Origin of the sequence: Micromonospora arborensis, assembly GCF_003205615.1 — a bacterium.
Taxonomy (GTDB): Bacteria; Actinomycetota; Actinomycetes; order Mycobacteriales; family Micromonosporaceae; genus Micromonospora; species Micromonospora arborensis.
Genome location: NZ_PYBV01000001.1, coordinates 136,355 through 194,025 on the forward strand (window position 1 = coordinate 136,355; position 57,671 = coordinate 194,025).

49 protein-coding genes and 1 tRNA gene (1 of these 50 cut by a window edge) are annotated in these 57,671 nt (G+C 71.7%); 21 read left to right on the forward strand and 29 right to left on the reverse strand.

The window, feature by feature from the left end; genetic code table 11:
* Positions 1–21 precede the first annotated feature (21 nt).
* From C7C45_RS00660 to prmC, 4 genes are all read right to left on the reverse strand, one after another.
* Positions 22–2,136, reverse strand: a complete 2,115-nt coding sequence (locus tag C7C45_RS00660) for a transglycosylase domain-containing protein (protein ID WP_110561626.1) — start codon at positions 2,134–2,136, stop codon at positions 22–24.
* A gap of 106 nt (positions 2,137–2,242) precedes the next feature.
* Positions 2,243–2,854: an arsenate reductase/protein-tyrosine-phosphatase family protein gene (locus C7C45_RS00665; RefSeq protein ID WP_110561627.1), complete on the reverse strand. Its 612-nt coding sequence runs from the start codon at positions 2,852–2,854 to the stop codon at positions 2,243–2,245.
* Entirely contained in the window at positions 2,855–3,502 is a 648-nt protein-coding gene (locus C7C45_RS00670; RefSeq protein ID WP_110561628.1) for an L-threonylcarbamoyladenylate synthase, read from the reverse strand.
* Complete coding sequence (prmC, locus tag C7C45_RS00675; protein ID WP_110561629.1) at positions 3,502–4,449, reverse strand: peptide chain release factor N(5)-glutamine methyltransferase; 948 nt, start codon at positions 4,447–4,449, stop codon at positions 3,502–3,504. The genes C7C45_RS00670 and prmC overlap by 1 nt, the downstream gene beginning before the upstream one ends.
* A 73-nt stretch (positions 4,450–4,522) precedes the next feature.
* On the opposite strand from prmC, the gene C7C45_RS00680 reads away from it, so the two are divergent.
* Positions 4,523–6,070 carry a GGDEF domain-containing protein gene (locus tag C7C45_RS00680; protein ID WP_110561630.1) on the forward strand — a complete coding sequence of 516 codons (1,548 nt, stop codon included), beginning with the start codon at positions 4,523–4,525 and terminating at the stop codon, positions 6,068–6,070.
* Between the two features lie 46 nt (positions 6,071–6,116).
* Here the strand turns inward: C7C45_RS00680 and prfA are convergent, their stop codons facing one another.
* Both prfA and rpmE read right to left on the reverse strand, forming a co-directional pair.
* Positions 6,117–7,205, reverse strand: coding sequence for a peptide chain release factor 1 (gene prfA, locus C7C45_RS00685; RefSeq protein ID WP_110561631.1), 1,089 nt, complete (start codon positions 7,203–7,205; stop codon positions 6,117–6,119).
* Between the two features lie 127 nt (positions 7,206–7,332).
* The gene (rpmE, locus tag C7C45_RS00690; protein WP_007464546.1) at positions 7,333–7,557 is read right to left on the reverse strand and encodes a 50S ribosomal protein L31; all 225 of its coding nucleotides are present in this window, start codon (positions 7,555–7,557) and stop codon (positions 7,333–7,335) included.
* Positions 7,558–7,832: 275 nt separating this feature from the next.
* On the opposite strand from rpmE, the gene C7C45_RS00695 reads away from it, so the two are divergent.
* Positions 7,833–8,729 (forward strand): phosphatase domain-containing protein, encoded by an 897-nt coding sequence (locus C7C45_RS00695; protein WP_110561632.1) that lies wholly within the window; start codon positions 7,833–7,835, stop codon positions 8,727–8,729.
* A gap of 46 nt (positions 8,730–8,775) precedes the next feature.
* On the opposite strand, the gene C7C45_RS00700 is transcribed toward C7C45_RS00695, so the two are convergent.
* The 10 genes from C7C45_RS00700 to argS form a co-directional block, all read right to left on the reverse strand.
* Positions 8,776–12,264: a phosphodiester glycosidase family protein gene (locus C7C45_RS00700; protein WP_110561633.1), complete on the reverse strand. Its 3,489-nt coding sequence runs from the start codon at positions 12,262–12,264 to the stop codon at positions 8,776–8,778.
* 299 nt (positions 12,265–12,563) lie between these two features.
* A complete protein-coding gene (rho, locus tag C7C45_RS00705; protein WP_110561634.1) occupies positions 12,564–14,705 on the reverse strand; it encodes a transcription termination factor Rho in 2,142 nt (713 codons plus the stop codon).
* 299 nt (positions 14,706–15,004) lie between these two features.
* Positions 15,005–15,949 (reverse strand): homoserine kinase, encoded by a 945-nt coding sequence (thrB, locus tag C7C45_RS00710; RefSeq protein WP_110561635.1) that lies wholly within the window; start codon positions 15,947–15,949, stop codon positions 15,005–15,007.
* 64 nt (positions 15,950–16,013) lie between these two features.
* The gene (locus C7C45_RS00715) at positions 16,014–17,258 is read right to left on the reverse strand and encodes an MFS transporter (protein ID WP_110561636.1); all 1,245 of its coding nucleotides are present in this window, start codon (positions 17,256–17,258) and stop codon (positions 16,014–16,016) included.
* Between the two features lie 11 nt (positions 17,259–17,269).
* Entirely contained in the window at positions 17,270–18,088 is an 819-nt protein-coding gene (locus tag C7C45_RS00720; protein WP_110561637.1) for a polysaccharide deacetylase family protein, read from the reverse strand.
* A gap of 160 nt (positions 18,089–18,248) precedes the next feature.
* Positions 18,249–21,527 carry an efflux RND transporter permease subunit gene (locus C7C45_RS00725; protein WP_110561638.1) on the reverse strand — a complete coding sequence of 1,093 codons (3,279 nt, stop codon included), beginning with the start codon at positions 21,525–21,527 and terminating at the stop codon, positions 18,249–18,251.
* Positions 21,528–21,713: 186 nt separating this feature from the next.
* On the reverse strand, positions 21,714–22,763 hold the full coding sequence (gene thrC, locus C7C45_RS00730; protein ID WP_110561639.1) for a threonine synthase: 1,050 nt from the start codon (positions 22,761–22,763) through the stop codon (positions 21,714–21,716).
* A gap of 138 nt (positions 22,764–22,901) precedes the next feature.
* Positions 22,902–24,212, reverse strand: a complete 1,311-nt coding sequence (locus C7C45_RS00735; RefSeq protein ID WP_208641024.1) for a homoserine dehydrogenase — start codon at positions 24,210–24,212, stop codon at positions 22,902–22,904.
* Between the two features lie 8 nt (positions 24,213–24,220).
* Positions 24,221–25,606, reverse strand: a complete 1,386-nt coding sequence (gene lysA / locus C7C45_RS00740; protein ID WP_110561641.1) for a diaminopimelate decarboxylase — start codon at positions 25,604–25,606, stop codon at positions 24,221–24,223.
* Positions 25,607–25,610: 4 nt separating this feature from the next.
* Positions 25,611–27,278 (reverse strand): arginine--tRNA ligase, encoded by a 1,668-nt coding sequence (gene argS, locus C7C45_RS00745; protein WP_110561642.1) that lies wholly within the window; start codon positions 27,276–27,278, stop codon positions 25,611–25,613.
* A gap of 97 nt (positions 27,279–27,375) precedes the next feature.
* Here argS and C7C45_RS00750 point away from each other — a divergent pair, with 97 nt between their 5' ends.
* The 7 genes from C7C45_RS00750 (at position 27,376) to C7C45_RS00780 (ending at position 32,692) form a co-directional block, all read left to right on the forward strand.
* The gene (locus C7C45_RS00750) at positions 27,376–28,176 is read left to right on the forward strand and encodes a DUF3105 domain-containing protein (RefSeq protein ID WP_110561643.1); all 801 of its coding nucleotides are present in this window, start codon (positions 27,376–27,378) and stop codon (positions 28,174–28,176) included.
* A gap of 8 nt (positions 28,177–28,184) precedes the next feature.
* Positions 28,185–28,865 (forward strand): DUF305 domain-containing protein, encoded by a 681-nt coding sequence (locus tag C7C45_RS00755; protein WP_110561644.1) that lies wholly within the window; start codon positions 28,185–28,187, stop codon positions 28,863–28,865.
* Positions 28,866–29,325: 460 nt separating this feature from the next.
* Positions 29,326–30,018 carry a winged helix-turn-helix domain-containing protein gene (locus C7C45_RS00760; protein ID WP_110561645.1) on the forward strand — a complete coding sequence of 231 codons (693 nt, stop codon included), beginning with the start codon at positions 29,326–29,328 and terminating at the stop codon, positions 30,016–30,018.
* 92 nt (positions 30,019–30,110) lie between these two features.
* Positions 30,111–30,182, forward strand: a tRNA-Arg gene (locus C7C45_RS00765).
* Positions 30,183–30,736: 554 nt separating this feature from the next.
* Positions 30,737–31,384 (forward strand): TetR/AcrR family transcriptional regulator, encoded by a 648-nt coding sequence (locus tag C7C45_RS00770; protein ID WP_146247219.1) that lies wholly within the window; start codon positions 30,737–30,739, stop codon positions 31,382–31,384.
* On the forward strand, positions 31,381–32,055 hold the full coding sequence (locus C7C45_RS00775; protein ID WP_110561647.1) for a DUF3159 domain-containing protein: 675 nt from the start codon (positions 31,381–31,383) through the stop codon (positions 32,053–32,055). Before C7C45_RS00770 ends, C7C45_RS00775 begins: the two co-directional genes overlap by 4 nt.
* Before the next feature lie 169 nt (positions 32,056–32,224).
* Complete coding sequence (locus C7C45_RS00780) at positions 32,225–32,692, forward strand: hypothetical protein (RefSeq protein WP_146247220.1); 468 nt, start codon at positions 32,225–32,227, stop codon at positions 32,690–32,692.
* A 28-nt stretch (positions 32,693–32,720) separates the two neighbouring features.
* Here C7C45_RS00780 and C7C45_RS00785 read toward each other — a convergent pair whose 3' ends face one another.
* The 5 genes from C7C45_RS00785 to C7C45_RS00805 are packed head-to-tail and all read right to left on the reverse strand — an operon-like array spanning position 32,721 to position 38,497.
* Positions 32,721–35,102 carry an ATP-binding cassette domain-containing protein gene (locus tag C7C45_RS00785; RefSeq protein WP_110561649.1) on the reverse strand — a complete coding sequence of 794 codons (2,382 nt, stop codon included), beginning with the start codon at positions 35,100–35,102 and terminating at the stop codon, positions 32,721–32,723.
* 27 nt (positions 35,103–35,129) lie between these two features.
* Positions 35,130–35,540, reverse strand: coding sequence for a VOC family protein (locus C7C45_RS00790; RefSeq protein WP_110561718.1), 411 nt, complete (start codon positions 35,538–35,540; stop codon positions 35,130–35,132).
* Positions 35,541–35,545: 5 nt separating this feature from the next.
* Positions 35,546–35,995: a helix-turn-helix transcriptional regulator gene (locus tag C7C45_RS00795; RefSeq protein ID WP_110561650.1), complete on the reverse strand. Its 450-nt coding sequence runs from the start codon at positions 35,993–35,995 to the stop codon at positions 35,546–35,548.
* Between the two features lie 26 nt (positions 35,996–36,021).
* On the reverse strand, positions 36,022–36,981 hold the full coding sequence (locus C7C45_RS00800) for a DNA polymerase domain-containing protein (RefSeq protein ID WP_110561651.1): 960 nt from the start codon (positions 36,979–36,981) through the stop codon (positions 36,022–36,024).
* Positions 36,982–37,012: 31 nt separating this feature from the next.
* On the reverse strand, positions 37,013–38,497 hold the full coding sequence (locus C7C45_RS00805) for an MFS transporter (RefSeq protein ID WP_208641021.1): 1,485 nt from the start codon (positions 38,495–38,497) through the stop codon (positions 37,013–37,015).
* 77 nt (positions 38,498–38,574) lie between these two features.
* On the opposite strand from C7C45_RS00805, the gene C7C45_RS00810 reads away from it, so the two are divergent.
* From C7C45_RS00810 to C7C45_RS00820, 3 genes are all read left to right on the forward strand, one after another.
* The gene (locus C7C45_RS00810) at positions 38,575–39,006 is read left to right on the forward strand and encodes a winged helix-turn-helix transcriptional regulator (RefSeq protein ID WP_208641022.1); all 432 of its coding nucleotides are present in this window, start codon (positions 38,575–38,577) and stop codon (positions 39,004–39,006) included.
* A 98-nt stretch (positions 39,007–39,104) separates the two neighbouring features.
* On the forward strand, positions 39,105–39,692 hold the full coding sequence (locus C7C45_RS00815; RefSeq protein WP_110561720.1) for a TetR/AcrR family transcriptional regulator: 588 nt from the start codon (positions 39,105–39,107) through the stop codon (positions 39,690–39,692).
* Positions 39,692–41,902, forward strand: a complete 2,211-nt coding sequence (locus tag C7C45_RS00820; protein WP_110561653.1) for an MMPL family transporter — start codon at positions 39,692–39,694, stop codon at positions 41,900–41,902. The genes C7C45_RS00815 and C7C45_RS00820 overlap by 1 nt, the downstream gene beginning before the upstream one ends.
* A gap of 52 nt (positions 41,903–41,954) precedes the next feature.
* On the opposite strand, the gene C7C45_RS00825 is transcribed toward C7C45_RS00820, so the two are convergent.
* Positions 41,955–43,211, reverse strand: a complete 1,257-nt coding sequence (locus C7C45_RS00825) for an erythromycin esterase family protein (protein WP_110561654.1) — start codon at positions 43,209–43,211, stop codon at positions 41,955–41,957.
* Between the two features lie 128 nt (positions 43,212–43,339).
* Here C7C45_RS00825 and C7C45_RS00830 point away from each other — a divergent pair, with 128 nt between their 5' ends.
* Both C7C45_RS00830 and C7C45_RS00835 read left to right on the forward strand, forming a co-directional pair.
* Positions 43,340–43,531: a DUF2795 domain-containing protein gene (locus C7C45_RS00830; protein WP_110561655.1), complete on the forward strand. Its 192-nt coding sequence runs from the start codon at positions 43,340–43,342 to the stop codon at positions 43,529–43,531.
* A gap of 151 nt (positions 43,532–43,682) precedes the next feature.
* Entirely contained in the window at positions 43,683–45,908 is a 2,226-nt protein-coding gene (locus C7C45_RS00835; protein ID WP_167454595.1) for an outer membrane protein assembly factor BamB family protein, read from the forward strand.
* A 50-nt stretch (positions 45,909–45,958) separates the two neighbouring features.
* Here C7C45_RS00835 and C7C45_RS00840 read toward each other — a convergent pair whose 3' ends face one another.
* Entirely contained in the window at positions 45,959–46,864 is a 906-nt protein-coding gene (locus C7C45_RS00840; protein ID WP_167454596.1) for a Gfo/Idh/MocA family protein, read from the reverse strand.
* 408 nt (positions 46,865–47,272) lie between these two features.
* Between C7C45_RS00840 and C7C45_RS00845 the strand changes: the two genes are divergently transcribed.
* Positions 47,273–47,668, forward strand: a complete 396-nt coding sequence (locus tag C7C45_RS00845) for a hypothetical protein (protein WP_110561657.1) — start codon at positions 47,273–47,275, stop codon at positions 47,666–47,668.
* Entirely contained in the window at positions 47,661–48,077 is a 417-nt protein-coding gene (locus tag C7C45_RS00850; RefSeq protein WP_110561658.1) for a hypothetical protein, read from the forward strand. The genes C7C45_RS00845 and C7C45_RS00850 overlap by 8 nt, the downstream gene beginning before the upstream one ends.
* 54 nt (positions 48,078–48,131) lie before the next feature.
* Here the strand turns inward: C7C45_RS00850 and fabG are convergent, their stop codons facing one another.
* Together fabG and C7C45_RS00860 are read right to left on the reverse strand one after the other, a co-directional pair.
* On the reverse strand, positions 48,132–48,890 hold the full coding sequence (gene fabG / locus C7C45_RS00855; protein ID WP_110561659.1) for a 3-oxoacyl-ACP reductase FabG: 759 nt from the start codon (positions 48,888–48,890) through the stop codon (positions 48,132–48,134).
* Positions 48,891–48,933: 43 nt separating this feature from the next.
* Positions 48,934–50,586: an alpha-amylase family protein gene (locus C7C45_RS00860; protein ID WP_110561660.1), complete on the reverse strand. Its 1,653-nt coding sequence runs from the start codon at positions 50,584–50,586 to the stop codon at positions 48,934–48,936.
* A gap of 48 nt (positions 50,587–50,634) precedes the next feature.
* Here C7C45_RS00860 and C7C45_RS35645 point away from each other — a divergent pair, with 48 nt between their 5' ends.
* Both C7C45_RS35645 and C7C45_RS00870 read left to right on the forward strand, forming a co-directional pair.
* A complete protein-coding gene (locus C7C45_RS35645; protein WP_341866464.1) occupies positions 50,635–50,829 on the forward strand; it encodes a DUF1349 domain-containing protein in 195 nt (64 codons plus the stop codon).
* Between the two features lie 71 nt (positions 50,830–50,900).
* The gene (locus C7C45_RS00870; RefSeq protein ID WP_110561661.1) at positions 50,901–51,572 is read left to right on the forward strand and encodes a DedA family protein; all 672 of its coding nucleotides are present in this window, start codon (positions 50,901–50,903) and stop codon (positions 51,570–51,572) included.
* Between the two features lie 6 nt (positions 51,573–51,578).
* Here C7C45_RS00870 and C7C45_RS00875 read toward each other — a convergent pair whose 3' ends face one another.
* Together C7C45_RS00875 and C7C45_RS00880 are read right to left on the reverse strand one after the other, a co-directional pair.
* Positions 51,579–52,334, reverse strand: coding sequence for a YidC/Oxa1 family membrane protein insertase (locus tag C7C45_RS00875; RefSeq protein WP_110561662.1), 756 nt, complete (start codon positions 52,332–52,334; stop codon positions 51,579–51,581).
* A gap of 102 nt (positions 52,335–52,436) precedes the next feature.
* Positions 52,437–52,730 (reverse strand): DUF6412 domain-containing protein, encoded by a 294-nt coding sequence (locus C7C45_RS00880; RefSeq protein WP_244200165.1) that lies wholly within the window; start codon positions 52,728–52,730, stop codon positions 52,437–52,439.
* A gap of 169 nt (positions 52,731–52,899) precedes the next feature.
* On the opposite strand from C7C45_RS00880, the gene C7C45_RS00885 reads away from it, so the two are divergent.
* From C7C45_RS00885 to C7C45_RS00895, 3 genes are read left to right on the forward strand one after another with little or no spacing between them, the layout of a single operon-like run.
* Positions 52,900–54,036, forward strand: coding sequence for a carboxylate-amine ligase (locus C7C45_RS00885; RefSeq protein ID WP_110561663.1), 1,137 nt, complete (start codon positions 52,900–52,902; stop codon positions 54,034–54,036).
* A gap of 23 nt (positions 54,037–54,059) precedes the next feature.
* On the forward strand, positions 54,060–55,439 hold the full coding sequence (locus C7C45_RS00890; RefSeq protein WP_110561664.1) for an FAD-dependent oxidoreductase: 1,380 nt from the start codon (positions 54,060–54,062) through the stop codon (positions 55,437–55,439).
* Between the two features lie 27 nt (positions 55,440–55,466).
* Positions 55,467–56,498, forward strand: coding sequence for a LacI family DNA-binding transcriptional regulator (locus C7C45_RS00895; RefSeq protein WP_425271100.1), 1,032 nt, complete (start codon positions 55,467–55,469; stop codon positions 56,496–56,498).
* Positions 56,499–56,708: 210 nt separating this feature from the next.
* Here the strand turns inward: C7C45_RS00895 and C7C45_RS00900 are convergent, their stop codons facing one another.
* Positions 56,709–57,662: a carbohydrate kinase family protein gene (locus C7C45_RS00900; protein ID WP_110561665.1), complete on the reverse strand. Its 954-nt coding sequence runs from the start codon at positions 57,660–57,662 to the stop codon at positions 56,709–56,711.
* A protein-coding gene (locus C7C45_RS00905; RefSeq protein WP_110561666.1) for an AGE family epimerase/isomerase crosses the window boundary here: on the reverse strand, positions 57,659–57,671 show its 3' portion. Its footprint extends 1,253 nt past the window's final position; only the last 13 of its 1,266 coding nucleotides appear in the window; its start codon lies beyond the right edge, outside the window; the stop codon is at positions 57,659–57,661. The genes C7C45_RS00900 and C7C45_RS00905 overlap by 4 nt, the downstream gene beginning before the upstream one ends.

The following is a 57,671-nucleotide window of genomic DNA, read 5'->3' on the forward strand; positions in this document are numbered from 1 at the left end:
GGGTGGGGGCGGGGTGGGGGGTTAGTTGCCGGTGCGGGCTCCGGTGACCTGGAAGGCGGTTCGTTCGCTCGGCGGGACGAAGTCCCGTACCGGTTGGTCGCGCAGGGCGACGGCGAGCACCTCGCCGACCGCGTCCACCATCCGGGCCTGCACCGCCTGACCGACCGCGTCCCGCGGATTGTCCGGGTTCGCCGCCATCGAGGCGACCGCGAGCTGCGGTGTGAACGCCACGACCGTCTCCGTCTCGTACCGTTCCGAACTGCCGGTCTTGCCCGCCACCGGACGGCCGAGCTTCGCTCGCAGACCGGGTGCGGTGGCACCGTCGCACCGCCCGTACATCGACTGGTCGCCGACCGGGCAGCGGGCCGCGTCGGTGGCTGCCCGCGCCACGTCGGCGTCGAGCACCTGTCGGCAGTCCGGCTTGGCGGCGTCGACCGGCCGCCCGCCCGCGTCGGTGATCGAGACCACCGGCAGCGGCGCGCACCAGGTCCCCTCGGCCGCCACCGTGGCGTACGCGGTGGCCAGGTCGAGCGGCGTGGTCGCGGCCACGCCCAGGGTGAACGGACCCCAGTTGTTCGCGCCGTAGCGGGCCAGCCGTGCGTCGGACTCGGCCCGCAGCACGATGCCGAGCCGCTCGGCCATCTCCACCACCCGGTCGGCGCCGACCTTCTCGGTGAGCCAGGCGAAGTACGTGTTCACCGACCGGCCGAACGCGCTCCACATGGTGCGGGGGCCGTCCATCGACGACGGGCTGGAGTTCGCCGGACACCAGCGACCATCGCAACTCGCCTCCCCGGTCACCGGGAAGCGGGTGAGCAGTTGGGTGGGGGCCACGAAATCGGTCGACAGCGGCAGACCGGCCTCCAGCGCGGCAAGCATGGTGAAGAGCTTGAACGTCGAGCCGCCCTGGTACCCCTCGATCGCACCGCCGCCGGCGACCAACTGGTTGACCGTGTTCGGGTGGTTCTTCGACCCGACCGGGTTGTCCTGCACGCTGTAGTTGCGATTGACCGACATCGCCAGCACCCGACCGGTGCCCGGTTGCACCACCGCGGTCGGCACCGCCTCGGCATTCGTCGGCCGGTAGATCTTCAGGACCTGCTCGGTGGTGGCCCGCTGCACCCCGGGGTCCAGCGACGACACGATGGAGAACCCGCCCCGGCGCAGTGTGCGCTGCCGCTCGTCGGCGCTCGCGCCGAAGGCGGCCTGGTCGCTCCACCAACGGGTGAACCAGTCGCAGAAGAAGCCCCAGTCGTTGTGCGTCTCGGGCACCGCCGTGCAGTCGTTCGGGGTCTCGCTGGGCCGTAGCTGCAACGGTTCGGCCCGCGCCGCCGCAGCCGCGTCCGCCGGCACCTGCCCCGACTCCACCAGCCGCTCCAACACGTACGACCGCCGCTGCAGCGCGCTGTCGGCGTCGCCGTTGATCGGGTCGTCGCTGTCCGGAGACCGGACCAGACCGGCCAGCAGTGCCGCCTGGGCCAGGGTCAGCTCGGCCGGGGCCCGGGAGAAGTAGCGCTTGCTGGCCGCCGCGATGCCGTACGCCCCGGCGCCGAAGTAGGCGATGTTGAGGTAGCGGGTGAGGATCTCCTCCTTGTCGAGTTCGCGCTCCAACGCGAGCGCGTACCGCATCTCCTGGAGTTTGCGGGCGGTGCTGATCTCGGTGGCCGCCACCCGCTGCGCCTCGGTCAGCCGGGGGTCGCTGCTCAGCACGTTGCGGACGTACTGCATGGTCAGCGTGGAGGCGCCCTGCCGGGTCTGGCCGTCGCGCTTGTTGACGGTGAACGCGCGCACGACGCCCCGCAGGTCGACCCCACTGTGCTGGTAGAACCGGACGTCCTCGGCGGCCACGATCGCCTGGCGCATCACCGGGGCCACCTCGTGCAGCGGCACGTCCACCCGGTCCTCCTGGTAGAAGGAGGTGATCAGGGTGGTGCCGTCGTTGGCGTAGAGGTTGGAGCGCTGGGCGGTCGGCGGCGTGCGGAGCGTGTTCGGCAGCTCCGAGTACGGCGTGGACAGGGCGCTGAAGCCGATCCCGAAGACCAGGGCCACCGGCAGGGCGGCCGCGGCCAGCACCAACCCGGCCAGCACTCCGGCGATCAGCACGGTGAGCAGTTTGTCGAGATAGGCCCGGATCATCAGCTCTCCCCGCAGGAGCCGGTCACGCTAGGACCCGTTCAGAATGACCCGGAACGCCCCTTTCGCCCCGGGTTTTCCCCAAACCCGGAGGAAACTCGCACCGCGCTCAGGGCAGCAGCGCGCCGGCCAGCGGGTGGACCGTCTCCTCGATCTCGTCGGCGACCCGGCTGAAGCACTGGTCACCGCGACCCCACGGGTCGTCCAGATCGTCCGTCGGCAGCGCCGAGGCGCCCAACCGGGCATCGTGAGCCGCCGCCACCAGGGCCACGCCCCGGGCGTACACGGCCTCCGGGGTGGCGTCGCCCGGCGGCAACGCGGCGGCGTCCACCGCGGCCAGCAGCCGGCCGAACTCACCCAGCACGAACGTGCGGGCCGCCGCGTCCGGCCGCAGCGCCACCACGTACTCCTGCTGATCGGCCGTCGCGGTCAGGACCAGGTCGGCGGCGTCGATGTGGTCCGAGCGCAGCTTGCGCGCGGCGAACCCCTCGACGTCCCCACCACGGCCGACGACCTGCCGGGCCGCCGGCGGGTTCATCTCCTCACCCGCGTGCCAACCACCCGTGCCGGCACTGTGGCTGTACACCAACTCGTCGGCCCCGGCCGGGTCCTGCGCACGCCGCGTCAACCGCTCCCGCACCGCGAGGGCCAGCAACCGCTCCGCCATCGGCGAGCGGCAGATGTTGCCCATGCAGACGTGCAGGACCGTGAACGGGGGCACTCAGACCGCCCGAATGTCGACGAGATCCGGCACGACGTCGCGCAGTTTCTCCAACGGGATCGCCCCGGCCCGCAGCAACTGCGGCACCTCACCGGTCAGATCCACGATCGTGCTGGGCACCGGGTCCGGGCAGGGCCCGGCCTCCAGGTACGCCCGCACCGAGTAGCTGAGCTGGTCGCGCGCCTCCTCGGCGGTCACCGCGGCGGGCTGGCCGGTCTTGTTGGCCGACGAGACCGCCATCGGGCCGGTCTCACGCAGCACCTCCAGCGCCACCGGGTGCAGCGGCATCCGCACCGCCACCGTCCCCGTCTTGTCGCCCAGGTCCCACTGCAGGCTCGGCGAGTGCTCGACCACGATCGTCAACGCACCCGGCCAGAACGCCTCCACCAGGTCCCGTGCGGCCGTGGGCAACGAGAAGACCAGGCCGTCCAGGGTGTGTCGGGAACCGATCAACACCGGCGGCGGCATCTGCCGACCCCGGCCCTTCGCGTCCAGCAGCGCCTTGACCGCGTACGGGGTGAACGCGTCCGCGCCGATCCCATACACGGTGTCCGTCGGGAGAACGACCAGCTCGCCGTTCTTGACCGCCTCGATCGCCGCAGCGATGCCGCGGTCCCGATCGGCGGGCGACCGGCAGTCGTAGAGCATCACGAGGAGTCAGTCTGCCACGCCACCCCGATCGGGGCGTGCTGGCCGTCCGCCCGTCGGGACGCGGTGGCATAGCGGGGGCGTCCGGTGAGGTCCAGATGCTCCGTGACGGTGCTGAACCCACCGTCCTCGGCGAGCAGCCCGGGCACCGCCGCACCATGGGTGTCGTCGTGCTCGACCCCGACGACGCCGCCCGGGCGCAGCAGCGCCGCCGCCCGGGTGACGACCGGCCGGATCACCGCCAGACCGTCCGCGCCACCGAAGACCGCCTCGGCCGGGTCGTGCCCCGCCACCTCCGGCGGGACCACCACATCGTCCGGCACGTACGGCGGGTTGCAGAGCAGCACGTCCACCGAGCCCACCAGCTCCGCCAGCAGGTCCGGCGCGGTCACGTCGGCCTCGACCACCTCGATCGGCCGGTCCCCCGCCCCGGCCCGCTCCGCGGCGTTGCGCCGCAACCAGGCCAGCGCCTCCGGGGACCGCTCCACCGCGATCACCCGCGCCCCCGGCAGCTCCTGAGCCACCGCGAGCGCGATCGCGCCCGAGCCGCTGCAGAGGTCGACCACCACCGGGTCGAGCCGGCCCCGGGCCTGCTCGACGCCCCAGCCGGCCAGCAGCTCGGTCTCCGGCCGGGGCACGAACACACCCGGGCCGACCGACAGCTCAAGGTGCCGGAACCCGGCCCGACCGGTCAGGTGCTGCAACGGCTCACGCGCGGCCCGACGGCGGATCAGGCCGTCGAGCCGCGCCACCTGCCCGGTGGTGAGGTCGTCGGCGAGCGCCAGCCGGCCCCGGGGCACCCCCAGCACGTACGCGGTCAACAACTCGGCCTCCACCCGGGCCGAGCCGACCCCGGCGGCGGCGAGCACACGGGCCGCTCGGGCCACCGCGGCGGACGGGCGGACGGGGCCTGTCCCTTCGGGGGGGTGTTGCGGCAGAGTGGTCACGCGATAATCATGATGCGTCGCGGGCCACGCGACTAACGGGTGCGCCGCGGCGCACACGACAGGAGGTTGGCGGGTGGGCTGGCTCGACCGGGTCGGTGACCAGGTTGATGCCCTGACGCGCGCCCGTGCGTTGCAGGAGGCCAGTCGGTCAGCGGAGTCGTACGTCCTGCTGGAGCGTGTGATCCGCACCACGACCGACCCGGCGGCCCGAGCCGACGCGTTGGTGCAGCGCCTCTCCGCGCTGATCAATCTCGGTCGGACCGCGGAGTTCACCAGGGCCATCGAGGAAGCCTCGGCGGCGGTACGCGACCTCGCCGAGCCGTACCTGCACGGGCACCTCAACGCACTCGCCGCGCTCGCCGCCCACCACCAGGGGGCACTGGACCGCTGCGTCACGCACCTCGTCCGAGCCGCCCGGGCGCTGGGCGCTGTCGAAGACCCGGACCGGGACACCGCCTGGGGCTGGCACGACCTGGCCATGGCCTACAGCTACCTCAGCTTCCACGGGTACGCCCTGGGCGCCATCGAGCGAGCCCGGCAACTCGGGCTCACCGCCGGGATCCCGGAGGAGACGTTCGCCGCGCCGGGCATCCGACTGCGCAACGCCGTGGCACTCGACCACAACGGCGACAGCGACGGCTGCCTGCGGGTGCTCCGGGACGTGGCCGCCGACCTGGCCCGCTTCGTACGCACCGGGCGCGCCGATCAGCTGCGCCCGAGCAGCCTCGCCGCGTACGGCTACGCGGCGGCCCGACAGGCCGCGCTCGGCGACCAGGTGGAGACCGACGGGGACGCCGAAACGGCCCGCCTGATCAGCCACGGTGGGGACAGCGCCCGAGCCCGCGACATGCGTCAGCTTGGCCAGGTGTGTCTCGCCGTCGCCGCCGGGCGGCCGATCGAGGCGGTCGCCCGGCTGGACACCATCCACGTGTCCACCGAGACGCTCGGGGCGGCCGAGCCGGCCCGGCTACGCAGCATCGCGCTCGCCCGCGCCGGGGACCACTCGGCCGCGCACCGGGCCGACCGGCTGGCGTTCCGGCTCGCGGCCCAGCGCAACGACCGGCTGCGGGACGTCTACATCGACGGCATCGCCGCCCGGATCGACCATGAGGAGATGCGCCGCGAGGCGGCACGGTTCGAGGGCGAGGCGTTGACCGACCCGCTCACCGGGCTGCCCAACCGACGTCGGCTGGAGCGCTACATCACCGCCGTGGTCACCCGAGGCGAGCGGGTGGTGATCGGCGTCTGCGACCTGGACGGCTTCAAGGCGGTCAACACCCGGCACGGGCACCACTCCGGCGACCTGGTGCTCCAGCGCATCGCCGGGGTGATCAACCGGGTGATGCGCCGGGGTGACTTCGTGGCCCGCTACGGCGGCGACGAGTTCGTGGTGGTGCTGCCGGACACCGGCATGTCCGAGGCCGCCGAGGTGGCCCGCCGGATCGAGGCCGCCGTCCGACTGGAGGACTGGGAGTCGCTGGTGCCGGGGACCCCGGTCGGGGTGAGCATCGGCTTCGCGGAGGTCTCCGGCGGCAATGGGCTGCGCGACGCGCTCAGCATCGCCTTCGAGCAGGCCGACCGGGAGATGCTGCGCGCCAAGTCCCGCCCCCGCGCGAGCTGATCGCCCCGCGGCGGCACGTCCGGCTGGACGACCGCGGGTCGTGCCCTCAGCGGCGGGTGAGCTCGGTGTCGCCGGCGAGCCGGGCGGCGCGGTCGGCCTCGGCGAGGGCGTCCAGCACCCCGTCCAGCTCGCCGGCGAGCGCCAGGTCCAGGTTGTACGCGGTGTAACCGATCCGGTGGTCGGTGATCCGGTTCTGCGGGAAGTTGTAGGTGCGGATCCGCTCCGAGCGGTCCACCGTGCGCACCTGCGCCTTCCGGGCGTCCGAGGCGGCGGCGTCGGCCTGCTCCTGGGCGGCGGCGAGCAGCCGGGCCCGCAGGATCCGCATCGCCTGCTCCCGGTTCTGCAACTGGGACTTCTCGTTCTGGCAGGAGACGACGATGCCGGTCGGCAGGTGGGTGATCCGCACCGCCGAGTCGGTGGTATTCACCGACTGGCCACCCGGGCCGGACGAGCGGAACACGTCGATGCGCAGGTCGTTCTGGTCGATGGTGACGTCGACGTCCTCGGCCTCGGGCAGCACCAGCACCCCGGCGGCGCTGGTGTGGATCCGGCCCTGCGACTCGGTGACCGGGACACGCTGCACCCGGTGCACGCCGCCCTCCCACTTGAGTCGCGACCAGACGCCGTTGCCGCCCTCCGGCACGCCCTTGGTCTTGATCGACAGCGAGACGTCCTTGACCCCGCCGAGGTCGGAATCCTGTGCGTCGATCACCTCGGTGACCCAGCCGTGCCGCTCGGCGTACCGGCTGTACATCCGCAGCAGGTCGCCGGCGAAGAGCGCCGACTCCTCGCCACCCTCACCGGCCTTGATCTCGACGATCACGTCCTTCGCGTCGTGCGGGTCGCGCGGAATGAGCAGCTCGGCGAGGCGCTCCTCCAACCCCGGCACGGACACGGCGATGGACTCCGCCTCGGCGGCGAACGACGGGTCCTCGGCAGCCAACTCGCGAGCCGCGGCCAGGTCGGCGCGGGCCTGCTCCAGCTCATCGGCGGCCTTGTGCAGCGGCACCAGTTCGGCGTAGCGACGACCGACCCTGCGCGCGGTGGCCTGGTCGGCGTGGATGGCCGGATCGGCCAGCCGCTTCTCCAGCTCCGCGTACTCGTCGAGGAGCCCGGCCAGACGCTCGCTGCTCATGCTGCGGATGCTCCTTCGACGGTGCGGCACCGGCCGACCTCAGAGCAGGCCGCCGGACGTAAACGGGGCGAAACGCGGACGGCGCCCGCGTCCGGCGGAAAACCGGACGCGGGCGCCGAACAAGGAGTTACTTGGCCTTCTTGGCCTGAACCTTGGCGTACTTCTGCTGGAACTTCGCGACCCGGCCGGCGGTGTCGAGAACGCGCTGCTTACCGGTGTAGAACGGGTGGCAGGCGCTGCAGGTCTCGACGTGGATCGCCCCGCCCTTGGCGGTGCTGCGGGTCGTGAACGTGTTGCCACAGGAGCAGCTGACCTCGGTGGTCACGTACTCCGGGTGGATGTTTGCCTTCATCTCGCCTCGGTCCTCTCGTTGGTGGTCGCCGGGTCGCCGTCATCGCTCGTCGCGCCGTACGCGACGGGCTCGGGCGTGAACCGGAACCGGTGGCCGATTGACCAGTGTGCCATGGGCCTGAGCCGACCCGGTAATCGGGCCGCACACCTCGTCCGGCATCGTCAACACGTGTCTCCCTGTCCGCATTCCCGCCGCCCAGCGGGGCATTCGCCCTTCCGCCGGCCCGCCGCCGGGTGGCCCGCCGGTGGTACGCCCGTCCAGCGAAAGGTGCGCCGATGACCCGTCTGATCGCTACCCGGGGACTGCCCGCCTCGGGTAAGACGACGTTCGCCCGCACCCTCCAGCCGTCCGTCGTCCGGGTCAACCGGGACGACCTGCGCCGAATGCTGCACGGCGAGCGGCTCTTCACCCAGTGGGCCGAGGCGCAGGTGACCGCGGTACAGCGGGCCCAGGTCGAGGCGTTGTTGCAGGTCCGGGCGGACGTCTGCGTGGACGACACCAACCTGCGCGCGCGGGCGCTGCGGGGCTGGGCCGAGCTGGCCGCCCGCCACGGCGCGGATTTCGAGGTGCACGACTTCACCGACGTACCGCTGGCCGAGTGCCTGCGTCGCGACGCCGCTCGCCCGACCGACGACCAGGTCGGCGCGGACGCGATCCGCCGGCTGCACGAGCGGTACCTCCAGGGGCGCGCGCTGCCGTTGCCCGTGCCGCAGGCCCGCACCGGACTCCCCGCCGTCGTGCACCCGCCGTCGAGCGAGCCACCGGAGATCGTCCTGGTGGACATCGACGGCACCGTCGCGCTGGCCGTCTCACGCAGTCCGTACGACATGACCCGGGTGGGCACGGACCAGCCGAACGCGCCGGTGATCGCGGCGGTCCGGGCGATGCACGCGGCCGGTTACGGGGTGGTCTTCTGCTCCGGGCGGGACGCCTCCGCCCGCACGGCGACCGAGGTGTGGTTGGCCCGGCACGTCGCGGTCCCCTACCTCGGCCTGCACCTGCGCGCCGTCGGCGACACCCGGAAGGACTCGATCGTCAAGCGGGAGATCTACGACCGGGAGATCCGGGACCGGTACCGGGTGGCCGGCGTCTTCGACGACCGCGTCCAGGTGGTCCAGATGTGGCGAGCCCTCGGCCTCACCGTGTTTCAGGTGGCCGACGGCGACTTCTGAGCCGTCCGGGAAGGGGCCCCGGTAACCGGCGGCCCCTTCCCGACACTCAGCGGGTGAGGGCGATGGTGGCGTCGGCGCGAATGTTGTTGACGGTGACGGTGAGGCGTACGGGGGCACCGGGGCGGAGCGCGGTCAACGTGCCGGTGGCCGGGTCGAAGCGGGCGGTGTGCCACGGGCGCACCCCGGCGGCGGAGCCGATGTGCACCCCCGGCGAGGCGGACCAGTCGGCGCTCACCGGCGCGGCCACCGGGACCGTACGCCCGCCGGGCTGGGTCAGCGTGGCGGTCACCGACGCCGGGGTGCCGACCTTGACGCTGGCCGGGGCGGTCAACGCGAGCCGGTCGGTGTGCGCGTGGAACTCCGCCTCCACCCAGCGTGGCCCCTCGGCGAGCGGGTCACGCCGGGTCCGGTCGGCCTCCGCCGGCGTGACCGGGTCCACGCCGAACTCCGTCCAGCCGGTGAAGCCGCCCTGGTCGGCCGGGGTGGACGGCGTCTTGCCGGCGTTGCCGTTGATCACGTACGGCACCCCGTCCACCCGGTCGGCGTGGAAGGTCCCGACGTGCCCGCCCACGAACAGCGCGCCCTTGCCGGTGCGGTGCTGGAAGTCGGCCAGCCACTGTTCCAGCAGCGCCGCCTCCTTGCGGTCGAGGAGCTGGCTGGCCTGCGCCGGGCTCGGGTCACGCGCCGGGTGGTGGTGCAGGACGACGACCGAGCCGACGCGCGGGTCGGCGGCCGCCGCGTCCAGCGTCTCGCGCAGCATCCGCACCTGGTCGAAGCCGCCGCCGCGGAGCGTCCCGGTGGACGAGTTCAGGGTGACGAACCGGGTGCCCTCGTGGTCGAAGACCCGGGAGGTGGCGCCGAAGGCGGCTGCGAAGTTGCTGATCGGAGCGCCCATGATCTCGTGGTTGCCGGGCACGTAGTACCAGGGCAGCGCGTCACCCAACTCCTCGTCGAGGATCCGCCGGGCCAGCGCGAAGTCGGCCGGGTAGGCGGTGTCCACGAAGTCGCCGTTGATCAGGAGGAAGTCCGGGCGGGCCGCCTTCACCTCGCGCAGCGTCCGCCGAGCCTGGGCGACCAGGTCGCTGTCCGGATCGGCGGCGACGAACTGGGCGTCGGAGAGCACCGCGAACCGCCAGGGCGCACCGTCGACCGTGCCGTCGCGGACCACCACCCGATCGGTACGCGGGGCCACCGCCGGCACGTCCACCGTAGGCGGCACCTTCGCCACCAGGTCATCGATGATCACCTCGCTGGTGTACTGCGCGGCGGCGTTCGTCTCGGCCACGTAGAACCGGCGCACCCGCACCGGGTACTGCACCCCGGCCGGCACCGCGAACTCCACGTACCGCCAACCGGTCCAGGTGATCAGCGGGCCGCGCAGCACGTGCTGGGTGTCCTGGGCGTCGTGCAGGTGCAGGCTGGGCCACTCGCCGGTGCCGTTGCCGTGGATCCACAGGCCGAACGCCTGCGGTTGGCCGGGCACCTCGATCCAGGCGGGCGGATCGGCGTACGCGGCCCGCGTGCCGGTGGACTGGCTGAAGTCGTACGACATTCGCAGGCCGGTGCCGGTGTGCCCGGGCGCCGGCGCGACCGACCCGCTGGCCCGAGCCTGGCTGAACCGCCAGGAGTCGGCGTCCTCGAAGCCGGCCACCGGCACGTCGGTCAGTCCGACGGTGACCGGGATGACCGTGCTGGCGCGTCCGACGCGGACCGTCACCAGGCCGGAGCCGGTCTCGCGCAGGGCGGTGACGGCGAGGTTGCCGTCCTCGGTCGGGGTGATCCGCAGCAGGTTCCGGTCGTAGTCGAGGGTCAGGTCGGCCGGCTCGATCGGCGCGGTGTTGCCTTCGGCGTCGTACCCGACCACGCCCACCAGGGCGTCGCCGTCCAGGCCGGTCAGCCCGACCCGTGGCACGGTGGGACCGATCCGGTCCAGCGGACCGAGCACGGTGAGACCCAGTGAGCCGGTGGCCCGCCCACGTGCCGCGGTGACCGTGCTGGCACCCGGTGCGCCGGCGTGGAACACCCCGTCCCGGTCGACGCGGCCATGTACCGCCGGGGTCGCCCGCCAGGTGGGCACCCCGGCGGCCGGGCCGTACGTCTCGTCGTAGCCGGCGGCGGTGAGGGCGCGGGTCAGCCCGGGGAAGACGCGGTCGGGCCGGCCGCCGCGGACCGGTGCGACACCGGGCGCGGCGGTGGGGTCGCTGGTCGTCTCGAGCCAGTACCCGGTGAGCCGACCGCTGCCCTTCGGCGCGTAGATGGCCAGGCCGTTGGGCACGGCCCGTTCGCTGCCGTCGGAGGGGCCGTTCTCCACCTGCACGGCCGGCCCGCCCGGTTCCCGGGCCAGCAGCGTGGACGAGCCGCCACCGTCCAGGTTGAGCGCGTGGTGGGCACCCAGTTCGGCCATCATCCGGCCCATCTCGGTCTGTGTCACGCCGCGGCTGTCGACCTGCCGGCCGTCCACGGTCAGCATGATCATTTTGCGACCGTCGGCGCTGAAGCCGACGGCGGTGCGCGGAGCCAGCGTCGGGTCCGCGATGCTCTGGACGACGCCGTCGCGGACCAGCACGTTGCCGCCCCCGACCGCCGCGTGCACGGTGCTGCCGTCGGAGGGCTTCGGTCGCCAGGCCACCGTCACCGGATCACCGGCGCGAAGCCCCGCCAGCGTGTCGGCGCCGGCGTCGCGGCCGAGCAGCACGGTGCTGCCGGCGACGATCGGACCGCTGCCGGCCACGTCCGTCACCGCGGCCACCCGACCGCCGGCCACGGTGACCTCGACCACCCGGGCCGCGCCCTCCACTGCCCGCTGCCGGGAGTACGTCCCCCAGAGCTCGGTGAACGCGCCGATGCCGTCGGCCTGCACCAGGTTGTTGAACTGGGTGAGCGCCACCGGGCCGGTGGGCAGGGTGGCGGTGCCGTCGAAGTTCACCTCGATCACCCGACCGAGGCCGTTCGCGGTGACCGCCACCGCGTTGCGGTGACCGGCGACAGCGGACTGGATCAGCTCGCCGTCGCGGATGCCGACGCCCTGGGCGGCACCGGAACTGTTGATGTCGAAGAAGTCGCCATTGACCGCGGCGACCGCACGCGAGGCGTCCACCGCGCTGCGCAGCGGCTCCGCCCGGCTCACCGCCCCCGAGTTGACGTAGTCGACGGTGGACCCACCGGCCAGGTCGGTGGTGAGTGCGTCGGCCCGCAACCAGCCCTCGGCGTCGTACCGGTCGAAGGAGGTGAGCTGCACGCCCGGCGCGACCGGCCGCGTGGCCTTCGTGGTCTCCAGGCCGCCGGCCGGCTCCAGACCGCCGGCGGCGGCCGCGGCAGTCGCGGTGGCCGGGTCGGCAGCCAGACTGACCGCGCCGGTCGGCCGCGACGACGCAGCCGGCGCGTCCTCGGCGATGGTGGGCGAGGCCACGGACGGTGCGGTGATGGTGGGCGGCGCCGGCGGTGCGGCAGTGGCCGGCGGCGACAGGGCCAGGGCGAGCAGCGGCATCAGCAGCAGGACGCCGGTGCGGCGGGCGGATCGTCTGCGGGTACGCATGGACGACAGTCAACCCGGCGATGAATAGAAGTTTCAATACCTGTCGACTGAACCGAAGGAAAATTCCAACAACTCGCGGCGCGGTTGGCGGCACCTTCCGCCCGCTGCGGTCCCGCCGACTGCGAGCGCCGGTCCGGCCGCCGCCCCCTCCCCGCCCCCTTTGCTCTGCTTCCACGGACGCAACACTCCGGGCCGCCTTCTGTTGCGCCGGGTGAAGCAGAGCAAAGGCGATGGAGGGCACGACGAAGGGGCACGGCCGCAGCGGCCGTGCCCCTTCGTCGTCGATCGCTACGGGATGGTTACTCCCCCGGCGTCGACTTCGCGATCTGCATCAGGAACTCGATGTTGGTGCGGGACTGCTTGAGCCGGTCCAGCAGGAGATCCATTGCCGCCTGCGAGTCCAACGAGTGCAGCACCTTCCGGAGCTTGTGGATGATGGCCAGCTCTTCCGGTGCGAGCAGGACCTCTTCCTTACGCGTACCGGACGGGTTGATGTCGATGGCCGGGAAGGTCCGCTTGTCGGCGATCTTCCGGTCCAGCTTCAGCTCCGCGTTACCGGTGCCCTTGAACTCCTCGAAGATGACCGTGTCCGCCATGGACCCGGTCTCCACCAGCGCGGTGGCGATGATGGTCAACGACCCGCCGTTCTCGATGTTGCGGGCCGCGCCGAGGAAGCGCTTCGGCGGGTAGAGCGCCGTGGAGTCGATACCACCCGACATGATCCGACCACTGGCCGGTGCCGCCAGGTTGTACGACCGACCGAGTCGGGTCACCGAGTCGAGCAGCACGACCACGTCGTGTCCAAGCTCGACCAGACGCTTGGCCCGCTCGATGGCCAACTCGGCCACCGTGGTGTGGTCCTGCGGCGGACGGTCGAACGTGGCCGCGATGACCTCGCCCTTGATCGACCGCTGCATGTCGGTGACCTCTTCGGGACGTTCGTCCACCAGCACCACCATGAGGTGGCACTCCGGGTTGTTGCGGGTGATCGCGTTCGCGATCGCCTGCAGCACCATCGTCTTACCCGCCTTGGGCGGCGACTGGATGAGTGCCCGCTGGCCCTTGCCGATCGGCATGACCAGGTCGATGACCCGGGTGGTCAGGATGTGCGGCTCGGTCTCCAGCCGCAGACGCTCCTGCGGGTAGAGCGGAGTGAGCTTGTAGAACTCGGGCCGGCGCCGCGCCTCCTCCGGCTCCATCCCGTTGATCGTGTCCAGCCGCATCAGCGGGTTGTACTTGTCGCGCCGCTGGTCACCGCTGTTGCCACCCTCGCGGGCCGCCCGCACCGCACCGGTGATCGCGTCACCGCGGCGCAGGCCGTACTTCTTGATCTGGGACATCGAGACGTACACGTCGTTCGGGCCAGCCAGGTAACCGGTCGTCCGCACGAAGGCGTAGTTGTCGAGCACGTCGATGATGCCGGCCACCGGGACGAGAACGTCGTCCTCGTTGACCTGCGGCTCCCGCCCACCGGTGTCGGTACCGGTCTCGGTGCGCTCGCCACGCCCGCGGCGACGGTCCCGGAAGCGGCTGCGCCGGCCACGCCGGCCGCCGCCCTCACCGTCATCGTCGTCGTTGTCCCGCTCCACACGCTCGGCACGCTGACCACGATCGTTGCGGTCGTTGCGGTCGCCCCGGTCGGCGCGCTCGGTGCGGTCGTTGCGGTCGCCCCGGTCGGCGCGCTCGGTGCGGTCGTTGCGCTCGCCACGGTCGGCACGCTCGCCCCGGTCGTTGCGCTCGGCACGCTCGCCCCGCTCGGCACGCTCGCCCCGCTCGGCACGCTCGCCCCGGTCGGCACGCTCGCCCCGGTCGTTGCGCTCGGCACGCTCGGGGCGCTCGCCCCGCTCGGCACGGTCGCCCCGCTCCGGACGCTCGCCCCGCTCCGGACGCTCGGCCCGCTCGCGGCGGTTCTCGCCACGGTCGGTCCGTTCGCCGGCTTCGACCTCGTCGGTACGCGTCTCAGCCGAACGCACCGGCTCAGCCGAACGCACCGGCTCAGCGGCAGGTGCCGTCTCAGTGGAACGCGTCTCCGCCGCTGCGGTCCGGCTCCGCCGGGTGCGACCACGGCTCTCAGTCCCGGCGGCCGGCTCGGCCGGCGCCTTCTCGGCGCTGCGCCCTTCGGCTGCCGGCCGGTCGGCGGTCTCCCGCACCTCGGCGCGCACCCCCTCACGGGTCGAGGCGGCCGCGGCCGCGACCTCGGCCCGCGGTCGAGGGGTCCCGGCGGCGTTGCCGCCCTGCCGCTCGGAGATCGCGGCGATCAGCTCGCCCTTACGCATGCGAGCCGTGCCGGAGATGCCGAGCGACGCGGCCAGGCTCTGCAGCTCTGGCAGCAGCATCGCCGACAGACCGGTGCCGCTACGCCGCCGACGGGCGGGAGCGGCGGCGGTGGCATCGCCAGCGACGTTGGAAACATCCGACGTCACGTCGGTGGTGTCGCTCAATGGAATCCTTCCCTCGATAAAGGCCGGGACTGCCCGGAGTCGGAGCTCAGGTGGCCGGGCGGCCTCGGTGCACCCGCCTCGCAAGGACGCGTCGCGGGAGTCTGTGACACAGCAGCCGGTCGGTATCCCGACTCACCAACGTCGGTGAGCAGGTCTCGCCGTCTGCGGCGACCTGTGGAATCTGCGGTGCGGCGTGGGCCTTTGGCAGGGGTGTGACGGGCTAACCGCCGAGAGCTTCGGGGGTGCGCCGCCCCGCAGGAGATCGCGTGCTTCGCGGCTGTGCTAGGTCTAGAGCGTAATCAACTCTTCCGACCTGCGGCAACAGGGTCCCGCTCGGCGTGTCCAAGTCTACCCCGAGCAACCCGCGCGCCGCTGACGTCTATCGGTAACTGCCAGATCTGCCAGTCTGTTCCCACTGGGAAGCTCGCCGGAGGCTCGCTCAACGCCAGCACGGTCGGGCCCGCCCCACTGACCACAGCTGCCACACCGGCCGCTCGCAACGCGCTGACCAGGGAAGATGTGCCCGGCATCCCGGCTGCGCGGTAATCCTGGTGGAGCCGGTCGGCGGTGGCCGGCAGCAGCAGAGTCGGGTCGGCGGTGAGCGCGTGCACCAGTAGTGCCGCCCTCCCCGCGGTGAACGCAGCGTCGCCATGGGGCACGGTGGCCGGCAACGCGGCCCGCGCCGTCGCGGTAAAACCGCGCTCCGCCGGAACAAAAACTGTGGGCCGCACCCCGTCGGCGACCGGCAGGGACACCGCCTGCGCCCCGGTCGGCTCGGACCAGGCCAACGTGAAACCACCGAGCAGGCACGGCGCGACGTTGTCGGGATGGCCCTCGATCTCGGCGGCCAGCCGGAGCGCGGCCGAATCGTCCAGCCGGTGCTCCCCGTCGGTGACCAGCGCGCGGGCCAGCAGCACCCCGGCGACGATCGCGGCGGACGAGGAGCCCAGCCCACGCGCCTGGGGGATCCGGTTGACGCACTCCACGTTCAGCCCCGCAGGGTGGCCCCCGAGCACGTCGAACGCGGCCCGCATGGCCCGCACCACCAGGTGCCGGTCGTCGTCGGGCAACTCGCCGGCACCCTGCCCGGTCACGGCGACCCGGACCCCGCCCGACGAGACCTCGGCGGCCACATCGTCATGAAGCCCGAGGGCGAGACCCAGCGCGTCGAAGCCCGGCCCGAGGTTGGCGCTGGTCGCGGGGACCCGGACACGGACCGGCCCGGCGGTGAAATTCGTCGGCACGCGCTCATGCTAGGGCTCGGCACCGACGATCCGGTCCGGTGCCCGCAGCCTGGGATCGCCGGACTCAGGCGGCCGGGTCCGGAACCGGCTCGGTGACCGGGTCGGTGAGCGAGAGCCTGCGGGTGGCGATCCGCCAGCCAACCGCGTACACGAGGGTGATCAACCCGCAGCCGGCGAGCACCACCCGTTCGTCCACCGCGTCCACCACCACGGCCACCGCCAACTGGCTCACCGAGATCGCCAGCGTCGCGAGCATCATGTCGGTGGCGAAGACACGCCCCCGCAACCGGTCCGGGACTTCGCCCTGCAGGGCGAAGTTCGACATCACCCAGTTGCTACCCCCGGCAAAGTGCGCCACGAAGACCAGCAGCAGCACCAACGGAAACCACCGTACGACCGATGTGCCCAGGTAGGACAGGCCGTACAGCGACATCGACAGCGCGAGCCCGGGCAGCAGCCACGCCCGGTTGGTGAGCACCCGACGCATCAGGATCGGCCCCACCAACGCCCCGGCGCCGCGCACCGCGAAGAGCAGGCCGGCGCCGAGCGGACCGACGCCGTACACGCCGGCCAGCAGCGGGAACACGGTCAGCACGCCGTTGCCCAGGCCGACCGCCGACTTCACCGTGACCAACGCGAGCACCCGGGGACGGTGACCGATGTAGCCGAGCGCCTCGCGCACGGCGGCCCAGGTCCGCTGGGCCGGCAGGTCGGTGTCCCGCGGCGCCTGCAACGGCCGGCGGATCCGCGTGGCCAGGCCCGCGGCCAGCGCCAGGCCCACCGCCGCCACCCAGAAGCAGGCGTACGGGCCGACAGCGGTGCTGAGTACGCCGCCGAGCGAGGCGCCCACCACGGTCATCGTGCCCCAGGCCGAGCCGGCCACGGCGTTACCGGCGGCCAACTCGTGTGGCTCCAGCACGTTGGGCAGCGCGGCCTGGGCGGCTGGCGAGTAGAACGCCTTGGCCACCGCGACCACTCCGATCGCGACCAGCGCCAGCCACGCCGTTCCGGCATCCCGCACCCCGAGCAGCAGCAACACCCCGGCCAGCGCGGCCACGTTCGCGGCGACCATGATCTTCCGGCGGTCGAAGCGGTCGGCGATCGTGCCGGTGTACGGCAGCAGCAGCGCCACGATCCCGGTGTCCACCGCCAACACCAACGCGCCCCAGACCCCGCTGCCGGTCAGGTGCGGCAGCAGCACCAGCAGCGGCACCATGACGAACCAGTCGGCGCCGAAGACCACCAGTTCGGCGAGGAAGAGATTACGAAAACTGCGATTGCCGGTAAGGACCGAGAGGGTGGACGCCACGGACCGGGACCCTACCCGGTCGGCGCAGGGGTCACGTCTGCTCCCAGCAGCGCGGAGACGGTGACGAAGGTGAAGCCACGCGCCCGCAATCCGTCGATCATGGCGGGCAGGCCGCGTAGCGCGACCAGCCGTCGCTGCGGACCCACATCGTGTCCGAGCAGGATCGTCCCCGGTCGGACATCGGCCACGATGCGGCGAGCGTGGCCGGCTGGATCACCCGGAAACTCGCGCTCCACCATCTGCGCCGACCAGAGCACCAGCCGATAGTCGAGCCGGGCCGCCGCGTGCAGCACCGCGCCACCCAGGTGACCGTACGGCGGGCGGACCAGTCGGGGTGCGCTCCCGGTCACGTCGGCGATCGCGTCGTGACTGCGGCTCAGATCGTCGTACGCCGCGACGGCGTCCAGCTGAGCCAGATCCCGGTGCGCCCAGCTGTGGTTGCCCACCTCGTGCCCGGCGAGCCGGCCGCGGACCACGTGGGCGTGCCGCCTGACCTGAGCTCCGACCAGGAAGAAGGTGGCCGGCACCCGGTGCTGGGCCAGGGTGTCCAGAACCATCGGGGTCCACTGTGGCGCCGGACCGTCGTCGAAGGTGAGCGCCACCAGCCGTTGCCCGGTCGGCACCGACCAGACGACCACCACCGCCCCAGGCGCGAGGCCCTGCTGCTGGTTGACGAGCGTGGCGCTGGCCGGGCCACCGCCGAGAGGCAACCGGCGATGGGTGCTCTGCCACGCCTGCGACACCCCCGCACCGATGGCCGCCCCGCCGGCCAACAGGGCGCTGCGGCGCAGCAGATCGCGCCGGGACCACCTGTGCGCGCTCTCGCCCATCCACCCCGCCCCGCTCTGCAAGCACCTCCACGCACCCACTAGGAGTATGCAAGACGTGACGCAAAGTACGGGTCGAGGTCTTGCCCTCGGAGTGTCCCGGGCGGTGAAGCCGGAACGCCCCCGGCGAAACCCGCCGGGGGCGTTCCGGTGTCGGTCCGACCTATTCGGTCGGCTCCGACGGCGGCAGTGGCGAGGTACGGCTACGGGGCAACCGCAGCACCTCGAACTGGTCCGTGCCCTCGACCAGCGCGCCCGACGGGGCGGGTCGTCCGGACGGCTGTGCGCTCCCGGCCGCCCCCGGGGCAGACGCACCGCTGGGCACCGCGACCTGGTTCGGTCCCGTCACCTCGTCGGTCTCCGCCTCGGTCACCGCCGGCTCTCCGGAGCGCCGCCGGCTGCGCCGGCCCCGCAGCGACTCCTTGGTGTGCTCCACCATCGTGTACAGCGTCGGCACCAGGATCAGCGTGAGCAGCGTGGAGCTGAGCAGACCACCGATCACCACGACCGCCAGCGGCTGCGAGATGAAGCCGCCCTCACCGGTCAACCCGAGCGCCATCGGCAGCAGCGCGAAGATGGTCGCCACCGCGGTCATCAGGATGGGGCGCAGCCGCCGCCGTCCACCCTCGACCACCGCATCCCGGACGTCCATGCCCTGCGCCCGGTACTGGTTGATCAGGTCGAGCAACACGATCGCGTTCGTCACCACGATGCCGACCAGCATCAGCACACCGATCAACGCCGGTACGCCGAGCGGCGTCCCGGTGACCAGCAGCAGGCCGATCGCACCGGTCGAGGCGAACGGAATGGAGATCAGCAGGATCAGCGCCTGGGTCAGGCTGCGGAACGTGGCCACCATGATCAGGAAGACGATCGCGATCGCCACCAGTACCGCCAGGCCCAGGTCGCCGAAGGCATCCGCCTGATCCGCGCTGACGCCACCGATCGTGAAGCTCGCGCCCGGCACGTCGAGGGCGTCCAGCCGCTTCTGCAGCTCCTTGCTGGTCGCGCCCAGGTTCGAGCCGGTCGCCGCGCCGGTCACCGACACGCTGCGCTCACCGTCGATCCGGGTGACCTGCTGCGGGCCCTCGCCCTGGGTGACGTCCGCGATGTCGTCCAGCTTGACCGGACCCACCGGCAACGCCCGCAGCTCGTCCACCGTCATCGGCGGCTGTGCGCCCAACCGCAGCACCACGTTCTGCTGCTGACCGTCGAGCGCGACCTGACCCAGCGGCGCTCCCCGGAACGCCTGCGACACGAGCTGCCCCACGGCGGCCTCGGTGAGCCCCGCCCGGCCGGCGGCGACCCGGTCGACCGTCACGTCGACCCGCGGCACCCGCGCAGCCAGGCTGGTGGAGACGTCCTCGACGTCCGGAACACCAGCCATCGCGGCTCGGGCTTCCTCGGCGGCACGGTTCAGCACCTCCGGGTCGCTGGCCTGGACGACCACCTCAAGCTGGCTGGTCGACGCCTCCTGCCCGCCACCGAAGCTGATCTCACCCACGCTGGCACCGAGCTTGTCGAACTCCTTGCGCAGCACCTCACGCATCTGCTTCGCGTCGGTGTCACCGTCGAGCGCCAACGACCAGCTGGCGACGTTGTTGCCGCCGCCGCCCGCCCACGGGTTGTCCCCACCACCCGCGGTCACCTGGTACGTCTCGACGCCCTTGGTGCCCGACAGCACCGACTCGACCTGCTTGGCCGCGGCGTCGGTGGCCGCCAGGCCGCTGCCGGCCGGCAGTTCCTGGCTCATGTTGAGGGTGTCCTGGCCGGAGTCGTCCAGGAAGTTGGTCTCCAGCTTCTGGGACAGGCCGAAGGTGGCGAACAGCACCAGCAGGCCGAGCCCCACGGTGATCCACCGGGTCGACCGCTTGCGGGTGGCGAACCCGATCACCGGCAGGTAGGCCCGCTGCAGCGGGCTGCGCAGCTCCTTCTCCTCCGCATCGCGCCGCACCGCCTCGTCGTCCACGGTGCCGCCGCGCGGCTTGAGGAACCAGTACGCCAGCACCGGGATCACGGTCAGCGACACCAGCAGCGAGGCGAGCAGGGCCACCGTCACGGTGATCGCGAACGGCGCGAAGAGCTGACCCACGAACCCGCCGACCAGCGCGATCGGCGCGAACACCGCCACCGTGGTGAGGGTGGACGCGGTCACCGCGCCGGCAACCTCGCGGACGCCGGCGACGATGGCGTGCCGCTTCTCCTCGCCGTACTCGAGATGTCGTTTGATGTTCTCCAACACCACGATCGAGTCGTCGACCACCCGGCCGACCGCGATGGTCAACGCGCCGAGGGTGAGCAGGTTGAGCGAGTAGTCGCCGATCCACAGCGCGATCAGCGCCACCAGCACGGAGAGCGGGATGGAGACCGCGGTCACCAGCGTCGAGCGCACCGACAGCAGGAAGACCAGGATGACGATGACCGCCATCACCAGGCCCAGCAGGCCCTCGGTGGTCAACGACTCGATCGACTTCTCGACGAACGGCGCCTGGTCGAAGACCACGGTCAGCTCCGCGCCGGAGGCGTCCTTCAGGTCGGCGAGCCGGTCGCGGATCTCGTGCGAGATCTGCACGGCGTTGCCGTCCGGCGCGGCGGTGACCGCGATGCCGAGGCTGTCCTTGCCGTTGGTCCGGGTGATCGCGGTGGCCGGAGCGAGCTGCTGCTCGACCGTCGCCACGTCACCGAGCCGGACGGGTGCCGCACCCGGGGCGACCACGATGCCGCGCAGGTCCTCCAGGGTGGCGATCGGCGTACCGACCTGCACCGGAAGGGCCAGCCCGCCGTCGGTCACCGCGCCGGCGGGGACCGCCACGCCGTTCGTCTTCAGTGCCGCGCCGATCGCCGTCGGCTGGATCCGCGCCGCGGCCAGCTTCGCCGGGTCCGGGGTGACCACCACGACGTCGTCGCGGGTGCCGGTCACCTCGACCGTGCGTACCCCCTCGATGCCCTCCAGCTCCGGCACCACCGTCGCGCTCAGCTTCTCCGCGAGCGCCCGCTCGTCCGCCGTGCCGGCCGCGGCCAGCACCACCGCCGGCAGGTCGTCGGTGCTTCCCGCGATGACCTGCGGGTCGACATTCTCCGGTAGCTGGGCGTTGATCCGGCTCAGCGCGGTCTGCATCTTGTTGACCACGTCGTCCAGGTCGGTACCGAACTCGTACGTCACCTGGACGGTGGCCGCCCCCTCGCGGGACGTGGAGGTGACCTTGTCCAACCCCGGGATGCCCTGCAGGGCGTTCTCGATCGGTTCGGTCACCTGCGACTCGACGATCTCGGGGCCGGCACCGGGGTAGGCGGCCACGATGAACGCGGCCGGGAACTCGAGCGACGGCAGCAGTTGCTGCTTCAGCGACGGCACGGCGAACGCTCCGAACACCGTGGTCACCACCGCGATGAGGGCGATCAGCCCTCGGTTGGCGAGGCTGAATCTGGCGAGCAGCGACATCGGCCTGGTTCACTCCTGAACGAGAATGCGGGCGGGGATACCCGAAAGTGTGCCGGACTCGGTCACCGGAACCCCCGCCGCCCCCAGGCCGTCCCACCGACCGCGTGCCCACCACCGGTCACCACCGGTCACCACCGTGTGCCGGGCGGCACACAGCCCGGCCCGCACGAGCGGGCGATGACGCGCTCAGGCCAGGTCGAGGGCGCGGGCGGCGGCCATCGGGTCGTTCGCGATGGTCAACGGCGCCGGCGCGGTGGAGATCGCCCATTCCGGGTCCTTCAGCCCGTGACCGGTCACCGTGCACACCACCGTCGAACCGGGCGGCACCGCACCCGCCGCGGCCTGCTGAAGCAGACCGGCGACGCTGGCCGCGCTGCCCAACTCGACGAAGACCCCCACCTCGCGGGCGAGCAGCCGGTACGCGGACAGGATCTCCCGGTCGGTCACCGCGGCGATCAGCCCACCCGAGGCGTCCCGAGCGTCCAGCGCCCTGGTCCAGCTCGCCGGGTTGCCGATCCGGATCGCGGTGGCGATGGTCGACGGTTCCGGCACCACCTGCCCGGTCACGATCGGTGCCGCCCCGGCAGCCTGGAAGCCGTACATCTTCGGGGCCCGGGTCGTGGTGCCGGCGGCCTGCTCCTCCGCGTACCCCATCCAGTAGGCGGAGATGTTGCCGGCGTTGCCGACCGGCAGGCAGTGGATGTCGGGCGCGTCCCCGAGCGCCTCGACGATCTCGAAGGCGGCGGTCTTCTGGCCGTGCAGCCGGTCGATGTTGACCGAGTTGACCAATGCGACCGGGTGGTCCTGAGCCAGCTTCGCGGCGAGCGCCAGACAGTCGTCGAAGTTGCCGTTCACCTGGAGCAGCTTCGCGCCGTGCACCAGCGCCTGGGCCAGCTTGCCCAACGCGATCTTGCCTTGCGGCACCAGCACCGCGCAGGTCAACCCGGCCCGAGCCGCGTACGCCGCGGCGGAGGCGCTGGTGTTGCCGGTGGAGGCGCAGATGATGGCCTTGTTGCCGGCCTCGACCGCCTTGGACACCGCGAGGGTCATCCCCCGGTCCTTGAACGAGCCGGTCGGGTTGGCGCCCTCCACCTTGAGGTGCACGTCGCACCCGATCCGGGCGGACAGCACCGGCGCGGGCAACAGCGGAGTGTTCCCCTCGTGCAGCGTGATGACCGGCGTGGCCGCGGTGACCGGCAGCCGATCCCGGTACGCCTCGATCAGACCCCGCCACATGTCGTTCTCCTCGCCTCTACCGCCGCGCCGACCCGAGCATCAGACCACCTTGGACCAGCCTGCGGCAGCGGTCGATGGCACACCCCGGTTTACCCACCTGGCGGGACGCGCGAGCCGTCCCACCGATGGTTCAACGACTCAGACGCCGCCCTCGACCCGCAGCACACTGGTCACCGATCGGACAATGTCCAGACCGCGCAACTCGCCAACGGTCGCGGCGAGCGCGGCGTCCGGTGCCACATGGGTGACGATGACCAGCTCGGCGTCGCCGTCGCGACCGGGCGACCCACTCGCCGAGCCCTGCCGCACGGTCGCGATCGAGACGTCGTGCCGGGCGAACACACTCGCCACCGAGGCCAGCACACCCGGGCGGTCGGCCACGTCGAGGCTGACGTGGTAGCGGGTCAACGCCTCACCCATCGGCCGGACCGACAGGTCCGCGTACGCGCTCTCGCTGGCCGCACGAACCCCGGCGAGCCGGTTGCGCGACACCGCGACCACGTCACCGAGCACGGCGCTGGCGGTCGGCGCACCCCCGGCGCCCCGACCGTAGAACATCAGCTGCCCGGCCGCGTCCGCCTCCACGAAGACCGCGTTGAACGCGTCGCCGACGCTGGCCAGTGGATGGCTGCGCGGGATCATCGCCGGGTGCACCCGGACGCTGACCGTCTCCCGGCCGCTTGCGTCGACGCCCCGGGCCGCGATGCAGAGCAGCTTGATGGTGCAGCCCATCGCCTGGGCGCTGGCCACGTCCGCGGCGGTCACCTCGGTGATGCCCTCGCGGTGCACGTCGGCGGCGCCGACCCGGGTGTGGAACGCCAGCGAGGCGAGGATCGCCGCCTTCGCCGCCGCGTCGAAGCCCTCCACGTCGGCGGTCGGGTCGGCCTCCGCGTAACCCAGAGCGGTGGCCTCGTCGAGGGCCTCGGCGAAACCGGCGCCGGTCGCGTCCATCGCGGAGAGGATGAAGTTGGTGGTGCCGTTGACGATGCCGGTGACCCGGTTGATCCGGTCCCCGTGCAGCGACTCGCGCAGCGGGCGCAGCAGCGGGATGGCCCCGGCCACGGACGCCTCGTAGTAGAGGTCGCTGCCGCCCTCGGCCGCCGCCTCGTGCAGGGCCACGCCATCCTCGGCGAGCAGCGCCTTGTTCGCGGTGACCACGCTCTTGCCGGCACGCAACGCCTCGACCAGCCAGCCGCGGGCCGGCTCGATGCCACCGACCACCTCGATCACGACGTCCACGTCGTCCCGCTTGATCAGGCCGAGGGCGTCGGTGGTGAACAGGGCCTCGTCGACCGGCAGATCACCCCGATCGCGGCCGAGCCGACGGACGGCGATGCCGGCGATCTCCAGTGGAGCGCCGATCCGCGCGGCCAGGTCGGCCGACTGCTCGTGCAGCAGTCGAACCACCTCCTGGCCGACCGTGCCACAGCCGAGCAGCGCCAAGCGCACAGGTGACGTCATCCCACATCCAATGCCAGCAGGTCGTCTTCGGTCTCCCGCCGGACGATCAGACGAGCCTGGCCGTCGCGTACCGCGATCACCGGTGGCCGGGGCACATGGTTGTAGTTGCTGGCCATGCTCCGGCAGTACGCACCGGTGCCGGGCACGGCAACAAGATCTCCGGGCTGCACGTCGGCGGGCAGGAATTCATCCTTCACCACGATGTCCCCGGACTCACAGTGCTTTCCCACCACGCGGGCGAGCATCGGCTGCGCGCCGGAGGCCCGGGAGGCCAGCGTCGCCGAGTAGGACGCGTCGTAGAGGGCGGTGCGGATGTTGTCACTCATCCCGCCGTCGACACTGACGTACGTCCGGATGCCGTCGAGGTCCTTGACCGTGCCGACCTCGTAGAGGGTGAACACGGCCGGGCCGACGATGGCCCGCCCCGGCTCGATCGAGAGGTGCGGCACGGCCAGGTTCTCCGCCGCGCACTCCGAGTCGACGATCTTGCGCAGTCGCTTGGCCAGGTCCTGCGGTGTGGCCGGGTCGTCCTGGGTGGTGTACGCGATGCCGAAGCCGCCGCCCAGGTCCAGCTCGGGCAACTCCACCCCGCGCGCGTCGCGGATCTGCGCCTGCAGGGCGAGCACCCGACGGGCCGAGACCTCGAAGCCGCTGGCGTCGAAGATCTGCGAGCCGATGTGCGAGTGCAGACCACGCAGCTCCAGCACACCCTCGTCGAGGATCTTGAACGCGGCGTTCGCGGCAGCGCCGCCGGCCAGCGAGAAGCCGAACTTCTGGTCCTCGTGGGCGGTGGCGATGAACTCGTGGGTGTGCGCCTCGACGCCGACCGTCACCCGGACCAGCACCCGGGGCCGGACCCCCCGCTCACGGGCCAGCGCGGTGAGCCGGTCGATCTCGGTGAACGAGTCGACGATGATCCGGCCCACCCCGGCGTCCAGCGCGCGACCCAGCTCGGCGACCGACTTGTTGTTGCCGTGGAAGCCGATCCGCTCCGGCGGCATTCCGGCCGAGAGCGCGGTGGCCAGCTCACCTCCGGTGCAGACGTCCAGGTGCAGCCCCTCCTCGGCGATCATCCGGACCACCGCCCGGCAGAGGAACGCCTTGCCGGCGTAGTAGACGTCCTCGGTCGGGAAGGCCGCCCGGAAGTCGCGGCAGCGCGAGCGCAGGTCGGCCTCGTCGAGGACGTACACCGGGGTGCCGAACTCGGTCGCGATGTCGCGGACGCTCAGGCCCGCGACGGCGAGCGCGCCGTCCGCGCCGCGTGTCACCGACCGCGGCCACAGCGTCGGCAGCAGGGCGTTGACGTCCTCCGGGGTACGCAGCCAGGCTGGCCCCCGGTTGTTGATGTCCGCGTGCAGCGCACCGGCCTCATGAGCCCGCATGTCGTCACATCCTCTCGGGGGCGGAGACGCCGAGCAGGCGCAGGCCGTTGGCGATCACCGTGCGGGTGGCGTTGTTCAGCCAGAGCCGGGCGCGGTGCAGGTCGGTGACCTCCTCGTCACCCAACGGCAGCACGCGGCAGTTGTCGTAGAACCGGTGGTAGGAGGCCGCGACGCTCTCCTCCAGGTAGCGGGCCACCCGGTGCGGCTCCCGCAACTCGGCGGCGGTCGCCACCACCGCCGGGAACTCGGCGAGCGCCTTGAGCAGCTCGTTCTCCTTCTCGTGGTCGAGCAGCTCCGGGCGGAACGCGTCGGCGCCACCCGGGACCAGCCCCACCTCGGCGGCGTTGCGGGCGACACCCGCCGTCCGTGCCGCGACGTACTGCACGTAGTAGACGGGGTTGTCGCGGGTGGCCCGGGTCCACAGCTCGATGTCGATGTCGATCGGGGAGTCGCTGGAGTAGCGGGCCAGGGCGTACCGGGAGGCGTCCACGCCGATCGCCTCGACCAGGTCCTCCAGAGTGATCACGGTGCCGGCCCGCTTGCTCATCCGCATCGGGGCGCCGTCGCGCAGCAGGTTGACCAGCTGCCCGATGAGGATCTCCAGGTTGCGCTCCGGGTCGTCACCGAAGCAGGCGGCCATCGCCTTCATCCGGCCGATGTAGCCGTGGTGGTCGGCGCCCAGCATGATCACGACCCGCTCGAAGCCGCGCTCCCGCTTGTCCAGGTAGTAGGCGCAGTCCGCGGCGAAGTACGTCCACTCGCCGTTGGACTTGCGCAGCACCCGGTCCTTGTCGTCGCCGAAGTCGGTGGTGCGCAGCCAGGTGGCGCCCTCGGACTCGTAGAGGTGGCCCTGCTCGCGCAGCCGGTTCAACGCCAGGTCCAACTCGCCCCGGTCGTGCAGGTCCTTCTCGTTGAAGTAGGTGTCGAACTCCACCCCGAAGTCACGCAGCGAGGAGCGGATCTCGTCGAACATCAGCGCGACGCCCTCGACCCGGAAGACCTCCTGGGCGGCGGCGTCGTCGAGCGAGCGCACCTCCGGCCGGCGGGACTGCACCTCGGCGGCGATCTCGGCGATGTACGCCCCGCCGTAGCCGTCCTCCGGCGCCGGCTCACCCTTGGCGGCGGCGAGCAGCGACCGGGCGAACCTGTCGATCTGCGAACCGGCGTCGTTGAAGTAGTACTCCGTGCCGACCTCGGCGCCGGTGGCCCGCAGCAGCCGGCTCAGCGCGTCGCCGACGGCCGCCCAGCGAACCCCGCCGATGTGTACGGGGCCGGTCGGGTTGGCCGAGACGAACTCCAGGTTGATCTTCTCGCCGGCGAGCCGGTCGCTGCGGCCGTACTCCGCGCCGGCCTCGACGATCACCCGGGCGAGCTGGCCGGCGGCCGCCGCGTCGAGCCGGATGTTCAGAAAGCCCGGCCCGGCGATTTCCACCGATTTGATGCCGGGTGCCCGGCCCAGCTCGTCGGACAGGGCGGCGGCCAACTCCCGGGGCGGCACGCCCACCTTCTTGCTCAACTGCAGGGCGAGCGTCGAGGCGTAGTCGCCGTGCTCGGGGTTGCGCGGTCGCTCCACCACCGTGTGCTCCGGCAGGGCGGCGCGGTCCAGGCCGCGCTCGGTGAAGACGGCGTGGGCGGCGGCAAGGACGACCGAGGCGAGTTCTGCAGGAGTCACCCAGCCATGTTATCGGGGGTAGACTCGGGCACTCGGCGGCTACCCTGCGCGTCATCCGGCCCGCCACTCCCCTGACCGACCGACTTGACGAGGCACGATGAGCATCAGCACCCCCGGTGGCCCTGAGCGCCGCCCGACCGTGGTCAGCACCGGCAAGAAGCCGGCCGCGGGCCGGCCGGCGTCCGGCGCCAAGGCCGGCACCGGCAAGCCGGCAGCCACGCCACGGGCAGGCGGCAAGGGCCCCCGCAAGCCGGTCACCCCGGTCAAGGTGAGCCAGGGCCGGGCCTGGGGCCCGATCGCGCTCTTCGTCGCGGTGGGCGTGCTCGCTGCCGGCATCATCGGGTACGGCGCGTGGGCGTCGTTCCAGGGGGCGAAGCCGTGGGACAAGCGGGCCAACGCCATCGACGGCATCTCCAACATCCGCAAGTCCGACCCGGACAGCCTGAAGTACGAGTCGCACAAGTCGGGCCCGCTGACCTGGAACTACTCGCCGCCGGTGGGTGGGGTGCACAACGCCGCCTGGCAGAACTGCATGGGTGACGTCTACGACGCCCCGATCGCCAACGAGCACGCGGTGCACAGCCTGGAGCACGGCGCGGTCTGGATCACCTACCGCCCGGACCTGCCGAAGGACCAGGTCGACAAGCTCGCCGGCAAGGTGCGCGGTGTCGAGAAGATGCTGATGAGCCCGTACGAGGGTCTGGACAAGCCGATCTCGCTGCAGGCGTGGGGCTACCAGCTCAAGCTCGACAACGCCGACGACTCGCGGATCGACGAATTCATCAAGGACCTGCGGGTGAACGCCTCCGTCGAGGGCCCGACGGCGCTCTGCAACACGGGTATCACCGCCACCGGCACCACGCCGCGTGAGCTCCAGCAGCAGCCACCCACTCAGTAAGGACCGCGATGACTGCCCCCACCACCACCGACAGCGACTACGACGAGGTCCAGGCCGCCCCGGACGACGAGGGCGGCCGGGCCCCGGCGCGACGCTACGGCGTGCTGGCGCTCGCCATCATGGTGGTGGTGGGCCTGCTCCTCGGTTACGCCGGCGGCCTGCTCACCCCACGGCTCACCCGACCCGGTGACGCGTCGGTCGAGGCGGGCTTCGCACGGGACATGACGGCCCACCACGCCCAGGCGGTCGAGATGAGCCTGATCGCGTACCGGTCCGCGACGCTTCCCGAGGTGCGGCAGATCGCCGTCGACATCGCCACCGAGCAGCAGGGCGAGATCGGGGCCATGCAGACCTGGCTGCGCGAATGGGACCTGAGCCCGACCGGGTCACAGCCGCCGATGTCGTGGATGTCCGACGGTGCCAAGGTCAAGGATGGGCTGATGCCGGGGATGGCCACCCCGCAGCAGATGACCGCCCTGCGCGACGCTCAGGGCATCGAGGTCGACCGGCAGTTCCTGACCTTGATGTACAACCACCACCTGGGCGGCATCCACATGATCGACGCGGCGCTCGACGAGACCGACAACGCCGAGGTGGTGCGGGTGGCACAGACCATGAAGAACACCCAGCAGACCGAACTGAACAACCTCCAGCAGCTCCAGGCCCAGGCGGCCCAGGCCAAGGGCTGATCAGCCGGACGGGCGAACCGGGCCCGCGTCACCGCCGCACACCGGCGTGACGCGGGCCCGCGTCATTTCCCAGCTTGATCCACTCCAGATCGCCGAGGTGGGGCCATCCCCACGACCGGATACCCCCACCTCGCCGAAGTGGAGTGGATCAAGGCCCGGACAGCCACCTGGCGCGTGATCGACTCCCGGCCGGCGCGGCGATCGACTCCACCTCGCCGACGTGGGGCCATCCGCGCGCCGTGATACCGCCACATCGGCGAAACGGAGTGGATCACGGGTGTTGAGCGCCCTTCCAGCGCAGGGCGCATGATCGACTCGGCCTCTACGCAGGCCTCTCGTGCGTTATTGTCCACTGATGCCCGGTTGCGGGCGATTCGGGCGGTCGACCCGATTACGTTGCTTAGAGAGTTTTCTCCCCACATATCGTGACCAGTTGCGATTCGTGCTCGTTGCCCAAGACGTGGGGGTTGCACTCAGAGACGCACGGCGTTCGGTCACCAGCTGGTGCCGACGCCACACCATCGGCGGTGACGGGGCGGTGGCAGCCGTCCGTCGCGGACAGCGGCAGGGCGAGCCGGGAATGCTCAGCCGCGAACAGGAACTCGAACTGATCGACATACTGCGGGGCGTCCACCCCGACGAGTTCGGCCTGGACGAGGAGCTGTGGACACGGCAGAGCCTCACCACGCTCATTCAGCGCCGATTCGATCTTCCGTTGGACGCCGGCGCGGTCGGGGCGTACCTCCGGGCCTGGGGGTTGGGGCCGCGCGAGCCGCGCGAGCGGGCCTGCGGGCTCTGCGTCAGCGCGGTCGAGCGCTGGGTCCGCAGCGAGTACCCGGCGATCACCCGGGCCGCCCAGGAGCACGTCGCGGAGGTCTACTGGATCGGCCGGGTCCGGCTGCGCGGCACCATGCCGGCAGCCGACGTGATCTCCGCGGTCTCGTCGCGCGGCCGGGTGCGCTTCATGATCACCACGCCGACGGTCGACCCACCACTCCCCCGCGACTTCGTGCTGCGACTCAGCGGCGAGGAGCAGCGCACCGTGCATCTCATCGTGGACGGCTCCTGGCCGCGCAACGAGTGGCCACGGCGGCTCCCCCGGCGGATCGTCCTGCACCCGCTGCCCAGCTGTGGTCGGGCGGTCGCGGCCTGAGGACCGGGTGGGCCGGTCGTCGACACGATCGGCCCACCCGATACCGATTCGGCGTACGGGGGGCTGGTTTGCTAGTCTTCTCCAGTCGCTGAGCCCCCGTAGCTCAGGGGATAGAGCACCGCCCTCCGGAGGCGGGGGCGCAGGTTCGAATCCTGCCGGGGGCACTCACAACATGGAAACCGCCTCGGCGGCCGGCGTGCCGGCCACCGAGGCGGTTTCGTTGCTATGAGCCGCTTTGCGTGGTTCATTGCTGGTCACGGAACGGATCTTTGCATCAGCGCGCCGACGGCTCCCGCGTGCATGGTGACGCGGAGGGTTACCTGGTGTTTGGAGCGGTCGTAGCGGACGAGCCGCACCGCCCAGCCCGGCTACCGCCGTTCGAGGTCGATGACCAACTCGACGCCCTTTCGGTCTCCGCCTAGACGCGCGTGGACCTGCCACTGGCGATTGCCACCGCCGCGCACTCCTCCAGCTCGGCCAGCGCCGGCCGCTCGGACGGGTGCCCGATGTTGGCAACCAGGCTGCTCGCCTCTGCGAGCAGATCGCAAAGCTGGCGCACCAGGGCGGGCTGCTAGGCCCTCGGCAAGAACCGCCCGGTCGGGTTGTGGCATCGCGGGAGCCTCCTGATGGCCGGCCTCGTGCGAGGCGGTGCCATCGGGCGTTGACGATCCGAACCGAATTCTATACCAGCGATATATAACGCTGATATGCTCTCCGTGTGAGTCCACGAACTGCCGACCCCACGGTGCGGACGATGCTGGTCGAAGCGGCTGCGCGAGTGTTGGCCGAGGAGGGTGCGGCCGCGCTGACCAGTCGCCGGCTCGCCGCCGAGATCGGTTCCTCCACGATGGTCGTCTTCAGCCGGTTCCAGAGCATGGCGGAGATCCACTGGGCGGTCCGGGAGGAAGGCTTCGCCCGGCTCAACGCACGGCTCGACGCGCTGACGGCCTCGGACGACCCGGTCGCCGACCTCGTCGCGGCCGGCGCGGTGTTCTTCAACAGCGGCCTGGCGAACCCCCACTTGTACAAGGCGATGTTCATCGACCGCCCGCCCGAGGACGACAACCTTGGCACCGAGACGTTCGAGCGGCTGGTCGCGCTCATCCAGCGGTGCGTGGCCGCCGGCCGTTTCTCTGCCGCGCAGGAGTCTCTGGTGCCGGTCTGGGCGGCCCAGTTGTGGAGCATGCGACACGGGCTGGTGACCATGACGGTGGCCGAGCTGCTGCCGAGTGAACAGGCGCGGTTCGTCCTCGACGACATGGCCTACCGGCTGCTGGTCGGCTACGGCGACGACCCGGGTCGAGCCAAGCTGTCGATCGAACAGGGGAGCCGCGCGGCGGCCGATGCAGAGGAGGCCATGTCATGACCGGAGAGCATGTGCGGCCGGACAGCGCGGAGAGCGATCGCCCCGCCGCGACCGCGTCGCCGACCACGATGACGACGTTGTGGGAGCGCACCGGTGGCCTGACCGGGCTGATCCAGTCGTCCCTGCCGCCGACGGTGTTGGTGATCTCCAACTCGCTGTGGGGCGTCTACCCCGCGATCGCCGCCGCCGCCGCCACCGGCGCGCTCATCACGGTGCTGCGGGTGGTGCGGCGACAGCCCTTGCGTCCGGCGTTCGGCGGCTTCGTCGGCGTGGCGGTGGCCGGCACCCTCGCCGCGCGCAGCGGTGAGGCGCGCGACTTCTTCCTGGCCGACATCTGGTGGTATTGCGTGGCGACCATGATCCTGACCCTCTCGATCCTGGTCCGCCGGCCGCTTGTCGGCGTGATCTGGAGCGCCATGAAGGGCGCCGGCCTGTGGTGGCGCCACGACCGTCCGTCGCTGCGGCGGTACGACATCGCCACCGCCGTGCTCGCGGCCATATTCGCGGCCCGGTTCGTCGTGCTGCAAGGGCTGTACGAGCAGAACGAGGTCGGTTGGCTGACGTTCTCGAAGATCGCGATGAACTATCCACTGTGGGCGCTCGCGCTGCTCGTCATCGTGTGGGCCGTGCGTCGCGCGGACCACCGCCTCGGCTACTGCCGGGACCGCTGACCTCCACGCACTCCCGCCCGACGCCCACTCGCAGGAGAAAACTGATAAACGATGGCGCACCAAGTGCCACGTCATCTCCGCGGAATGTGGGCCAGTCGTCGCCGTCGAGCACAACCCCGCCTGACCACCCCGCGAGGGCCTGCGCCCACACATGATCAAGAATGTCGCCATGCTGTTTCTCGTGCTGCTCCTCGCCGCGCTCGCCGGAGCCGTCACCGCGACGGTCCTCACCGTCCGGGGCATCAAATCGGCGTTCCGGAGAGGCGAACGCGACCGGCGGGGTTGGCTGCGGACGGTGGCGCTCCTCGCCGGTGCCGGCACCGTGGCCATGTACGCCTGGGGGCTGCTCCACCTCGGTTACGCGGTAATGCGGGCGGAGGACGGCGGCGCCGGCTCCTTCCCGATCGAACCCTGCCGGGAGGCCGGGCCACAGCGGGCGAGCCACGTCAACGGGTACGAGGTCAGCTTCCTGCCGATCCGCTTCGAGTGCCGCCTCAGCGGCGGCGGCACGTATGTGACCTCGTCGGTGCCCGGGTACGTCAACCCGAGCACGATCGTCCTCGGGCTGCTCACCGCCACGTGTGGGGTCCTCGCCGCCAGGACGGCACAGCGCGAGCCGTCGCCGCCGGTCGCGTAGACGTTCGACCGACGGCGACGGCTCGCGCTCAGCTGCCGACGTACGCCGCCAGGTGCTCGCCGGTGAGGGTGGAGCGGGCGGCGACGAGGTCGGCGGGCGTGCCTTCGAAGACGATCCGGCCACCGTCGTGCCCGGCGCCGGGGCCGAGGTCGATGATCCAGTCGGCGTGCGCCATGACCGCCTGGTGATGCTCGATGACGATCACCGACTTGCCGGCGTCGACGAGGCGGTCGAGCAGGCCGAGCAGTTGCTCGACGTCGGCCAGGTGCAGGCCGGTGGTCGGCTCGTCGAGGACGTAGGTGCCGCCCTTCTCGGCCATGTGGGTGGCCAGCTTCAGTCGCTGCCGCTCGCCGCCGGACAGGGTCGTGAGCGGCTGACCCAGGCTGAGGTAGCCGAGCCCGACGTCGGCGAGGCGGTCGAGGATGGCGTGCGCGGCCGGCGTACGCGCCTCGCCCGCGCCGAAGAACTTCTCGGCCTCCGTCACCGACATCGCGAGCACCTCGCTGATGTCGCGACCGCCGAAGCGGTATTCCAGCACCGAGGCCTGGAACCGCTTCCCCTCGCAGTCCTCGCAGGGTGCAGCGACACCGGCCATCATCCCCAGGTCGGTGTAGATGACACCGGCGCCGTTGCAGCTCGGGCAGGCGCCCTCGGAGTTGGCGCTGAACAGCGCCGGCTTCACACCGTTGGCCTTCGCGAACGCCTTGCGGATCGGGTCGAGCAACCCGGTGTACGTGGCCGGGTTGCTCCGCCGCGAGCCACGGATCGCGCCCTGGTCGATCGAGACCACACCCGCGCCCGCGGGGATCGAGGAGCGCACGAGCGAACTCTTGCCGGAGCCGGCGACGCCGGTCACGACGACGAGCACCCCGAGCGGTATGTCGACGTCGACGTCGTGCAGGTTGTTGGCCGTCGCGCCGTGGATCTCCAGTTTGCCGGTGGGGGTACGCACCGTCTCCTTGAGAGCCGCCCGGTCGTCGAGGTGTCGGCCGGTGATGGTGCCGCTGGCCCGCAGGCCTTCCAGGGCGCCCTCGTAGCAGACGGCACCGCCCGCCGTCCCGGCTCCGGGCCCGAGATCGACGACGTGGTCGGCGATGGCGATGGCCTCCGGCTTGTGCTCCACGACCAGCACGGTGTTGCCCTTGTCGCGCAACTGCAGCAGCAGCTCGTTCATCCGCTGGATGTCGTGCGGGTGCAACCCGATCGTCGGCTCGTCGAAGACGTAGGTGACGTCGGTGAGCGAAGACCCGAGGTGGCGGATCATCTTGGTGCGCTGCGCCTCGCCGCCCGAGAGGGTGCCCGACGGCCGGTCGAGCGAGAGGTAGCCCAACCCGATCTTCTCGAACGAGTCGAGGAGGTGTTGCAACCCCGCCAGCAGCGGGGTCACCGACGGCTCCTCGATCTCCCGTACCCAGGCGGCGAGGTCGCTGATCTGCATCGCGCAGGCGTCGGCGATGTTCTTACCCTTGATCTTCGACGACCGCGCCTCCTTGCTGAGCCGGGTGCCGGCGCAGTCGGGACAGGTCGTGAAGGTCACCGCCCGCTCCACGAAGGCACGGATGTGCGGCTGCAACGCGTCGATGTCCTTGGCGAGGAAGGACTTCTGGATCTGCGGGATCAGACCCACGTACGTCAGGTTGATCCCGTCGACCTTGATTTTGGTTGGTTCCCTGTGGAGCAGGTCCTGCAGCTCCCGCTTGGTGTACTTGCTGATCGGCTTGTCCGGGTCGAAGTAGCCGCAGCCACGGAAGATCCGGCCGTACCAGCCCTCCATGCTGTAACCCGGGATCGTGATCGCGCCCTCGTTGAGCGACAGGCTGTCGTCGTACAGCGCCGACAGGTCGATGTCGGTGACCGCGCCCATGCCCTCGCAACGCGGACACATACCGCCGAGACGGGTGAAGCTCGCCCTCTCGGTCTTCGTCTTGCCGGCACCGCGGTCGACGGTGATCGCCCCGGTGGCCTTCACCGAGGGGACATTGAAGGAGTACGCGTTGGGCGAGCCGATGTGCGGCTGCCCGAGCCGGCTGAACAGGATGCGCAGCATCGCGTTGGCGTCGGTGGCCGTGCCGACGGTGGATCGCGAGTTCGCGCCCATCCGCTCCTGGTCCACGATGATCGCCGTCGTCAGCCCGTCCAGCAGGTCGACCTCGGGACGCGCCAGCGTCGGCATGAAGCCCTGCACGAAGGCGCTGTACGTCTCGTTGATCATCCGCTGCGACTCGGCGGCGATGGTGCCGAACACCAGCGAGCTCTTGCCGGAGCCGGAGACACCCGTGAACACCGTCAGCCGGCGCTTCGGGATCTCGACGCTGACGTCCTTGAGGTTGTTCACGCGCGCGCCCTGCACCCGGATCAGATCATGGCTGTCGGCAACGTGCGGCGCGGACGGCTGGGTGGCCGTGCTCATCGTGTCTCCATCTGTCGTGCCGGAATGTCAGCGCAGTTCCTGGATGCGGACCATATTGCCTGCGGGGTCCCGGAAGGCACAGTCGCGTACGCCGTACGGCTGCTCGGTCGGCTCCTGGACGACCTCGGCGTCGCTGGCCTCCAGCTTGGCGAAGGTGGCGTCGAGGTCGGGGGTGGCCAGGTTCACGCCGAAGTAGCTGCCCTTGGTGACCAGTTCGAGAATGGTCTGGCGCTCGTCGTCGGTGATGCCGGGGGTGGCGGCCGGCGGGTGCAGGACGATCGACGTCGTGGGCTGGCCGGCGGGCCCGACCGTGATCCAGCGCATCCCGCCGTAGCCGACATCGTTGCGCACCTCGAAACCGAGGGTGTCGCGGTAGAAGGCCAGGGAGGCGTCGGGGTCGGTGTGCGGAAGGAAACTCGAGTGAATGGTGATGTCCATGGCCGTCACGCTAGTTGCGACCTCGTGACCTGCGCTTCTCGATTCCTGATCGGTCTGGTCACCTGCTTCGCCAGGCAGGATGGCATCCCCGCCGTCGCCTGCGCCGACTGGCGGCGGTAGACGCTGGGCGGCACGCCGACCAGCTCGGTGAAGCGGGTGCTGAAAGTGCCCAACGACGAACAGCCGACCGCGAAACAGACCTCGGTGACACTCAGGTCGCCACGACGCAACAGCGCCATCGCCCGCTCGATCCGCCGCGTCATGAGATAGCTGTACGGAGATTCGCCATAGGCGAGCCGGAACTCGCGGCTGAGGTGCCCGGACGACATGTGCGCGCCCCGGGCGAGCGCCTCGACGTCCAGCGGAGACGCGTACTCCCGGTCGATCCGGTCGCGGACCCGGCGCAGCCGCGCGAGGTCGCTGAGTCGCTGCGTCGCGTCGGGTTTGCTGGTCACCTGGAAAATCGTGCCACAACCCCCCGTCAATCGGCCTGCCGCCGGGCGCGGGCCCGGCGCTTTCCCTCGTGCATGGCCTGCACCCGGGCCACCGGGATGGTCCGGCCCTCGGCCACCAGGTCAGCCGGGAGCGGCTGCGGCGCCGGCATCAGCGCGGCCCACGGATCACCGTCACCGAGCAGCGCCGGCGCGGTCCGGATGGTGAAGTCGGCGGGGGCCACCTCGGTCAGGTCGGCCCAGTCGACCGGGAAGGAGACCGGCGTCCCGGGGCGAAGTCGAGGGCTGTACGCCGCCGCCACGGTCGCCCCGCCGGCACGGGTCGCGTCCACGAAGACCCGGCCACCCCGGTCCTCCTTGATGTACGCCGTGGTGGCCAGCGCCGGGTCGAGCCGCTCGGCGCGGACGGCGAGCGCCCGGGTGGCGGCGGCCAACTCCTCCGCCGTGGGCTCGTCGGCCACCGGGACGAAGACGTGCACGCCCTTGGCGCCGCTGGTCTTGACCGCACCGGCCAGACCGGCATCGGCGAGGGCCTGGCGGACCAGCAGGGCTGCGCCAACCGCCGCGCGGAAGCCGTCGCCCTCCGGCGGGTCCAGGTCGAGCACCAGGTGGGTTGGACGGTGCGGGTCCGCCGCGGTGGCCAGTGTCGGGTGGTACTCGACCGCCCGCTGGTTGGCGAACCAGAGCAGGGTGCGCCGGTCGTCGCAGAGCGCGTACGAGATCTCCCGCTGCGACGCCTCGGCCCAGACCGGCACCCGGCGGACCCAGTCCGGGGTGTAGCGGGGCAGGTTCTTCTGCATGAACGGCGGCTGGCCGGGGCGGACCCGGATCACCGACAGCGGCCGGCCCCGCAACTGCGGGAGGATCCGCGCACTGACCGCGTCGAGGTAGTCCACCAGGTCACGCTTGGTCGCGTCATCGCGGTCGGACAGCGGCTGGTCCAGGTTGGTCAGGGCCACGCCGTCCCGGGTCTCGTCAGCCTCGCTCACCCGACCACCCTCCCGGCCTCGCTGCCGTCGGTCAACTGGACGCGGCGCTTTGGTACGGATCGACTCCGGTACCCACCGCGGCCGTGCCGGACGGATCGGCGGCCGACGACGGCCCGGCCGAGCGTCGGTGCAGGGTGGTCAGCGCGACCAGCAACGCGGCCAGCACGAGTCCGGCAGCCACGGCGAACGCCGTCCGGTAGCCGCCGGCCAGCGCGGCAGTCTCGGTCCAGCCGGCGGCCCGCAGGCCGTCACTGCGAGCGGCGGCCAGGGTGGCCAGCGCGGCCAGGCCGACCGCGCCGCCGATCTGCTGGGTGGTGTTAGCCAGGCCGGAGGCGAGCCCGGCGTCCGCGTCGGTCGCGCCGGCCATGGCCAGGGTGGTGACGGCCGGCAGGGTCAGACCGCCGGCCACCCCGAAGACCAGCATCGCGGGGAGTACGTCGGCGACGTAGGCACCGTCGGCGGGCAGCCGGGCGAGCAGCAGGAAGCCGATGGCTGCCAGGCCGAGCCCGGCCAGCAGCATGGTCCGGGCCCCCCAGCGGGCGATCAGCCGACCGGCCAGGCCGAGCGACACCACCGCGATCACGACCGGGGTGGGCAGGAAGGCCCAGCCGGTCGCGGCCGCGTCCAGCCCGAGCACCAGTTGCAGTTCCACGGCGAGCAGGAACTGGAAACCGAAGTACGCGCAGATCATGAGGAACTGCACGGCGTTCGCCGCCACCAGACCCGGAACCCGCAGCACTCGCGCCGGCAGCAGCGGGGTCGCCGCGACCCGTTGACGTAGCGCGAACCCGCCGAGCAGCAACGCCGCGAGGGCCACCGCGCCGAGGGTTCGGGGGCTGGTCCAGCCGTGCTCGCCCGTCCCCACGATGCCCAGCACGGCGGCCATCAGACCGGCGGTGGCGAGTAGCGCGCCGGGCAGGTCCAGGCCGGCCCGCAGGCCGATCCCCCGTTCGGCGGGGAGCCTGCGGACGGCCGCGAGCAGGATGGCCGCCCCGATCGGCAGGTTGACCAGGAAGATCGCCCGCCACCCGGCCACCTCGGTGAGCACCCCGCCGGCGACGGTGCCGACCGACGCACCGGCCGCGCCGGTGAAGCTGAAGACGGCGATGGCGCGGGCACGCTCGGCCGGTTCGGGATAGAGCCGGACGATCATGCCGAGGCTGACCGCCATGGCCAGCGCCCCGCCGACGCCCTGGCCGAACCGCGCGAGCACCAGCAGGGCCGGCCCGGTGGCAACGGCGCAGGCCAGTGAGGCCAGGGTGAACAGCGCGACGCCGGCCAGGAAGACCCCCCGCCGGCCGAGCAGGTCGCCGAGTCGGCCGGCGAGCAGCAGCAGCCCGCCGAACGCGACGAGGTAGGCGTTGACCACCCACGCCAGGCCAGCCGCGGTGAAGCCCAGATCGCGTTGCACGGCGGGCAGCGCCACCGCCACGACGGTGCCATCCAGGATGATCATCAGGCTGCCGGCGCAGAGTACGAGCAGCGCTGGCCAGCGGGACGGAACGACGCGGTCCATGAACCCCTCCTTGGTGCACGATTTGTTACCGAGGTCATCGTCTGTGACCATGGACCGGAGCGGAAGGAGGCACTTTGATGTCCCAGAGGAACAGCGATGTGTCCGCGCCGATCGAGACCGAGCTGGCCTGCGCGGCCGAAAACGTGCCGTTCACCCCGGGTCAGGCTCGGGCGTGCACCGTCCGCGAGGTGCTCGACCGGGTCGGCGGGAAGTGGAGCATCGGCGTTCTGGTGGCCGCCTCCCACGGGCCGGTGCGCTTCACCGAGTTGGAGCGGCACATCGAGGGGATCAGCCGCCGAATGCTCACGCTGACGCTGCGCAACCTGGAACGGGACGGCCTGTTGCACCGCACGGTCTACCCGACCGTTCCGCCCAAGGTCGAGTACACCGCCACCCCGATGGCACTGGAGCTGTACGAGTCGCTGGTGGCGCTGACCACCTGGGCCGAGCGCCACCGCCGGGCCATCGCCGAGGCGCGGACCAGGTACGACGCCGAGCACACCGGATAGCACCGCCGGGTGTGGTGAACGCCACCGCTTCCGTCTGACCGATCGGTCAGGGTCTGACCGATCGGTCAGGCATGCTGGTCTGCGGGGGTGGACCGATGATGGCGAGAGCGGTGTCCGAAACGCACGGCGAGATCCTCGCCGCGGCGGCGCGACGATTCGCGGTGACCGGCTACCGGGGCACCTCCCTGCAGGACATCGCCCGCGAGGTCGGCTGCTCCAAGGCCACCGTGCTCTACCACTTCGCCAACAAGGAAGCCCTGCTCGCCGAGCTGATGGCACCGGCCATCGCCGTGCTGCAGGACCTCGACGACCAACTCACCGACCTGACCGGCGCGGCCGCCCAGGAGGTCGCCGCAACCGGCTTCGTCGACCTCGCGGTCCGGTTCCGACGCGAGATCGCGGTGCTGCGCGGCGAGTTCCCGGAGCTGCTGTGCCAGCCACCCTTCGCGCACATCCAGCGGATCTCCGAACGGCTGCGGGACGCGTTGGCCGGGCACTCCGACCGGCCGGGACCCCGGATCGCCGCGCTCGTGCTGCTCGCCGGCATCTCCGAGGCATGCGCCGAGTTCGTCGACATCCCCGACGACGAGTTGCGCGCCGCCCTGCTCACCCTCGTCCGGCGGGCCATCGAACCCGTCGACGCACACCTGCCCCGACAACCCACGACCGAGGACAAGGACTCCTGATGGCCACCCTGCTCTACCGGCTCGGCCGGGGCGCGTTGCGCCGGCGACGGCTCGTCGTCGCGCTCTGGCTCGTCGTACTCGTCGTCGCCGGCCTGGCCGCGGCGACCCTGCGCGGCCCGACGGCGAGCAACTTCACCATGCCCGGCACCGAGAGCCAGCGCGCGCTCGACCTGCTGACCGAGCAGTTCCCCGCGGCCAGCGGCGCCACCGGCACCATCACGATCAAGGCACCCGCTGACGGCCAACTGACCACCCCGCAGGGCCAGGCCGTGGTGCAGGAGCTCGTCCAGCAGGCCTCGGCACTGCCCGGCGTGGTCGGCGCGGTCAACCCGTTCCAGGTCGGCGCGGTCACGCCCAACGGCCGGTACGCGCTGGTCCAGGTCCAGTTCGCGACCGGCGGGGACGACGTGACCGACGCGCAGCGCACCGCGTACGAGCAGGTTGGCGCTTCGGCCAGGGCACAGGGTTGGCAGGTCGCCCCGGGTGGCGAGGTGCTGGGTGGCGAGCCGGAGATCGGCTCCACCGAGGCGCTCGGCGTACTCGTCGCCGCGATCGTCCTGATCATCACGTTCGGCTCACTCGTCGCGGCCGGAATGACCATGCTCAACGCGCTGATCGGCGTGGGCGCCGGAATGGCCGGGCTGTTCGCGCTGAGCGGCGCCGTCCAGCTCACCAGCACCGCCCCGATCCTGGCGCTGATGCTCGGCCTCGCGGTCGGTATCGACTATTCGCTGTTCATCACCTCCCGGCACCGGCAGAACCTGCTCGACGGCCTGTCCCCGGAGGAAGCGGTCGGCCGGGCCGTGGGCACCGCCGGCTCCGCGGTGGTCTTCGCGGGCGCCACCGTGGTCATCGCGCTGGCCGGGCTTGCCGTGGTGGACATTCCGTTCCTCACCGTGATGGGTCTCGCCGCCGCCGGCACCGTCACCGTCGCGGTCCTCGTCGCGATCACCCTCCAGCCGGCACTGCTCGGCTTCGCCGGTCGCCGGGTACTCCCCCGTCGGCTGCGCGCCGTCGCCACCGACGACACGGTTGCCGGCACCACCGCACCGGCCCAGCAGACGGACACCGCGACCGAGGACCAGTCCCGGTTCGGGTTCCGCTGGGCGCGGCTGGTCACCCGATTCCGCGTACCGGTCATCCTGGTCGGCCTGCTCGGCCTGGGCCTGCTCGCGCTGCCCACGCCGGACATGCGGCTGGCTCTGCCGGGCGCCTCGACGGCGGCCGTCGGCTCACCCGCCCGGGTGGCGAACGACCTGACCACCGAGGGTTTCGGAGCGGGCTTCACCGGCCGGCTCGCGGTCGTGGTCGCCGGTGACACGCCACAGGCCACCTCGGCCGCCGTGCCGCAGGTGACCGCGCTGGTGCAGCGCACCAAGAATGTTCTCGCGGTCGCGCCGGCCCAGCTCAGCCCGGACGGCCGGACCGCGCTGCTCGGCGTGATCCCGAAGACCGGCCCGACCGACGAGGCCACCGAAACCCTGGTCCACGACATCCGCGGCTCGGTCGGCGGGATCCGCGACGCGGACGTGCTCCTCACCGGCGTCACCGCGATCGGCATCGACGTCTCCGAGAAGCTCTCCGACGCGCTACCGATCTACCTGCTGCTGGTGGTCGGGCTGTCGGTACTGCTGCTGATGCTGGTGTTCCGCTCGCTGCTGGTGCCGGTCAAGGCCGCGCTGGGCTTCCTGCTCACCGTCGCCGCCACGTTCGGCATCACGGTGGCGGTCTTCCAGCAGGGACACCTCGCCGACCTGGTCGGACTGGACACGCCGGGCCCGCTGATCAGCTTCCTGCCGATCCTGCTGATCGGCATCCTGTTCGGGCTCGCGATGGACTACGAGGTGTTCCTGGTGTCCCGGATGCGGGAGGACTTCGTACACGGCAAGTCCGCCCGGCAGGCCACCATCAGCGGCATGGGACACGGCGCGCGCGTGGTCACGGCCGCCGCACTGATCATGATCTCGGTCTTCGGGGGCTTCGTCTTCCTGGAGGACCCGGTGATCAAGTCGATGGGCTTCGCGCTCGCCATCGGTGTCGCCATCGACGCGTTCGTGGTCCGGATGACCATCGTCCCGGCGGTGATGTCGCTGCTCGGCGACCGCGCCTGGTGGCTGCCGAGGTGGCTCAACCGCGCTCTCCCCAACGTCGACATCGAAGGCGAAGGCCTCCGCACCCACCTGGAAGACCGCACCCCGACGCACGTCTGACCCCAACCGACAGTGGAGGTGTGGTGCCCGAGGGTGCCACACCTCCACTACGTCAGACGCCTGCTGGGTAGGTCTCCATCTCGCCGGGGGCTGCCGGGACCTGCAGCGGGTGCAGGGCGGTGGTTTCGTCGCACCAGATGAAGGCGTCGTAGCGGTCACCCAGCCGCGTCGGCACGTAGTTGCCCCAGGACTCGAAGGACGGGTCGTAGACGACCCCGATCGCCCGGTGGTCCGCGGTGTCGGTCACCCAGCCTGGCTGGTCGTCCCCGCCGAAGATCAGCACCGCTCGCTCCGGCATCAGTTCGTGCAACCGCCGCTCGACCGACCCCTGCCGGGCCGGCGGCACCACCATCGACTCGGGAGGCGACCCCCACCGGGGAGCGGCGATCACCGTGCCCCGGTAGCTACCGAAGCCGATCAGGGCCACCGCGTCGTCACCGTGCCGTTCCCGGGCCAACTGACCAATGTTGACCATCCCGTCCGCGGCCATGTCGGTGGCCCGGGCATCCCCGACGTGCGTGTTGTGCGCCCAGACGATGCCTCGGGCTTCCGGGCCGTACCGGTCCAGTAGCCGATCCAACGTGTCCTGCATGTGGGTGTCCCGGATGTTCCACGAGTCCGGCCCGCCGGCCACCATCGCCCGGTAGTAGCGCTCCGCGCCGGCCACCACCTCCGCGTTCTGCCAGGCCGAGAAGCGATCCGGACCGTCGTTGAGGGCGTGTTCGCGGGTCCGGGCGAGTAGCCGGACGACCTCCTCCTCGCAACGGGCGGAGACGAACCGGCTGGCCGCGCCGTACTCCTCGACCCTCTTGCCGTACGGCTCGAAGCAGCGGTACGCGTCCTGCGCCGCCTCCAGCGACGTCGGGTCCTCCTCCCCCAGGTAGTCGAAGATCGCCTGCATCGACTCCCAGAGGCTGTACACGTCGAGCCCGTGGAACCCGGCGCGCTGATCCTCCGGACGCTCCACATTCCAGGCCCGCAGCCAACTGGCGAACCGGGCCACCTCGGCGTTGGCCCACATCCAGGTCGGCCACCGCTCGAACTGCTCGAGCGCGAGTTGCGGCTCGAGTGCGCCGCCCGGCGCGGCGGTCACCGAACGGTGCACCCGGTCACAGTCCGGCCAGTCGCCCTCAACGGCGACGAAAGAGAAGCCGCACTCCGCGATCAACCGGCGGGTGAGCTGCTCACGCAGCCGGTAGTAGTCGTAACTGCCGTGGGTGGACTCGCCGATCATCACCACCCGGGCGTCCCGAACGCGCTCCAGCAACGGGTCGAAGTCGCTCGGCGCGCCGAGCCGCTGAACCAGCATGCCAGCGGCTACCCGACCGCCGCTGCGGCAAACCGTGGGCGCGTCACGGCCCGACACGCCGGCCGCCGGGCCGTCGTGCGGGCCGGTCCGGACGGTGTACGCCCAGCGCGAGCGGGTAGCCGGCCGACATGACCGTCACCGGGGTTCAGTTGCAGGAGTACCTGGCCGGGCTCGACTACCCGGTCTCCCGGGAGGACCTGGTCCGCTGGGGGCAGGAGAACGGGGCAAGCACGGCGATGTTGCAGATGTTGCAGGCGTTGCCGGCGGAGCAGTTCGACTCACCGGACGAGCTGAACGCCGCGCTGACCACCCTCTCCTGACCTGGTCGAGGTCAGTTCGTTGCTGAAACTCTGACGGGTCTACACGGCGAGGTCGCGTGCATGTCGACGCGAATTCGCCCTGGGTCGCTACCTTTCATGATCAACATCCACTTCCTTCGAAGGGATGTCGGTGACCCAGGTAAGGACCACAATGCCCACTCCACACAGCAACGATCCGGCTGTCAGCCGGCGCCTGCTCCTCGGCGCGGCCGGCGTCACGCTCGGCACCCTGACCGCGCCCGGTCTGCTCGCGACCTCCGCGTCCGCCGCGCCCGCCGGACCTCCCGCGCCTCCCGGCAAGCCCCACCCGCAGGCCCCGCAGGGGTTCGCCCTGGTCTCCGACACCCACCTCAACCCCACCGCGCCGGCCCGTACCGACACCATGCGGGCCGTGTTCCAGGCCATCGCCGAACGCGACCCGGCGGCGGTGCTGCACTGCGGAGACATCACCGACTCCGGCTCGCCCGCACAGGTCGCGCTCTACCAGTCGACCGTCCCGGCGGAACTCGCGGGCCGCATCCACTACACCCCCGGTAACCACGAGGTGCGGTGGGACGTCTCGGCCAAGGAGGAGTACCACCGGGCCTTCGGTGCCAGCCAGCAGTCATTCGACGTCTGCGGCGTGCACGTGGTCGCGCTCGACCCGACGATGCTGCTGCAGGAGCCGGGCCACTTCGGCGGGGCCCTGCTGGACTGGCTGGAGAAGGACCTGCGCCGGGTCCGGAAGAACACCCCCATCGTGATCTTCCAGCACCACCCGGTCGGGGACGCCTGGTACTACGCCGACGACCAGGACCGCTTCCTCGAACTGGTCGAGCGGTACGACGTACGGGTGGTCTTCGCCGGGCATGTGCACGCCGAGGCGGTACGGCCGATGAACGGTCTGGTCGAGATCACCCTGAAGGCGGTGAAGGACAGCCCGCACTACTACTGGACCGAGCGCACGAACGACGGGCGCGGCGAGCCGCAGCTCGTGGTGACCCGGGTCGACCTGCTCGCCACCGGCGGCACCACCACCACGACGGTGGCGACCGTCCCGCTGACCGGCGCGGGGCCGGGCGCCGACGTCGAGCCGGCCACCGTCCAGGTCTCCGCCGCCGGGGCGGCATTCGCCGTCCGGGCCACCTTCGGTCGGAACACCCCGGTGGCCGTACGCGCCCACGTGGTGGCGGAGACCGGCTTCAGCGGCACCGTCAACACCCCCTTCACCGAGCTGACCCGCGCCGGGGCGCACTGGCAGACCTCGCTGGACGCCACGGCCCTGCCCCCGGGCACCCATCAGGTGCGGCTGCGCGCGGTCGCCTCCGACGGGAGCTGGTGGGACTCCGTCCGCACGGTGCAGCTCGCCGGCGCCGGCCCCCGGGTGGTCTGGGAGACCGCTCTGGACGGCGCGGTGCAGGGCGGGCTGAGCACCGCTGGCGACCTGGTGGTGGCGGGCTCGACCGGCGGCGTCGTCACCGCCTGGTCGATGCGACACGGGCGGGCGAAGCAGCGGTGGACGGTCCGGAACGGTCCGGTCTACCGCGAACCGGTGATCGCCGACTCGACGGTCTTCGTCCCCGGCGCCGACCACACGGTGACCGCGCTGGACGCCGGAACAGGTCGGCGTCGCTGGCAGGTCCGTACCGCCGAACCGGTCCTCTCCACGCCCTCGCTGGCCCGGATCGACGGCATGGGTGTGCTCCTGGTGGCGGCCGGCACGACGCTGCTCGCGCTGGACCCGGCCACCGGCCGGGAGCGCTGGCGCGCGGCGATCGGCGGGTTCGCCGCCGGCCGGCCCGCCTGCGACGGCGAGCGGGTGTACGTCGGTGCGGGTGACGCCCGCGCCCACGCGTTCGATGCCCGGACCGGTGCCCCGCTCTGGGCCTTCACCACCCGGGCGACGACGGACCCGAACGCGGCCCTGCTCTACGGCCCGTGGGACGACCGGACCGTGCTGGTGCCGAACGGTCCCGTGGTGGTCTCCTCGGTCTCCGCGACGTGGGGTCTGGACCGGGCGACCGGTACCACGCTCTGGTCGGTGCCGGGCTCGTCGATGTACGCCGGCCCGCGACTGGCGACGGTCGGCGGGTCGACCGCGCTGCTGCTGATCCAGGAGCGCGGCGCGACGCTGCTCGTCGACGCGGTGAGCGGTGCGACCCGCTGGCAGACCCAGCTGGGCTTCCCGGTCTTCAACTCCGGTGCGGTCATCGACGGCGACACCGCCTGGGTGCTGGGTGTCAACAGCCAGGTCGGCGCGTTGGACCTGAACACCGGTCGACTGGACCGGCTGGTGAAGCTCGGCACCGGCTACAGCTTCTCCACGCCGGTGCTGGTCGACGGTCAACTGGTGGCCGCCGACCAGAACGGCCGGGTACGCGGCGTCGACCTCGCCTGAGTGCCAGGGCGGGGCCCCTCGTCAAAGGGGTCCCGCCCGGCTGCCGTCCGTCAGGCAGGGACGGTGACGGTACGGGATTCGGCGCGGGCGGTTTCGGCGGCGGCAAGGATGCCGACGACCTCGCGGCCGAAGCGGACGTCGCAGCGGTGGTCCCGGGTGCCGGCCCGCACCTGCTCGACGAGCTGGTCGATCGCGACGCCGAACGCGGTGGCGGCGTCGTTCTCGCCGAACGGGACGGTTTCGATGCCGTTCTCGCCGTAGAAAACGAACTCCCGGGCCATCGACTCGGTCGGGGCGTCCAGGGAGAGCGAGGCGCTGCTGGTGGCGCCTCCCTCGTGGGTGAGCAGCAGGTGCACCATCCCGCTCGGCCCATCCATCGCCGCCACCTGGGTCACCCGGCCCAGCACCGGCAGGAGGATGGAGAGCGCGTGCGGGGCGATGTCCCAGAGCGCGCCGTGCTCCCGGCGCCACAACGAGCCGCCGTACGGGCTGCCGTCCTGGAAGATCGAGGCAAATGCGGTGGTCCGACCGTGCTGCCAGCCCCCGGCGGCAGCGGTGGCGGCGAGGAAGGCGGTCACGTTCGGCTGGAACCGCTGGGTGAAGAAGACGACCGAGGCGACCCCGGACTCCTCGGCGGCGGCCACGACCCGGTCGGCGTCGGCCACGCTGAGCGCCAGCGGCTTGTCCAGCAGCAAGTGCCGGCCGGCGGCGGCCGCCCGGACCGCGATGTCGGCCTGGATGTCCGGCGGCAGGGCGACGGCGACCGCCTCGCACTCCTCGATCAGCGCGTCCACGTCGGCGAAGGCGGGCACCCCGTACCGCTCGGCCAGCGCGGAGGCTCGCTCCGGGTTACGCCCCCACACCCCGACCAACTCCGCGTCCGGATGCGCGTGCAACGCCTTTCCGTGCGTCTCGATCGCCCAGTGACCGGTGCCGAACAAGCCGAACCGCAGCACGTGTACCTCCACCTTTTACCCCCGCCGCGGCAACGCCGCGGACGTGATCCACGCTAGTCGCCGCACCAGGGGCATCGGCGGCGGGTCGACCAACCGGAGCAGCTCACGTCCGTGCCGCTCGGGCGTGACGTGGTGCAGCCAGTGCCTGTAGAGCTGCCCCAGATGTGGGGCACCACGCACGCTCCCCGACCCGCCCCACCCGCCGGCCCCCAGCGCGGTCCCGGCCCCGCCCGCACGCACGGAACACCACCCACGCTCCCCAACCCGCCCCACTCGCGGGGCAGCTCTACAGCGAGCGCCGGACACTCCGACGGTGGGACGCGTCGGTGGTGCCGAGGCGGGGTCAGTCGTTTACTACGACGGTTAGTAGGCTGTGCCGGTGACCGAGGTGACGACCAGGTGGGGCCGATGACCAGCGCGGCGGCGGCCAACTCGCCGGTGGACGGGGTCCTGGCGACGGCATCGATCGTGCTGTCGCTGCTCGTCGCGGTGTGGGCGCTGGTGGCGGCGGTACGCCACCGGCCGCCGGACCGGGTGCAGTTCATCGGCCTGGGCGTCCTCGAAGTGGCGCTGCTGGTGTTGAGCGTGCTGGCCCTGGTCGCCGTCGGCGGTGGCGACCGGCCCGGTGAGCCCGGCGCCTTCTTCGGCTATCTGGTCACGCTGGTGTGCCTGCCGCCGCTGGCCTGGGTGCTGGCCCGGATGGAACCGACCCGTTGGGGTTCGGCGATCGTCTGTGCGGTCTGCCTGGTGGCCCCGGTGGTGGTGCTCCGGTTGCAGCAGACCTGGGAGGTGCTCGGTGGTTGAGACACGACCGGCGGGACGCGCCACGAACGCCGGCCCGGGCCGCTTGCTGATCGCGGTCTACCTGCTCTTCGCCATCGCGGCGACCAGCCGGGCCGGTCTGCAGATCGCCACCAAGTTCGACGAGGCGCCGGTGGCGTACCTGCTCTCCGGGGTGGCCGCACTCATCTACATCGTGGCGGCGGTGGGGTTGGCCCGCGCCGGGCACACCGGCCGACGGGTCGCGCTGGCGTGCTGCTCGGTGGAACTGGTCGGGGTGGTCGTGGTCGGGATCCTGAGCCTCGTCGACAAGGAACTCTTCCCGGACGAGACGGTCTGGTCGCAGTTCGGCAGCGGGTACGGCTACATCCCGCTGGTGCTGCCGGTGCTCGGTCTGATCTGGCTCTGGCGCACCCGCCGCTCCCCAGCCTGACCCGGCGACGAGGGCGTCCCCCTGCACGAAGGAGCACCCTCGTCGGTGTGCGGGTCAGTCCCGTGGACCGCCGGCGACGTAGATGACCTGCCCGGAGACGAAACCGGCACCCTCGCTCGTCAGGAACGAAATGGTGTGCGCGACGTCCTCCGGCCGCCCCGGGCGACGGACCGGGATCTCGGCCGCGGCGTGCTTCTGGAAGTCGTCGAAGTCGACCTTCATCCGGGCGGCGGTGGCCGCCGTCATGTCGGTGACGATGAAGCCGGGCGCGACCGCGTTGACGGTCACCCCGAACGGCCCCAACTCGATGGCGAGTGTCTTGGTGAAGCCCTGCAGACCGGCCTTGGCGGCGGCGTAGTTCGCCTGGCCGCGGTTGCCCAGGGCGGAGGTGCTGGAGAGGTTGACGATCCGCCCCCACCGACGGTCCACCATGTGCTTCTGAGCGGCCTGGCTGAACAGGAACGCCCCGCGCAGGTGCACCCCCATCACCGTGTCCCAGTCGGCGTTGGTCATCTTGAACAGCAGGTTGTCGCGGAGCACACCGGCGTTGTTGACCAGCACGGTGGGTGCGCCCAGTTCGGCGGCGACCCGGGTCACCGCCGCCTCGACCTGGTCCCGGTCGGAGACGTCGGCACCCACACCGAGCGCCCGGCCACCGGCGCCGGCGATGGCGTCCACCGTCTCCTTGGTCGCCGCCTCCTCGATGTCGACCACGGCGACGGCCATCCCGTCGGCGGCCAGCCGCCGGGCGGTGGCCGCGCCGATACCGCGTGCGGCTCCGGTGACGATGGCGACGCGGGGCTCCTCCGACATGATTACCTCCCGGTAACGTGGGGTCGATCGGAGGAGCTTAACGTCAGAACCCCCGACCCCGGCATAGGCGAATCCACCGGTATCCGTGCCCGGAAACCTTCACCGCGCCGAGCTTGCCCAACTCGCCGTAACCACGGTCGGCGAGCACGTCGATCGGCAGGTCGGCCTCCGGCTCAAGGGTGCTGAGGTCCACCTCGACGTCGTCGGTGCCCAGGTTGTGCAGGAAGACCATGGTGCCGGTCGGCCCGTCCGCCCGGTGCGCCAGCACGCCGGCCGGCATCGTCACGTCGATGTGGGTGGTCGAGCCGGAGCCGATCTCGGGGGCCTCGCGCAGCGTGCGGATCATGCGCTCGAACCAGGCGAGCAGCGACTTGGAGTCGCTGCGCTGGGCGGTGACGTTGACGGTCTGGTAGCCGAACTCACCCTTGTCGATCACCGGGCGGACCAGCTTCTCCTCCTCCGCCGTGGAGAAGCCGGCATTCGGCTGGAACGACCACTGCATCGGGGTACGAATCGCCTCCCGGCCGGGCAGCGACAGGTCCTCGCCCATCCCGATCTCCTCGCCGTAGCGCAGCACCGGCGTGCCGCGCATGGAGAACTGCAGGGCATACGCCAACTCGATGCGCCGCCGGTCGTTGCCGAGCATCGGGGCGAGCCTGCGCCGGATGCCCCGGTCGTAGATGCGCATGCTCTCGTCCGGGCCGAACTGCGCGTACACCTCGTTGCGTTGTTCGGTGGTCAGCCGGGACAGGTCGATCTCGTCGTGGTTGCGCAGGAAGGTGGCCCACTGCCCGCCGACGGGCAACTTCGGGGTGTCGCGCAACGCCTCGATCAACGACTCCGGGTCCTGCCGGGCCAGGGCGAGCATGAGCCGACCGTTGAGCATGAAGTCGAAGAGCATGTGGATCCGGTTGCCGGAGCCGCTGGCGTCGCCGAAGAACGTCGGTAGCTGGTCCGGCTCGACGTTCGCCTCGGCCAGCAGGACCGCGTCGCCGCGCCGCCACTGCACGTGCTGGCGCATCTCGGTGAGGAACTCGAAGTCCTTCGGAGAGTTCGGGTTGCCCGGCTCGGTCAACTCGATGATGAACGGCACCGCGTCCATCCGGAAGCCGGAGACGCCGAGCTGGAGCCAGAACGACATGATCTTCTTGATCTCCGCGCGGACCTGCGGGTTGGCGAAGTTGAGATCCGGCTGGAACTTGTAGAACCGGTGGTAGAACCACGCCTTGGCGGTCCGGTCGTAGCTCCAGGTCTCGTTCTGCTCACCGGGGAAGACCATCCCCTGGTGCCGGTCGTCCGGCTCGGTCTCGGACCAGACGAACCAGTCGCGGTACGGAGAGTCCGGCGAGGACCGGGCGGACTGGAACCACGGGTGCTGGTCGGAGGTGTGGTTGACCACCAGGTCGATGATCACGCGGATGCCCCGGTTCTCCGCCTGGTGCAGGAGCTCGGCGAAGTCGCCCAGGGTGCCGAAGCGCGGGTCCACGTTGTAGAAGTCGGTCGCGTCGTAACCGTCGTCACGGTTGGGCGACGGGTGGATCGGGTGCAGCCACAGGCAGGTCACCCCGAGCCGGGCCAGGTAGTCCAACCTCCCGATCAACCCACGGATGTCACCGACCCCGTCGCCGTCGGAGTCGGCGTACGTGTCGATGTCGAGGCAGTAGACGACGGCTTCGGAATACCAACGGTCACCCATGCGCAAGAAACTTCTCCGAACGATCACTACGGCAAACCCGTCCGGCGGCTGGCGGCCTCGAATGGTTACCGCGCCCGGGCCGACGACGAGCCCTGGCGACTGGTCCGGCTCACCCCGCTGGACCCGACGGCCGAGTCGATGGCCGGCCCGTTCTGCTGCGCGCCGTCTCGCGCCGGCCTGAGCGTGGTGTTCACCGGCTGGCGGCAGGGGCCGGCGGACACCGCGCTGCACCCGGAGCACTGAGCGGCAGGTGTGGGCGGGACGCCAGTGGGTATGACCACCCGATCCCCCGACAGCCGACCGGAAGGACGACCATGGCGTACGCCCCGACTGGCGACCCGTCCGAGTTCACCGGGTTGACCGGTTGGGTGGCCTCCGTGATCGAGGTGATGGGCCCGGTCGGCGTGGCGCTGCTGGTGGCGCTGGAGAGCATCGTCCCGCCGATCCCCAGCGAGATCGTGCTGGCGCTCGCCGGCTTCCTGGCTCACGAGGGCCAGTTCAACGTGGTGGTCGTGGTGCTGGCCGCGACGGCCGGCTCGCTGGTCGGCGCGTTGGTGCTCTACTGGCTCGGCGCGGCGCTCGGCGAGGAGCGGCTCAAGCGTTGGCTGGATCGCATCCCGTTGGTGGACAGCGACGACCTGGAGAGGGCCGACCGCTGGTTCGAGCGGCACGGCCGGTGGGCGGTGCTGATCGGCCGGGTGGTGCCGGTGGTCCGGAGTCTGGTCTCCGTGCCGGCCGGGGCCAACCGGATGCCGCTGGGCGAGTTCATCCTGCTCACCACCATCGGCAGCGGGGCGTGGAACGGTCTCATCGTCGGGGCCGGCTACCTGCTCGGCAACCAGTGGCAGGACGTGGCCCGCTACAGCGACTGGTTCAACTACGCGATCGTCGCGGTCTTCGTCGTCATGGTGGTCAGTTGGGTGATCCGTAAGGTCCGCCGACGCCGGGAACGCGACGACCGGCGGTCGGTGACCGCCGGCCGCTGATTCGCGTCAGACGTTTCTGTCCAGCGGGCGCGGCGCGACCGCCTGCGGTCGCCGGAGGACCGCCTGCTCGATCGCCGACCACGTGCTCGTGGTCACCAGGTAGATCAGCGCGGCGAGCGGCAGCACCAGCGCCACCAGCACCGTCGTGAACGGCAGCAGGGGCAGCAGTCGGCCGAGCACAGCCGCGCCCGGCCCCTCGGTGGGCGTACCGGCCACCGTGCCGACGGCCGCAGCAGCCCGGCGGGCCCGCCGCGACGACCACCAGGCCACCGCCAGCAGCACGGCGAGCAGTACGGCGAAGAGCGGACCGGCCGCCCCCGTCACCCCGTCGCTGAGGTGGTGGCCCAGCGGGACCCCGGCAAGCCGCTCGTCCAGCAGCCCGGTGCCGCCCTCGTTCGTGGCGAACAACCGGTACAGGACCAGCAGGAACGGCGCCTGGATCAGCAACGGCAGGCAGCCGGTGATCGGGTTGGCGCCCGCGCTCCGGTACAACGCGAACACCTCGCGCTGAAGCGTCGCCGGGTCGTCGGCGTACCGCTGCTGGAGGTCACGCACCTGCGGGGCGAGCGCCGCGCGGCGCCGCTCGCCGCGGACCTGCGCGACGGTGAGCGGCGAGATCAGCAGCCGGACGGCGATGGTGAAGAGCACGATGGCGGCGGCGGTCGCCATCGTGCCGGCCAATGGTTCGAGCAGGTCGGTGAGCCAGGACAGTGCGGTGCCGGCAGCGCCGACAGCGCCGCTCAGTGGTGCGAAGGCAAGCATGGAAAACCCCTCGGTCCGATTCCGGTGGGGTCCTCCCCCGGGCGGCGTCGCCTCGACAGGGGGGACCGGTGACGGCGGGATCGGCCGCGTGGCGGCGTGGCGCTACGCGGCCGAGGGGTGCCCGGGGGCGCGGGGACGAGGTCGACCGGCGGCGTCCGGGTCGATCTGCCGGGGGACTCGCCGACCACGGGATCGGGCCCGCAAGCCCGCCCAGCGCGGCCCGGGTCCGGGCGCACCCGAACGGCTGAGCACCCGCGCCGCCAGCACCACGGCGAGCAGCACCAGGGCGGTCAGCGCGGCGCCCGCGAGCAGGTCGATCGGCCGGCCCGCGAGCAGGGTGAACTGGGCGAACGCGTAGATCCACGCGACCCAGAGAAAGCCCAGCGGCACCGGCACGGGCTCAGCATATGACCCGGTGTCACGCCGCCCGGTCGAATCGACCGGCCGACCTGGTCGGCACGGCGACGACGGCGTGCCGACACGTTTCCCGGTATCGCCACGTTGGGTAACCAAACAGCGGACCGACGCGGACGGACCGCGAACGGCAGGAACGGACGGTGGTGTCATGACCGGCCAGGTGGCGGAGGCGCCCAGCGAGATGGCTGCGGCGACCGGTTTGCTCACCGTGGGTGTCGAGGAGGAGTTCCTGCTCGTCGACCCGCACACCGGGGCCGCGGTCCCGGCCGTCGACCTGGTCATGGAGCAGGTGCCGGCCGAGTTGCGCGGTCAGGTGGAGCGGGAGTTCCAAACCAGCCAGATCGAGATCGGCAGCCCGCCCGGCCTGGAGCTGTCGTCGATCCGGCACTCCCTCGGCGTGCTGCGTCGCGCGCTCGCCGACGCCGCCGAGCGGGCCGGCGTACGCCTGCTCGCCATCGGCACCGGCCCGGTGGACGGCCCGGTGCCGCCGGTGGTGGACAAGCCACGCTTCGACCGGATGATCGAGCGGTTCCGGCTGCTCGTCCCCGGGCCCGGCAACAACGGCATGCACGTGCACGTGGGCGTCCCCGACCCGGAGACCGGCGTGCAGGTGCTCAACCACGTGCGGCCCTGGCTGCCGCTGCTGCACGCGATGACGACCAACTCCCCGTTCGCCCGAGGTGAAGACACCGGATATGCCAGTTGGCGCTCCGTGGAGTGGGAGCGCTGGCCCTCGGTGGCGCCGACGCCGTGGTTGGAGTCGCACGAGCACTACCAGCGGCTGATCCGCCAGTTGATCTCCAGCGGGGTGATGCTCGACGAGGGGATGCTCTACTGGTACGCCCGCCTGTCGGCGAAGTACCCGACGGTGGAGCTGCGCATCGGTGACGTCTGTCCCTCGGTGGACGACGCGGTCCTGGTCGCCGCGCTGGTCCGGGCTCTGGTGGCCACCGCCAGGGCCGATGTCGACGCCGGCCGTCCGGCGTTGCGGACCGACCACCACCTGCTCGTCGGCGCGCACTGGAGGGCCGCGCACGACGGCCTGGAAGGCGAAGCCGTCGACGTCACCACCGGCGAGCTGCGCCCGGCCTGGGAGCTGCTGGACGAGTTCGTGGATCGACTGCGACCGGAGCTGGAGCAGCACGGCGACTGGGCCGAGGTGACCGACCTGCTGGGCGGGTTGCGTCGGCACGGCAGCGGGGCGGCCCGGCAGCGCGCGGTGTACGCCCGCACCGGGCGGCTCACCGACGTGGTGCAGGACGTCGCGCGGCAGACCCGCGACTGATCACCGCATGACAGGATGAACCCGTGGCGCAACGGCTGATCGTCATCGGCGGGGATGCCGCCGGCATGTCGACGGCGTCCCAGGCTCGACGCCGCCGCGACCGGGCCGACCTGGAGATCGTGGTCTTCGAGCGAGGCCACTTCACCTCCTACTCGGCGTGCGGCATCCCGTACTGGATCAGCGGGCTGGTGTCCGGCCCGGACGATCTGATCGCCCGGGATCCGGAGACGTTCCGCACGAAGTACGCGATGGACGTACGGATGCGACACGAGGTCACGGCCATCGACCTGGACCGCCGCGAGGTGGTCGCCCGGGACCTGGAACACGGCGGCGAGGTCCGCGAGCGTTTCGACGACCTGGTGTACGCGGCCGGCGCGGTGCCGGTGAAGCCGCCCTGGGCGGACACGGACGCGAACGGCGTGTTCGGCATGCAGACCCTCGACGACGGGGCGGCGCTGCGCGACTGGCTGGAGGCTGAGCCACGGCCGCGCCGGGCTGTGGTGGTCGGTGGCGGGTACATCGGCGTCGAGATCGCCGAGGCGCTGATCCAACGCGATCTCTCCGTGACCCTGGTCGAGGCGGGTAGCCAGCCCATGGCGACGGTGGACGGCGACATGGCCGAGTTGGTCGCCGACGCGATGCGCGGCCTGGGCATCCAGATCCGTACCGACCTGCCCGTGACCGGTCTGGAGCAGCGGGACGGCCGGGTGTCCGCGGTGGTCACGGCCGAGGGGCCGATTCCGACCGACGTCGTGGTCCTGGGTCTGGGGGTACGCCCGAACACCGGGCTCGCCGAGGCTGCCGGGTTCCCGATCGGGCCGACCGGCGGGATCCGGGTGGACCGCCGGATGCGGGTGGCCGAGCTGCCCGGCGTCTGGGCGGCCGGCGACTGCGTGGAGACGCTGCACCGGGTCAGCGGGATGCCGGTGCACGTGCCGCTGGGCACGCACGCCAACAAGCAGGGTCGCGCGGCGGGGATCAACATCGGCGGCGGGTACGCCACCTTCACCGGCGTGATCGGCACGGCGGTGACGAAGGTCTGCGACCTGGAGGTGGGTCGGACGGGCCTGCGGGAGCGGGAGGCCACCCGGGCCGGGTTCGACTTCATCTCGGTGGTGGCCGAGTCGACGAACCGGGCCGGCTACTACCCCGGTGCCCGGCCGATGACCGTCAAGTTGATCGCCGAGCGGCCCAGCGGCCGGTTGCTCGGTGCGCAGATCGTCGGTTGGTCCGAGGCGGCCAAACGGATCGACGCGCTTGCCGTGGCACTCTGGAACGGCATGACGGTGGACGATATGACGTCACTCGACCTGGGCTACGCTCCGCCGTACGCGCCGGTGTGGGACCCGGTGCTCGTCGCCGCCCGGAAAGCGGTCGACGCGCTCGCCGCCCTCGACCGCTGACCGGCGCCCACCCTGGAGGACCACCCTGTGACGCAGACCCCGACCCGGCCGACGGTGCGTCGGCGCCCGACGATGGTCGACGTGGCCCGGCACGCCGGGGTCAGCTTGAAGACGGTTTCCCGGGTGGTCAACGACGAGCCGGTGGGGCAGGAGTTGGTCGGCCGGGTGCTGGCCGCCATCGCCGAGTTGGGCTTCCGGCGCAACGACATCGCTCGTAATCTGCGGTCCCGGCAGCTCAACGCCACGATCGGGCTGCTCATCGAGGAGATCGCCAACCCGTTCTACGCGACCATCGCGAGCGTCGCCGCCGAGATCGCGGCCGCCCACGGCACCATGCTGATCACCGCTTCGTCGGAGGAGGACCCGGAGCGGGAACGCGCCGTCCTCCAGGATTTCACCCAGCGCCGGGTCGACGGGCTGCTGGTGGTGCCGGCGGGCCTCGACCACTCGTTCCTGCGCCGCGAGGTCGAGTTGGGCATGCCGGTGGTGTTCCTGGACCGGCCGCCGCAGGGGCTGCTGGCCGACGCCGTGCTCCTGGACAACCGAGGTGGCAGCCACGCTGCGGTCACCGCCCTGCTCAACGAGGGGCACCGACGGGTTGGTCTCCTGCTCGGCGCGCCGAGTGTGCCCACCATCCGCGAGCGGCTGGCCGGGGCGCGGGCGGCACTGGCCGCGGCCGGGGTCGAGCCGGACGAATCGCTGGTGCGCGACCGGCTCATCGCTCCCGAGGAGGCGGGGCGGGCGGTCGCCGCGCTGCTCGACCTGCCGGACCCGCCCACCGCTTTCTTCTGCGCCAACAACCGGCTCACCGTCGGCGCGCTTCAGGAGCTGCACCGGCGCGGCAGTGACGCCGCGCTTGTCGGTTTCGACGATTTCGAACTGGCCCACCTGATGCCCCGGCCGCTGACCGTCGTCGCCTACGACACCCGGGAGCTGGCACGGGTGGCCGCCGAGCGGCTGTTCCAGCGGATCGCCGGCGACGACGACTCCCCACCGTCCACCGTCGTGCTCCCCACCAGCCTGCGACCCCGAGGCCTGACCCCACCCCAAAACCGCTAACCCCACCCCCGCGCACCCCGCCCCGCCCGCCCGCCCCGCCCCGCCCCGCCCCGCCCCGCCCCGCCCCCGCGATCTTGCACTTTCGGTCGACGGTTGGCGCGGATTGCGCCCTTTGTCGGGACAGATAGTGCAAGATCGCGGGGGTCGGGTGCAGCTCGCGGGGGGCGGGGTCAGATCGCGGGGGGCGGGGTCAGATCGCGGGGGGCGGGGTCAGATCGCGGGGTTGAGCAGGGCGTCGAGCTCGGCGCGGGTGGGCGGGTCGGCGCCCTGGCGGCCGCAGGTCAGGGCGGCCACCGTGGCGGCCTGCCGCAGCACCGCACGCCACTGCGGCTCGGTCACCGCGGCGAGCCGGGCGGCCGGCCGGTCGCCGAGCGCGTCGAGGTCGGTCAGCGCGGCCAGCAGACCGCCGGTGAACGAGTCGCCTGCGCCGACGGTGTCGACGACGGTGGTGCGTACCGCCGGTTCCTCGTGCAGCGACCCGTCCGGGGCGAGCAGCAACGCGCCGTCCCCACCCCGGGTCACCACGGCGCAGGACACCCCGACCTCGCGCCATTCGGCCATCACCTCGGCGACCGACCGGTCCGGGTAGAGCCAGGCCAGATCCTCGTCGCTGGCCTTGACCAGGTGCGCGAGGGGCACCTGGCGGCGTACCCTCGCCTGCTCCGCCGCCCGGTCCGTGACGATGCTCGGACGCAGGTTGAGGTCGATCGAGATGGTGCGGCTGTCGCGGCGGCGTTCGCGGTCGAGCAGGTCCTCCAGCACCTGCCCGCCGGGCGCCAGCGCGAGCGCGAGGGACCCGGTGTGCAGTGCGGTCACCGCGGTCCCGGCCAGCTCGGGCAGTTCCGACGGCGTCCACTGCCAGTCCGCCGTGCCGGCGAGCCGGAACTCGTAGCTGGCCTGCCCGCTGGCGTCCAACGTGGCGACCGCCACCGAGGTGGGCTCCTCGGCGCGCACCGCCCACTCCAGGTCCACCCGGTTGGCGCTGAGGTACTCGGCGAGTTGCCGGCCGTACTCGTCGGCGCCGAGCCGGGCCAGCAGCCGTACCGGCTGGTCGAGCCGGGCCAGGGTGACCGCCACGTTCGCCGGGGATCCACCCGGCACGGCCCGCTGCCCAACGGCGGTGACCACCAGGTCGATGAGTGCCTCACCCGCGACCACGATCATGCGATCACC

Excerpts from the sequence above, each read along its gene's own strand:
- C7C45_RS00660 (WP_110561626.1), bottom strand. The coding sequence starts at position 2,136 with ATGATCCGGGCCTATCTCGACAAACTGCTCACCGTGCTGATCGCCGGA.
- C7C45_RS00670 (WP_110561628.1), bottom strand. The coding sequence starts at position 3,502 with ATGCTCTACGACTGCCGGTCGCCCGCCGATCGGGACCGCGGCATCGCT.
- prfA (WP_110561631.1), bottom strand. The coding sequence starts at position 7,205 with ATGAGCAGCGAGCGTCTGGCCGGGCTCCTCGACGAGTACGCGGAGCTG.
- rpmE (WP_007464546.1), bottom strand. The coding sequence starts at position 7,557 with ATGAAGGCAAACATCCACCCGGAGTACGTGACCACCGAGGTCAGCTGC.
- C7C45_RS00695 (WP_110561632.1), top strand. The coding sequence starts at position 7,833 with ATGACCCGTCTGATCGCTACCCGGGGACTGCCCGCCTCGGGTAAGACG.
- C7C45_RS00700 (WP_110561633.1), bottom strand. The coding sequence starts at position 12,264 with ATGCGTACCCGCAGACGATCCGCCCGCCGCACCGGCGTCCTGCTGCTG.
- C7C45_RS00720 (WP_110561637.1), bottom strand. The coding sequence starts at position 18,088 with ATGGGCGAGAGCGCGCACAGGTGGTCCCGGCGCGATCTGCTGCGCCGC.
- C7C45_RS00725 (WP_110561638.1), bottom strand. The coding sequence starts at position 21,527 with ATGTCGCTGCTCGCCAGATTCAGCCTCGCCAACCGAGGGCTGATCGCC.
- thrC (WP_110561639.1), bottom strand. The coding sequence starts at position 22,763 with ATGTGGCGGGGTCTGATCGAGGCGTACCGGGATCGGCTGCCGGTCACC.
- lysA (WP_110561641.1), bottom strand. The coding sequence starts at position 25,606 with ATGCGGGCTCATGAGGCCGGTGCGCTGCACGCGGACATCAACAACCGG.
- C7C45_RS00750 (WP_110561643.1), top strand. The coding sequence starts at position 27,376 with ATGAGCATCAGCACCCCCGGTGGCCCTGAGCGCCGCCCGACCGTGGTC.
- C7C45_RS00755 (WP_110561644.1), top strand. The coding sequence starts at position 28,185 with ATGACTGCCCCCACCACCACCGACAGCGACTACGACGAGGTCCAGGCC.
- C7C45_RS00775 (WP_110561647.1), top strand. The coding sequence starts at position 31,381 with ATGACCGGAGAGCATGTGCGGCCGGACAGCGCGGAGAGCGATCGCCCC.
- C7C45_RS00780 (WP_146247220.1), top strand. The coding sequence starts at position 32,225 with ATGCTGTTTCTCGTGCTGCTCCTCGCCGCGCTCGCCGGAGCCGTCACC.
- C7C45_RS00785 (WP_110561649.1), bottom strand. The coding sequence starts at position 35,102 with ATGAGCACGGCCACCCAGCCGTCCGCGCCGCACGTTGCCGACAGCCAT.
- C7C45_RS00790 (WP_110561718.1), bottom strand. The coding sequence starts at position 35,540 with ATGGACATCACCATTCACTCGAGTTTCCTTCCGCACACCGACCCCGAC.
- C7C45_RS00805 (WP_208641021.1), bottom strand. The coding sequence starts at position 38,497 with ATGGACCGCGTCGTTCCGTCCCGCTGGCCAGCGCTGCTCGTACTCTGC.
- C7C45_RS00810 (WP_208641022.1), top strand. The coding sequence starts at position 38,575 with ATGTCCCAGAGGAACAGCGATGTGTCCGCGCCGATCGAGACCGAGCTG.
- C7C45_RS00815 (WP_110561720.1), top strand. The coding sequence starts at position 39,105 with ATGGCGAGAGCGGTGTCCGAAACGCACGGCGAGATCCTCGCCGCGGCG.
- C7C45_RS00820 (WP_110561653.1), top strand. The coding sequence starts at position 39,692 with ATGGCCACCCTGCTCTACCGGCTCGGCCGGGGCGCGTTGCGCCGGCGA.
- C7C45_RS00825 (WP_110561654.1), bottom strand. The coding sequence starts at position 43,211 with ATGCTGGTTCAGCGGCTCGGCGCGCCGAGCGACTTCGACCCGTTGCTG.
- C7C45_RS00830 (WP_110561655.1), top strand. The coding sequence starts at position 43,340 with ATGACCGTCACCGGGGTTCAGTTGCAGGAGTACCTGGCCGGGCTCGAC.
- C7C45_RS00835 (WP_167454595.1), top strand. The coding sequence starts at position 43,683 with ATGCCCACTCCACACAGCAACGATCCGGCTGTCAGCCGGCGCCTGCTC.
- C7C45_RS00845 (WP_110561657.1), top strand. The coding sequence starts at position 47,273 with ATGACCAGCGCGGCGGCGGCCAACTCGCCGGTGGACGGGGTCCTGGCG.
- fabG (WP_110561659.1), bottom strand. The coding sequence starts at position 48,890 with ATGTCGGAGGAGCCCCGCGTCGCCATCGTCACCGGAGCCGCACGCGGT.
- C7C45_RS00860 (WP_110561660.1), bottom strand. The coding sequence starts at position 50,586 with ATGGGTGACCGTTGGTATTCCGAAGCCGTCGTCTACTGCCTCGACATC.
- C7C45_RS00870 (WP_110561661.1), top strand. The coding sequence starts at position 50,901 with ATGGCGTACGCCCCGACTGGCGACCCGTCCGAGTTCACCGGGTTGACC.
- C7C45_RS00875 (WP_110561662.1), bottom strand. The coding sequence starts at position 52,334 with ATGCTTGCCTTCGCACCACTGAGCGGCGCTGTCGGCGCTGCCGGCACC.
- C7C45_RS00885 (WP_110561663.1), top strand. The coding sequence starts at position 52,900 with ATGACCGGCCAGGTGGCGGAGGCGCCCAGCGAGATGGCTGCGGCGACC.
- C7C45_RS00900 (WP_110561665.1), bottom strand. The coding sequence starts at position 57,662 with ATGATCGTGGTCGCGGGTGAGGCACTCATCGACCTGGTGGTCACCGCC.